The 54017-nt window shown below is 64.8% G+C and carries 58 protein-coding genes (2 of these 58 only partly in view); 24 read left to right on the forward strand and 34 right to left on the reverse strand.

Annotated features, from left to right (window positions below):
• The 4 genes from phbB to NX778_RS19225 form a co-directional block, all read right to left on the reverse strand.
• Positions 1–85 carry the start of an acetoacetyl-CoA reductase gene (gene phbB / locus NX778_RS19210; protein WP_258813467.1) on the reverse strand. The gene continues 662 nt to the left of window position 1, outside the view, so the window shows 85 of its 747 coding nt (coding positions 1–85); its start codon is at positions 83–85; its stop codon lies off the left edge, out of view.
• 111 nt (positions 86–196) lie between these two features.
• Positions 197–748 carry a hypothetical protein gene (locus NX778_RS19215; RefSeq protein WP_258813394.1) on the reverse strand — a complete coding sequence of 184 codons (552 nt, stop codon included), beginning with the start codon at positions 746–748 and terminating at the stop codon, positions 197–199.
• 78 nt (positions 749–826) lie between these two features.
• Positions 827–1696, reverse strand: coding sequence for a M90 family metallopeptidase (locus NX778_RS19220; protein ID WP_258813395.1), 870 nt, complete (start codon positions 1694–1696; stop codon positions 827–829).
• 208 nt (positions 1697–1904) lie between these two features.
• Positions 1905–2519 carry a winged helix-turn-helix domain-containing protein gene (locus NX778_RS19225; protein ID WP_258813396.1) on the reverse strand — a complete coding sequence of 205 codons (615 nt, stop codon included), beginning with the start codon at positions 2517–2519 and terminating at the stop codon, positions 1905–1907.
• A gap of 257 nt (positions 2520–2776) precedes the next feature.
• Between NX778_RS19225 and NX778_RS19230 the strand changes: the two genes are divergently transcribed.
• From NX778_RS19230 to NX778_RS19240, 3 genes are all read left to right on the forward strand, one after another.
• On the forward strand, positions 2777–4147 hold the full coding sequence (locus NX778_RS19230; protein ID WP_258813397.1) for a MipA/OmpV family protein: 1371 nt from the start codon (positions 2777–2779) through the stop codon (positions 4145–4147).
• 153 nt (positions 4148–4300) lie between these two features.
• Positions 4301–5332 (forward strand): OmpA family protein, encoded by a 1032-nt coding sequence (locus NX778_RS19235; protein WP_307728118.1) that lies wholly within the window; start codon positions 4301–4303, stop codon positions 5330–5332.
• A 110-nt stretch (positions 5333–5442) separates the two neighbouring features.
• On the forward strand, positions 5443–6393 hold the full coding sequence (locus NX778_RS19240; RefSeq protein WP_258813399.1) for a YihY/virulence factor BrkB family protein: 951 nt from the start codon (positions 5443–5445) through the stop codon (positions 6391–6393).
• Positions 6394–6512: 119 nt separating this feature from the next.
• Here the strand turns inward: NX778_RS19240 and NX778_RS19245 are convergent, their stop codons facing one another.
• The 3 genes from NX778_RS19245 to NX778_RS19255 form a co-directional block, all read right to left on the reverse strand.
• A complete protein-coding gene (locus NX778_RS19245; RefSeq protein ID WP_258813400.1) occupies positions 6513–7751 on the reverse strand; it encodes an AI-2E family transporter in 1239 nt (412 codons plus the stop codon).
• Positions 7752–7793: 42 nt separating this feature from the next.
• Positions 7794–8108: a BON domain-containing protein gene (locus NX778_RS19250; RefSeq protein WP_258813401.1), complete on the reverse strand. Its 315-nt coding sequence runs from the start codon at positions 8106–8108 to the stop codon at positions 7794–7796.
• An 84-nt stretch (positions 8109–8192) separates the two neighbouring features.
• A complete protein-coding gene (locus NX778_RS19255; protein WP_258813402.1) occupies positions 8193–8744 on the reverse strand; it encodes a hypothetical protein in 552 nt (183 codons plus the stop codon).
• Positions 8745–8940: 196 nt separating this feature from the next.
• Between NX778_RS19255 and NX778_RS19260 the strand changes: the two genes are divergently transcribed.
• The 3 genes from NX778_RS19260 to NX778_RS19270 are packed head-to-tail and all read left to right on the forward strand — an operon-like array spanning position 8941 to position 10036.
• Entirely contained in the window at positions 8941–9426 is a 486-nt protein-coding gene (locus tag NX778_RS19260) for an outer membrane lipoprotein (RefSeq protein WP_258813403.1), read from the forward strand.
• A 29-nt stretch (positions 9427–9455) separates the two neighbouring features.
• Complete coding sequence (locus NX778_RS19265; RefSeq protein WP_258813404.1) at positions 9456–9608, forward strand: DUF3309 family protein; 153 nt, start codon at positions 9456–9458, stop codon at positions 9606–9608.
• A gap of 44 nt (positions 9609–9652) precedes the next feature.
• Positions 9653–10036 carry a hypothetical protein gene (locus NX778_RS19270; RefSeq protein WP_258813405.1) on the forward strand — a complete coding sequence of 128 codons (384 nt, stop codon included), beginning with the start codon at positions 9653–9655 and terminating at the stop codon, positions 10034–10036.
• Between the two features lie 342 nt (positions 10037–10378).
• On the opposite strand, the gene NX778_RS19275 is transcribed toward NX778_RS19270, so the two are convergent.
• The 6 genes from NX778_RS19275 to NX778_RS19300 are packed head-to-tail and all read right to left on the reverse strand — an operon-like array spanning position 10379 to position 13564.
• Positions 10379–10741, reverse strand: coding sequence for a hypothetical protein (locus NX778_RS19275; RefSeq protein ID WP_258813406.1), 363 nt, complete (start codon positions 10739–10741; stop codon positions 10379–10381).
• 15 nt (positions 10742–10756) lie between these two features.
• Positions 10757–11143: a phage holin family protein gene (locus tag NX778_RS19280; protein WP_258813407.1), complete on the reverse strand. Its 387-nt coding sequence runs from the start codon at positions 11141–11143 to the stop codon at positions 10757–10759.
• A gap of 16 nt (positions 11144–11159) precedes the next feature.
• Positions 11160–11507, reverse strand: a complete 348-nt coding sequence (locus tag NX778_RS19285; RefSeq protein ID WP_370661349.1) for an ElaB/YgaM/YqjD family protein — start codon at positions 11505–11507, stop codon at positions 11160–11162.
• Between the two features lie 42 nt (positions 11508–11549).
• On the reverse strand, positions 11550–12089 hold the full coding sequence (locus tag NX778_RS19290; RefSeq protein ID WP_258813408.1) for a ferritin-like domain-containing protein: 540 nt from the start codon (positions 12087–12089) through the stop codon (positions 11550–11552).
• A 37-nt stretch (positions 12090–12126) separates the two neighbouring features.
• Positions 12127–13158, reverse strand: a complete 1032-nt coding sequence (locus NX778_RS19295) for an OmpA family protein (RefSeq protein ID WP_307728119.1) — start codon at positions 13156–13158, stop codon at positions 12127–12129.
• A 22-nt stretch (positions 13159–13180) separates the two neighbouring features.
• Entirely contained in the window at positions 13181–13564 is a 384-nt protein-coding gene (locus NX778_RS19300; RefSeq protein ID WP_258813409.1) for a DUF4398 domain-containing protein, read from the reverse strand.
• Between the two features lie 181 nt (positions 13565–13745).
• Here NX778_RS19300 and NX778_RS19305 point away from each other — a divergent pair, with 181 nt between their 5' ends.
• Positions 13746–15806, forward strand: a complete 2061-nt coding sequence (locus NX778_RS19305; protein WP_258813410.1) for an AsmA family protein — start codon at positions 13746–13748, stop codon at positions 15804–15806.
• 157 nt (positions 15807–15963) lie between these two features.
• Positions 15964–16185 (forward strand): YMGG-like glycine zipper-containing protein, encoded by a 222-nt coding sequence (locus tag NX778_RS19310; RefSeq protein WP_258813411.1) that lies wholly within the window; start codon positions 15964–15966, stop codon positions 16183–16185.
• Between the two features lie 163 nt (positions 16186–16348).
• Here NX778_RS19310 and NX778_RS19315 read toward each other — a convergent pair whose 3' ends face one another.
• A complete protein-coding gene (locus NX778_RS19315; protein WP_258813412.1) occupies positions 16349–17122 on the reverse strand; it encodes a Crp/Fnr family transcriptional regulator in 774 nt (257 codons plus the stop codon).
• Positions 17123–17321: 199 nt separating this feature from the next.
• Here NX778_RS19315 and NX778_RS19320 point away from each other — a divergent pair, with 199 nt between their 5' ends.
• From NX778_RS19320 to NX778_RS19345, 6 genes are all read left to right on the forward strand, one after another.
• On the forward strand, positions 17322–18080 hold the full coding sequence (locus NX778_RS19320; RefSeq protein WP_258813413.1) for an outer membrane lipoprotein: 759 nt from the start codon (positions 17322–17324) through the stop codon (positions 18078–18080).
• A gap of 157 nt (positions 18081–18237) precedes the next feature.
• Complete coding sequence (locus tag NX778_RS19325) at positions 18238–18465, forward strand: hypothetical protein (RefSeq protein ID WP_258813414.1); 228 nt, start codon at positions 18238–18240, stop codon at positions 18463–18465.
• A gap of 87 nt (positions 18466–18552) precedes the next feature.
• Positions 18553–18699: a lmo0937 family membrane protein gene (locus NX778_RS19330; RefSeq protein WP_258813415.1), complete on the forward strand. Its 147-nt coding sequence runs from the start codon at positions 18553–18555 to the stop codon at positions 18697–18699.
• 93 nt (positions 18700–18792) lie between these two features.
• Positions 18793–19368, forward strand: coding sequence for an NUDIX domain-containing protein (locus tag NX778_RS19335; protein ID WP_258813416.1), 576 nt, complete (start codon positions 18793–18795; stop codon positions 19366–19368).
• 93 nt (positions 19369–19461) lie between these two features.
• A complete protein-coding gene (locus tag NX778_RS19340) occupies positions 19462–19926 on the forward strand; it encodes a hypothetical protein (RefSeq protein WP_258813417.1) in 465 nt (154 codons plus the stop codon).
• A gap of 64 nt (positions 19927–19990) precedes the next feature.
• Positions 19991–20539: a DUF3617 domain-containing protein gene (locus NX778_RS19345; RefSeq protein ID WP_258813418.1), complete on the forward strand. Its 549-nt coding sequence runs from the start codon at positions 19991–19993 to the stop codon at positions 20537–20539.
• 58 nt (positions 20540–20597) lie between these two features.
• On the opposite strand, the gene NX778_RS19350 is transcribed toward NX778_RS19345, so the two are convergent.
• The gene (locus tag NX778_RS19350) at positions 20598–21434 is read right to left on the reverse strand and encodes a branched-chain amino acid aminotransferase (protein ID WP_258813419.1); all 837 of its coding nucleotides are present in this window, start codon (positions 21432–21434) and stop codon (positions 20598–20600) included.
• Positions 21435–21588: 154 nt separating this feature from the next.
• On the opposite strand from NX778_RS19350, the gene cls reads away from it, so the two are divergent.
• On the forward strand, positions 21589–22977 hold the full coding sequence (gene cls, locus NX778_RS19355) for a cardiolipin synthase (RefSeq protein WP_258813420.1): 1389 nt from the start codon (positions 21589–21591) through the stop codon (positions 22975–22977).
• Here the strand turns inward: cls and NX778_RS19360 are convergent.
• Positions 22974–23402 (reverse strand): hypothetical protein, encoded by a 429-nt coding sequence (locus NX778_RS19360; protein ID WP_258813421.1) that lies wholly within the window; start codon positions 23400–23402, stop codon positions 22974–22976. The two genes, cls and NX778_RS19360, sit on opposite strands and share 4 nt — an antisense overlap.
• The gene (locus NX778_RS19365; protein WP_258813422.1) at positions 23399–23863 is read right to left on the reverse strand and encodes an ester cyclase; all 465 of its coding nucleotides are present in this window, start codon (positions 23861–23863) and stop codon (positions 23399–23401) included. The genes NX778_RS19360 and NX778_RS19365 overlap by 4 nt, the downstream gene beginning before the upstream one ends.
• A gap of 72 nt (positions 23864–23935) precedes the next feature.
• Here NX778_RS19365 and NX778_RS19370 point away from each other — a divergent pair, with 72 nt between their 5' ends.
• Positions 23936–24583, forward strand: a complete 648-nt coding sequence (locus NX778_RS19370; RefSeq protein WP_258813423.1) for a TetR/AcrR family transcriptional regulator — start codon at positions 23936–23938, stop codon at positions 24581–24583.
• Here the strand turns inward: NX778_RS19370 and NX778_RS19375 are convergent.
• From NX778_RS19375 to NX778_RS19385, 3 genes are read right to left on the reverse strand one after another with little or no spacing between them, the layout of a single operon-like run.
• Complete coding sequence (locus NX778_RS19375; RefSeq protein ID WP_258813424.1) at positions 24580–25416, reverse strand: metallophosphoesterase family protein; 837 nt, start codon at positions 25414–25416, stop codon at positions 24580–24582. The two genes, NX778_RS19370 and NX778_RS19375, sit on opposite strands and share 4 nt — an antisense overlap.
• A 7-nt stretch (positions 25417–25423) precedes the next feature.
• A complete protein-coding gene (locus NX778_RS19380) occupies positions 25424–26314 on the reverse strand; it encodes a diacylglycerol/lipid kinase family protein (RefSeq protein ID WP_258813425.1) in 891 nt (296 codons plus the stop codon).
• On the reverse strand, positions 26311–26982 hold the full coding sequence (locus NX778_RS19385; RefSeq protein ID WP_258813426.1) for a phosphatase PAP2 family protein: 672 nt from the start codon (positions 26980–26982) through the stop codon (positions 26311–26313). Before NX778_RS19385 ends, NX778_RS19380 begins: the two co-directional genes overlap by 4 nt.
• Positions 26983–27120: 138 nt before the next feature.
• On the opposite strand from NX778_RS19385, the gene NX778_RS19390 reads away from it, so the two are divergent.
• The 3 genes from NX778_RS19390 to NX778_RS19400 all read left to right on the forward strand — a co-directional run bounded on the left by NX778_RS19390 (position 27121) and on the right by NX778_RS19400 (position 29568).
• Entirely contained in the window at positions 27121–27333 is a 213-nt protein-coding gene (locus NX778_RS19390; RefSeq protein ID WP_258813427.1) for a hypothetical protein, read from the forward strand.
• 91 nt (positions 27334–27424) lie between these two features.
• Positions 27425–28435 (forward strand): sulfate ABC transporter substrate-binding protein, encoded by a 1011-nt coding sequence (locus tag NX778_RS19395; RefSeq protein ID WP_258813428.1) that lies wholly within the window; start codon positions 27425–27427, stop codon positions 28433–28435.
• A gap of 113 nt (positions 28436–28548) precedes the next feature.
• Entirely contained in the window at positions 28549–29568 is a 1020-nt protein-coding gene (locus tag NX778_RS19400; RefSeq protein ID WP_258813429.1) for an SDR family oxidoreductase, read from the forward strand.
• Here NX778_RS19400 and NX778_RS19405 read toward each other — a convergent pair.
• Complete coding sequence (locus tag NX778_RS19405) at positions 29527–29964, reverse strand: hypothetical protein (RefSeq protein ID WP_258813430.1); 438 nt, start codon at positions 29962–29964, stop codon at positions 29527–29529. The genes NX778_RS19400 and NX778_RS19405 overlap by 42 nt on opposite strands.
• A 74-nt stretch (positions 29965–30038) precedes the next feature.
• Complete coding sequence (locus NX778_RS19410) at positions 30039–30974, reverse strand: porin (protein WP_258813431.1); 936 nt, start codon at positions 30972–30974, stop codon at positions 30039–30041.
• Positions 30975–31181: 207 nt separating this feature from the next.
• Between NX778_RS19410 and NX778_RS19415 the strand changes: the two genes are divergently transcribed.
• Positions 31182–32498 (forward strand): alpha-amylase family glycosyl hydrolase, encoded by a 1317-nt coding sequence (locus tag NX778_RS19415; protein WP_258813432.1) that lies wholly within the window; start codon positions 31182–31184, stop codon positions 32496–32498.
• 126 nt (positions 32499–32624) lie between these two features.
• Here NX778_RS19415 and NX778_RS19420 read toward each other — a convergent pair whose 3' ends face one another.
• Both NX778_RS19420 and NX778_RS19425 read right to left on the reverse strand, forming a co-directional pair.
• The gene (locus tag NX778_RS19420) at positions 32625–33359 is read right to left on the reverse strand and encodes a helix-turn-helix transcriptional regulator (RefSeq protein ID WP_258813433.1); all 735 of its coding nucleotides are present in this window, start codon (positions 33357–33359) and stop codon (positions 32625–32627) included.
• A 347-nt stretch (positions 33360–33706) separates the two neighbouring features.
• Positions 33707–34138: an EamA family transporter gene (locus NX778_RS19425; RefSeq protein WP_258813434.1), complete on the reverse strand. Its 432-nt coding sequence runs from the start codon at positions 34136–34138 to the stop codon at positions 33707–33709.
• 231 nt (positions 34139–34369) lie between these two features.
• Between NX778_RS19425 and NX778_RS19430 the strand changes: the two genes are divergently transcribed.
• Positions 34370–35602 carry an ATP-grasp domain-containing protein gene (locus tag NX778_RS19430; RefSeq protein WP_258813435.1) on the forward strand — a complete coding sequence of 411 codons (1233 nt, stop codon included), beginning with the start codon at positions 34370–34372 and terminating at the stop codon, positions 35600–35602.
• Positions 35599–36711: a phosphoserine transaminase gene (locus tag NX778_RS19435; protein ID WP_258813436.1), complete on the forward strand. Its 1113-nt coding sequence runs from the start codon at positions 35599–35601 to the stop codon at positions 36709–36711. Before NX778_RS19430 ends, NX778_RS19435 begins: the two co-directional genes overlap by 4 nt.
• A gap of 142 nt (positions 36712–36853) precedes the next feature.
• On the opposite strand, the gene NX778_RS19440 is transcribed toward NX778_RS19435, so the two are convergent.
• Positions 36854–37642 (reverse strand): prohibitin family protein, encoded by a 789-nt coding sequence (locus tag NX778_RS19440; protein ID WP_258813437.1) that lies wholly within the window; start codon positions 37640–37642, stop codon positions 36854–36856.
• 309 nt (positions 37643–37951) lie between these two features.
• On the opposite strand from NX778_RS19440, the gene NX778_RS19445 reads away from it, so the two are divergent.
• Positions 37952–39406 carry a hypothetical protein gene (locus NX778_RS19445; RefSeq protein ID WP_258813438.1) on the forward strand — a complete coding sequence of 485 codons (1455 nt, stop codon included), beginning with the start codon at positions 37952–37954 and terminating at the stop codon, positions 39404–39406.
• 49 nt (positions 39407–39455) lie between these two features.
• Here NX778_RS19445 and NX778_RS19450 read toward each other — a convergent pair whose 3' ends face one another.
• From NX778_RS19450 to NX778_RS19460, 3 genes are read right to left on the reverse strand one after another with little or no spacing between them, the layout of a single operon-like run.
• Positions 39456–39881: a DoxX family protein gene (locus NX778_RS19450; RefSeq protein WP_258813439.1), complete on the reverse strand. Its 426-nt coding sequence runs from the start codon at positions 39879–39881 to the stop codon at positions 39456–39458.
• Between the two features lie 38 nt (positions 39882–39919).
• A complete protein-coding gene (locus tag NX778_RS19455) occupies positions 39920–40609 on the reverse strand; it encodes an alpha/beta hydrolase (RefSeq protein WP_258813440.1) in 690 nt (229 codons plus the stop codon).
• Between the two features lie 14 nt (positions 40610–40623).
• Positions 40624–41409: a DODA-type extradiol aromatic ring-opening family dioxygenase gene (locus NX778_RS19460; protein WP_258813441.1), complete on the reverse strand. Its 786-nt coding sequence runs from the start codon at positions 41407–41409 to the stop codon at positions 40624–40626.
• A gap of 134 nt (positions 41410–41543) precedes the next feature.
• Between NX778_RS19460 and NX778_RS19465 the strand changes: the two genes are divergently transcribed.
• The gene (locus tag NX778_RS19465) at positions 41544–42428 is read left to right on the forward strand and encodes a LysR family transcriptional regulator (protein ID WP_258813442.1); all 885 of its coding nucleotides are present in this window, start codon (positions 41544–41546) and stop codon (positions 42426–42428) included.
• A gap of 554 nt (positions 42429–42982) precedes the next feature.
• On the opposite strand, the gene NX778_RS19470 is transcribed toward NX778_RS19465, so the two are convergent.
• The 6 genes from NX778_RS19470 to NX778_RS19495 form a co-directional block, all read right to left on the reverse strand.
• A complete protein-coding gene (locus tag NX778_RS19470) occupies positions 42983–45118 on the reverse strand; it encodes a hypothetical protein (RefSeq protein WP_258813443.1) in 2136 nt (711 codons plus the stop codon).
• Between the two features lie 15 nt (positions 45119–45133).
• On the reverse strand, positions 45134–47806 hold the full coding sequence (locus tag NX778_RS19475) for a TonB-dependent receptor (RefSeq protein ID WP_258813444.1): 2673 nt from the start codon (positions 47804–47806) through the stop codon (positions 45134–45136).
• A 122-nt stretch (positions 47807–47928) separates the two neighbouring features.
• Positions 47929–50328 carry a GH32 C-terminal domain-containing protein gene (locus tag NX778_RS19480; RefSeq protein ID WP_258813445.1) on the reverse strand — a complete coding sequence of 800 codons (2400 nt, stop codon included), beginning with the start codon at positions 50326–50328 and terminating at the stop codon, positions 47929–47931.
• Positions 50329–50730: 402 nt separating this feature from the next.
• Positions 50731–51666, reverse strand: a complete 936-nt coding sequence (locus tag NX778_RS19485) for a carbohydrate kinase family protein (protein ID WP_258813446.1) — start codon at positions 51664–51666, stop codon at positions 50731–50733.
• Positions 51663–52760, reverse strand: coding sequence for an ABC transporter ATP-binding protein (locus NX778_RS19490; protein WP_258813447.1), 1098 nt, complete (start codon positions 52758–52760; stop codon positions 51663–51665). Before NX778_RS19490 ends, NX778_RS19485 begins: the two co-directional genes overlap by 4 nt.
• Before the next feature lie 2 nt (positions 52761–52762).
• Positions 52763–54017 carry the 3' portion of a GH32 C-terminal domain-containing protein gene (locus NX778_RS19495; RefSeq protein WP_258813448.1) on the reverse strand. The gene runs 1199 nt beyond the window's last position, so only the last 1255 of its 2454 coding nucleotides appear in the window; its start codon lies off the right edge, out of view; it ends in the stop codon at positions 52763–52765.

The following is a 54017-nucleotide window of genomic DNA, read 5'->3' on the forward strand; positions in this document are numbered from 1 at the left end:
AGCCGTCCCGCTCCAGGCGGCGGCACAGGGCGCTGCCCAGCCCGCCCATGCCGCCAGTGACCAATGCCACCTGATGGTCCATGATCTCCCCCTTGTCCCCGGTGCGCTGCGCGGATTGCGCAACGTCAAGCGACAAGTCTAGGAGCCGGGCGAATTGAAATGCTGAGCTAGCGCAAAGGTGCGCGCGGCGACCTGCTCAGTTGATCACGTCCGGTATGCTGCATGGATCGAAATCGGCCCAATCGCCATCGACGATATTGCCGCGCGCCCTTTCGATATGGTGGGCGCCCAGGTCGCGCAGCAAGTTGACGGCCTGCTGCTCGCGGCCGCTGTCGTCGAAGGCCACGGCCACCAGCATGCCCGCCACGCGCGGGGTCGGCACCGTGGCGCCCTTCTCGAGCTCGTCCGCTTCCTTCATGCGCGAAAAGCTGAACAGGGTGCCCACATAGGCGCCCAGCAGGCCGCCGACGGTGGGGCCGAGCGGGCCGGTGACGGGCATGGTCGCGGCGCCGGCAATGGCGCCGACGATCGCGCCACCGCCGGCGCCTTCGGCCAGCCCGGTGGGCGTTTCCCGGGCGCCGGGCGACAGCTGGTGGTCGCCGCCGAGGAAGGTCAGGTCGTGCTGTCCGGGCTGGTTGACGTAGAAACCGCAGACCCGGCTTTCGTCGAAGCCCGCGTCGACCAGGGCCTGGCGCGCGCGCTCGATATCGTCCTGCAGCTGGAAGTGACCTGCAATGATCGTGGACATGGCTTCCTCCCGCGTTAGTAGGCTAGGCCAAGCATACTCCTGGCGTGCAAAACGGGTGTGTACGCGTACGCACGCAGCTCACTGCCACTGTCCATAGACCACGCCGCCATGAAAGGGGTCCTCCGCCAGGGGGCGGGGAAACCAGTCGCGCGGATCCACCCGGTAATAAGCGACGAATTCCTCGAACAGTTCGGGATGGCGTGCCGCAAGGCGGTAGGGCTGTTCGAAGAAACTTTCGGTGGCGACGGCGAAGAATTCGGCCGGGCTGTTCGCGCCGTAATGGTCCAGCACGCCGTACTGGCCGTGCCAGGCTTCGGCGCGCAGCTGCTCGAAATGGCGGCCCAGCACCTGCGACCACTTGCGGTAGCGTTCGCGCGCGCCCAGCCAAGGGGCGCCGTTGTTGCTGCCCGACTCGCTGTCGAGCTGGTGCGCGAACTCGTGCAGGACCACGTTCTGGCCCGGCGCCACCTCGTTGCCGGCGCGCCGCACGTGGTCCCAGGACAGCACCACCCGGCCGTCGCCCCAGGACTCGCCCAGCAGGTCCTGGCGCTGCTCGGTCACGACCCCGGCCGCGTCCACCTGGCGGCGCGGCACCAGGAAGGCGCCCGGGTACACCAGCACCGTGTGCAGCTGGCCGTACACCTTGCTCGGGCGGCCCATCAGCAGCAGGCAGGCCTGGGCCGCGATGGTCACCCGCATCTCGTCGGTCAGGTCGAGTCCGTCGCAGCCGACGAATTTCTTCTGCAGCAAAAACTGCTGGACCAGCCGCCGCAGCTCGGCCCGCTGCGCTTCCGGCATGCCGCGGTACTGGATGACGTTGCGCTCGATGACCGCCAGGTACGCCGGGTCGAACGGCCGCGCCAGCGCGCGCGCCAGGCGCCAGCGCGGCACCCACCAGGCCAGCGCGGCCACGGCGGTCAGCACGCAGACGGTGAGCAGCGCCGTCATGGGCGACCGCCGCTGTTGGCAGGCATCATGGTGATTGGCGACATCGGCATTCCTTTCCGGGATCGGCGCGCTGCGCCACTGTGCCGGAAGTGGGTACTGTCGACCGTGTTTCAAGCCGCCGGGCAAAAAAAACGCCACCCCGCGGGGGTGGCGCTGTGTGGACGGCACGGCCGGCAATGCGGGCGGCTCTCTACGCCCGCAGCGAAGCTCAGGTGCGCTCTTTGGGGGCCGGCGCCTGGGCCGGGCCGAACAGGGCGGCGACCAGCGGGTCGCGCGACACCGGGCTGCGGTTGACGCGGATCGCGTAGTGGGTATCGTCGGCCAGGATGTGGAAGTGGCGGCCGGCGCCGGCCATGCTCTGCTCGCGCAAGCCCGGACGCTCCTTGCGCGGCGTGACGCCTTCGCGCTTGGGCTGGCAGATGGCGGCGAGGAAGGCCTTGACGCGGTCCTGGTCCGGGCAGATCTGGTACACGGCCTTGCCCAGGTAGGTGGCGGTGCCTTCGATGTAGCGCGCCAGTTCGATCACGCCGGCCTCGCGCAGGTCGCGGATGTACTTGCGTGCGCCGCTGGGCGAAAATTTCAGGAACCATGCGATCTCGTCCGCCAGCATTTCATGCGTCTGCAATTCCTGGATGAGTTTCTGCATGTTCTCGATCCGACGCTGCGTGGCCGAGGTCGAACGCACGCGCTCGATGGGCGCCAACGAGATCGGGGCGCGCTCGGTCGGCTGGGGCGGGACGCGTTCGATCAGTGCCGAGTTGCCCGAAGTGTGCACTGCGCCCATGTCGCCGTGCACCGCATTTTGATGAGTCGTTGCATGCATGTCGGTTGCTCCAATTATTGAGAGAGACTGTGTGGTCCGGGTCGCTGTGTGCCGTTTGACACCCTGACAACACCAAGGGTTCCGCTTAACTGGACTCAAGATTGCCTGTCCATCCACCTTGGGTCTGTGCGCCAGCCAACATATCGAAAAATTCCGACAAGAATTTTCGTCAAGGCAGCCTATTGGTAACAAAATGCTGCAGTGCAAGCAAAACTCGGGGAGGCGGGCTAGAATTGCGCATTTGCTCATTTCCAACTATGCAAGGTCGACTCGCCCTCCTTCCGCTGCTGATGCTCCCGCTGGCCGCCAGTGCCGGCCCGGCGTCGACCGACGTGCTGGTCGACTTCCTGGCCATTCCGGGCAGCGCGGGACTGGGCGCGATCCAGCGCCTCGACCGGCCGCCCTACCGCGATGCCGACACCGCGCAGGACCTGGTGCCGCTCTACATGTACGAGGGCCAGAATGTCTATCTGCACGGCACCCGGATCGGGCTGAAGACCGACGACAACAAGGCGCACTGGCTCGAACTGTTCCTCGATTACCGCTACGAGGGTTATCCGACCGAGACCCCGCCGGCGGTGCTGGACGGCATGGCGCGCCGCAGTTCGGCCATGCAGAGCGGAATCGCCTACCGCGGCCGCACCGAGTTCGGCAATGTCGATCTGGAGCTGATGCACGACGCCAATAACACCAGCCACGGCAGCGAGTGGCGCCTGGTCTACAGCATCGACATCCATAGCGGCCGCTGGCATTTCCGCCCGGCCTGGACCTTCGCCCACCGCAGCGCCAGCCTGAACAACTATTACTACGGCGTGCGGCCCGAGGAAGCGATCCCCGGCCGCCCGGCCTACATGCCCGGCCCCGGCCACGACATGACCGTCGCGCTGTACGGCTATTACGAACTGAGCGAACGCTGGCGCCTGCTGGGCGGGATCGGCGTGACCCACCTGGACAGCGACGTCCGCAAGAGCCCGCTGGTGGCGGACAAGTCCCAGGTCGGCGCCCTGGTCGGCGCGGCCTACGATTTCGGCAGCCACGCCAACTACGGCGCCCCGGGCCGCCCCACCTACGTCAAGCTGATCGGCGGGCGCGCCACCGAATGCAATTTCCTGCCGGTGGTGGCGCTGCGCTGCGCCTCCACCCGCACCGGCGACGACACCCGCATCTGGGGCGTCGACATCGGCACCCCGCTGGTCGAACGCGTGAATGGCTGGCCGCTCGATTTCACCGCCTACGCCGGCGTGCTGCTGCACGACGAGCGCGGCCTGCGCCCGAACGGCGCCCAGCTGGACGTGCAGATCAAGGCGCGCTACTACGGCTTGCCCTGGAGCGACAGCGTGCGCACCCGTCTCAGCTTCGGCGCCGGCTTCTCGCTGGCCCAGCGCGTGCCGCTGACCGAAGTGCGCGACCAGGCGCGCCGCGGCCGCGCCACCAACCGCCTGCTCAACTATCTGGATCCCTCGGTCGACGTCTCGGTCGGCGACCTGCTCGGCGTGCGGCGCTGGAAGGACAGCTTCGTCGGCGTCGGGCTGTCGCACCGCTCCGGCATCTTCGGCTCGTCCCAGCTGCTGGGGAACATCAACGGCGGATCAAACTATTTATACGGTTACCTCGAGACCAAGCTGTAACAGAAGTGTTGTAAATGCGTCACTCAGCTGGCCGATGTGTTCGATATCGCACGGACCCATCGGAACTCAGCCACTTAATCTTCATCCAACATCTCTGTCGAGGGCATGCGATGTCAACAACCTTTAACCACATGGGAGTCACCTGTGAATAATATGAAGAAAATTGCACTGGCAGCGGCGCTGGCCTGCGCGGCCGGCACCGCGCTGGCGCAAGAAATCAACCCGTCGTGGTACGTCCAGGGCGCCGCCGTCTGGATGGACACCGACAAGTCCTTCGGGGTAGACAAGAATGGCTGGGGCGGCGCCCTGCGCTTCGGCAAGCCGGTCAACCAGTGGCTGGACGTCCAGATCGGTGCCAGCCATGCGCGCGCCAACACCGACCATAACGGCGACATGTGGCAGACCCTGTACGGCGTGGACGCCCTGCTGATGCTGTCGCGCGACCGCATCCGTCCCTTCGTCCTGCTGGGCGTCGGCGGCGAGCGCGACCACGTCAGCCGTCCGCTGATCGGCCTGCGCAACGACACCTCCTGGTACTACCAGGGCGGCCTCGGCCTGCAGTACTCGATCAACGACCGCTGGTCGGCCCAGGCCGACGCCCGCTGGGTGCGCGGCAATCCGGACAGCAGCAAGTTCGGCTTCGACAAGAGCCTGACCCGCTACGTCACCTTCGGCCTGAGCTACGCCCTGCAACCGCCGCCGGCCCCGCCGGCACCGCCGGCGCCGCCGGTGGTCGAACAGCCGGCCCCGACCCCGGCCCCGACCGAAGCCCCGCCGCCGCCGCCGCCGCCGCCGCCGGCCCGTTTCGAGAAGGTGACCCTGGCCGCCGAATCGCTGTTCGCGTTTGACAGCGCCAAGCTGAGCCAGCCGCAGCCGAAGCTGGACGAAATCGCCAGCACGCTGCAGCAGAACCCGAGCCTGACCGACATCACCATCACCGGCTACACCGACCGCATCGGTTCGTCCAAGTACAACCACAAGCTGTCAGAGCGCCGCGCCAACGCCGTGCGCGAGTACCTGATGAGCAAGGGTGTCGACGGCAGCCGCCTGAAGGCCGTCGGCCGCGGCGAGGAAAACGCGGTCGTGCAGTGCCACCAGAAGAAGCGCTCGGAGCTGATCGCCTGCCTGGCGCCGAACCGCCGCGTCGAGGTGGAGCAGATCACCATCGAACGCAAGGTGCAGTAAGCTCAAGTACGCGCGGCAGCCTGCTGCCGCCTCGTCCCGGGCGCCCTGCGCACCCGGGACGACCCACGACACGCGCCGCCACGGCGCGTTGTTTATTTCGGGGAGACGAAATGCATTTGGGCAAGCTACCGTCCGGGGGCGACCTGGTCCACGTCCTGCGCTGCTCGGTGTCGGAATGGTCGGAACACCGCTGTTCCAGCAAGGGCGCGGCGCTCGCCTTCTACACCCTGTTTTCGCTGGCGCCGATCCTGGTGCTGGTCATCGCGGTCGCCGGCCTGTTCTACGGCGCCCAGGCGGCGCAAGGCCAGTTGCTGTCCGAGCTGCGCAGCCTGATGGGCGAGCAGAGCGCGCAAACCATCCAGGCCATCCTGGCCGCCTCGCGCAACAAGCAGAGCGGCCACCTGGCCACCCTCATCGCGACGGCCCTGCTGGTGGTCGGCGCCACCACCGTGTTCGCCGAACTGAAGGACAGCCTCGACGACATCTGGGACGTGCCGCCGCCCAAGGATGCCAGCGTCTGGGACACCATCCGCACCCGCGTCCTGTCCTTCGGCCTGATCCTGGTGCTGGCCTTCCTGCTGATGGTCTCGCTGGTGATCAACGCGGCCCTCAACGTGCTCGAAAACTATTTCGTCGGCATGTGGCAGACCGCGACCACCGTGTTCTCCTGGGTCGCCGCCGTGCTCAGCTTCCTGGTGATCGCGGTGCTGTTCGGCGTCATCTTCAAGCTGCTGCCGCGCATCCGGCTGTCGTGGCGCGACGTCGTCGTCGGCGCCCTCGGCACCGCCGCCCTGTTCGTGCTGGGCAAATTCGCGATCGGCCTGTACATCGGCCACAGCGGCGTCACCAGCACCTTCGGCGCGGCCGGCTCGCTGATCGCCATGCTGCTGTGGGTGTATTACTCGGCGCAGATCTTCTTTTTGGGAGCGGAGTTCGCGCGCCAGTACGCGCTCCAGCTGGGCAGCCTGCGCGGCCTGCCCAAGGAACAAACGGGGGCCGACAGCACGGAGAAGCACAAGGCGGTCTCCGAGTCCCGGCCAGCGCCAGATAGTACTAACTAGAACAATTCAGAGAGACCTTGAACAAAAGATGGAACGTCGTGTCCGGCACTGCCGAGCCCGACTTCCCGCGCACGCGGGCCCCCCCATTTTGCAGCGTTGCCGCGAACCGGAGCATCGGCCTACTCCCCCAGCAACTCCGCCAACACCTCCATCCCCTCGACCCGCTCCGCCACCACCTTCAGCACCACCACCACCGGCACCCCCAGCAGCAATCCCCACATCCCCCACAGCCAGCCCCAGAACAGCAGGCTGACGAACACCGCCGCCGCATTCATCTTCGCGATCTTGCCCGTCATCCAGGTCGTGACGACCATGCCGACCAGGGTCGCGATCGCCAGCGACGCGCCCGCCACCAGGATGGTCATGCGCAAGGACTCGTACTGCAGGAAGGCGGCCAGTCCGGTCGCCGTGGTGATCAGCAAGGGGCCGATGTAAGGCATGATGTGGGCCAGCCCCGCGAACACCGCCCACGCGCCGGCGTTCTCCAGCCCGATCAGGCGCAGCGCGCCCCACATCAGCAGCGCCAGCAGCGAGTTGGTCACCAACAGCATGAACATATAGTTCTGGATCGACGTGTTGATGTCCTCCAGGATGTGCACTGTCACCTTCTTGCGCGACAGCGAAGGTCCGGTCAGCCTGACCAGCTTGCGCTTGAAGGTATCGCCCGCCAGCAGCAGGAAGAACACCAGGAACACCACCATCGTCGCTTCCGACGCGAAGCCGGCCAGGCTCACGGAACCTGCCAGGATCCAGTCCATCACCCGGAAGCTGGGCGAGCCCGCCGCCGGCGGCAAGGGCGCTCGCTTCGGCACGGCGCGCTTGTTGTCGGCGCCGGCATTGGACGCGGCCTGCTCGATCTCGGTCGCGGCCGCCTGCACCTGCTGGATGGTGGTCGGCTGGCCGTCGCTGGTGTCGGTGAGCATGTGCGTGACCTTGTGGGTGATCTTCGGCAGGTCGTCGACGATATTGAAAATCTCGCCCTGCACCCGCTGCAGCGTGAGCTCCATCCCCACCACGATGGCGGCCGTGACCAGGGTGGCGCCGATCGGACGCATGATCCGGTGGCGCTCCAGCCAGTTGACGATGGGGCTGAGCGTATAGGCGATGAAAATGCCGAGCAGCAGCGGCACGAAGAATTTCTGCGCCCACTGCAAGGCGTACACGAAGGCCACGGTGGCGACGATGCCGAGCGCGAGGCCGCGCGCGTTGACGTGCACCGGCAGCCGCGCGCTGCCCAGCTGCAGCGCCTCTTCTTCAGGCGGCAGGTCGGCAGCGCCGCTGTCGGGCGCATCCTGCGAAAGAGGGGGAGCGGCGGCTGGAGCCCCGGCGTCGGCCGGGTCGGGTTTGGCTAGCTGCATGAAAAACCTTGCTTGCTCATACCGGGCCGCCCCGCGGGACGCTTATTTCACCCGGATATCGTTCTTGACCGAGGTGACACCCTTGACGCCGCGCGCAATGCTGGCGGCCTTGCCGGCATCGGCGGGGTTGGCGACGAAACCGGACAGCTGCACGTCGCCCTTGAAGGTTTCGACGTTGATTTCGGTCGATTTCAGGGTCGGCTCATTGAAGATCGCAGCCTTGACTTTGGCGGTGATCGCGGCGTCGTCGATGTACTCGCCGGTGCTTTCGCGGGTCGGGGAAGACGAGCAGCCGACCACGGTCAGTGCGAGCGAGGCGGTGAAAACCGCGGTGGCGATGCGTTGGATCGTTTTCATTGATGGCTCCTTGTGGTTTGACGACAAAAACACAGCTAATGACGGCCGGGCCCGGGCTGGGCCGCGGCGGCACTCCTCGACAGCTCAGGGTTGCACGTAGGTGGCCTTGGCCTGCGCAACGCATTGTTCCTTGGCGGCGCCGGCATAGGCGTCGCACTTTTCCAGCGCCACTTTCAGCGCGGCCTTCTGTTTATCCTCGGTCGCTTCATTGCGCGCCTCGATGGTCTTCTTGTCGGCCTTCGCATCGGCCTGGGCCGACACCAGCGCGGCCTTGGCCTGCACCATGCAGACGTCCTTCGGGTTGCCGGTCAGCCCTTTGCAACGGACCTTGTCGCGGTCGTAATTGGCCGACGCGATGCGCATCCGCGCCCGGGTATAGGCCGCCAGCGTATTCTCGTACGCGGCCCCGGCCTCCTCCTCGGCCTGCACCCGCGCCGCCTTGGCTTCGGCCACGCACACATCGTGCGGATTGCCGGCGATGCCGCCGCACTTGGCGACCGCATTCTTGTAATTGGTGGCCGCGCTCTCCTTGGCTTGCTGGTAAGCAGTACGCGCATCCGGCACCGCCTGAGCGCGGCAATGGCTCGCCCACAAAATGGCGGCGCCGAGCAGCAGCAGCAAATGTGGCGATCTCATCGGGCTCTCCTTTTATTGCTTTTGTTTGTCTTGACAAGGTTTTACGCTGCTTGCCGCAAGTCTTCTGTTCGTTGACGAACACAGCAGCACTGCTGTGCTCGGGTCAGGGCCCGTAGCGTCGGGAGTGCGGCAGCGCACAGAATGGCCGTGTCCGATTGCTTATGCTTGTCACACCATTATTTGCTAGGAGAGCAACATGAAAGCAATCCGCATCATGGGAACCACGGTCCTCGCCGCCAGCGCCATCCTGGCCGGCTGCGCCAGCAATCGTCCGTACGACAATGGCTACAACAGCGGCTACAACGGCTACAGCAGCGGCTACGGCAACAACCCGCGCGCGGCCTACAACGGCTACGGCACCATCGAATCGATCCAGGTGGTGCAGGCGAGCGCCGGCACCAGCGGCGCGGGCGCCGTCGTGGGCGGCCTGGTCGGTGCGCTGGCCGGCAACCAGATCGGCAGCGGCGGCGGACGCACCGCGGCCACGGTGGCAGGCGGCGTCGCCGGCGCGGCGATCGGCAACAGTGTCGAGCGCAACCGCAATGAAGGCGGTGGCCAGCTCTACCAGATCAACGTCCGCATGGACAATGGCGAGTACCGGACGATCACCCAGGACAGCGTGTATGACCTGTCGGTGGGCAACCGGGTGCGCGTGGTCGACGGCCGCGCCTACCGCTATTAAGTGCCGTTCAGCCTGAGAGTGCGACTGAAATGGGGACTATACTTCTCGTCATCCTGATTCTCGCCCTGATTGGCGTACTGCCGACCTGGAGCCACAGCCGGAACTGGGGCTACGGCCCGGTCGGCGTGACCGGCATCCTGGTCGTGATCCTGGTCGTGCTGCTGGTAACGGGGCGACTGTGAGGAACGGGGCCCGCGGCCCCGCACCTGTCAATTCGGAGGTCCATATGCGATCCATCACCTTTGCCCGAGGCGCCGCCCTCGCCTGCGCGCTGCTGGCTGCCAATATCGCCAGCGCCCAGGAGCGGCTCAACGACAGCGACGTGCCGCCGGCGGTCGCGCAGAAGCAGAAGCAGGAGATCAGGCACGGCGATCCGGCACGCTGGTACAAGCCGCAGTCGCGCCTGCAGAACCTGCACAAGGAAATCGGCGCGGCCTATGACGAAGCCAAGCGGGCATGCGCGCAGGAGTCGAAGTCGGAGCGCTCGTCCTGCCTGGCCGATGCACGCAGCACCTACCGCAACGATATGGCCAACGCGCGCAACCTGGCCAATGCACCGCCGCCGCAGATGGGCACGTCGTCCAGCAGCGAAACCAAGTCGGGGCAGTAAGACCGCGCAGTGGGTGTAGAAAGTTAGGCGTGTGAAGGCAGGCGCAGTAGCTGTGTCACGTGCAGCAACATCATCACACCGTCGTCCCGGCGCAGGCCGGGACGACGTTTGTTTGTGCTGGCGTTTAGGCGTGGGGTGACGGCAGTGGCGTCCGGCAGGACCAGCGTGCGTGGCCACGTCCATACGAAAAAAGACGGCGCCCAATCAAAGATTGCGACGCCGCTCAAGCCCCACCATATTCCCTTGCCGCACCGGGCCCCTGCCCGGCGCCGTTCAATCCAGCGCTTGATTTCTTGAGCCCGCCGCGCGGGCCCGCTCGCCAATCGCTGTCAAATATACCGCTCAATATGCCATCTGCTGCGCGCGTTTGCGCTGCAGATACCAGGCCGCCGCGCCCAGTAGGGTGACGATGGCCAGTGCCGGTTTGCCCAGGCGCCGCCTGCGGATGAAGCCCAGCACCGTCATCGCGTACGGCGCCAGCACCGAGAGATTGGTGCCGGTCGGCTTGAGCAGCGCATCGGCCCGCGTACGCAGCGCCCAGGTGGCGTGATCGATCACCGAGTGGAATATCACCTCGGGCCGGGCGCCGTGCAGGATCTGCGCCTTGGCGTGCACCATGCCGGAGCGGTAGTACTCGCCGTCGCGCATCAACGCGTGCTTGCGCGCGCTGATATCGTCGCTGCTGCTGTGTGTTTGCTTAGGCATGTAAGTGTTCTCCTTTTAAAGCAGCATGTCGCGGTCGTTGCGCAGCTCCTGCATGGTGGACGGGAACGACAGCTTGCCCTGCTTGAGCATCGCCACGCCCCACAGCACCAGGGCCGCGGTAATGACCAGGAACACCACGAACATCAGCAGCAGGATCTTCCAGCCCATGGCGTCCCAGGCCAGCGCCACGATGGTGGCGGTGCCGTAGGCCAGCGCGAACCAGGTCGCCATGATCGCCACCGCGAAAATGGCCAGCAGCTCGATGACGTGGTTGCGCACTTCTCCCAGCTCCAGCGCCGCCAGCTCGACCCGCGACACCACCAGCCCGAACAGGTTGCGCAGCAAGCTGGACACGCCGCCGATCAGGCCGGGCGAATGTACGACGGTTTCAGTGTCTTCCATTACGGTCCCCGGCGGATTAGGAGCGACGAATCAGCATGCCCACGAGCAGGCCCACGCCCGCTGCCGCCAGTACCGTGCGCCACGGGTTGTCCTTTACATAGACATCGGCCGTGTGCGCCAGTTCCTTGCTTTTTTCGATGGCTTGATCCTGGTACTGGCCGGCCTTGCCCAGCGCCTGGTCCAGCATGTCCATGCCGCGCGCGCGCAGGTCGTCGGCCTTCTGCCCGGTCAGCGTTGCGGCCGCCTGCAGCAGGGACTGGGCGTCGCGCACCAGCGTCTTGGTGTCGTCGGCCGTGTCCCGCATGGCGGCGTGGTAGGAACGGCCGCTGCCGTTCAGGCCGCGTGTAAGGCTGCTGTCTCGCATGGTTGACTCCTTGTTCTTGATGGGTTGGAAAATGGCGCCGGCTTACATCGCCAGCAGGTCGCGCATATCGTCGGCGTGCTCCTCCTCGACCGCCATGATGTCGACCAGCATGTCGCGCGTGGTCGGATCCTTGTCGCCGATCGCGGCGATCATCTGGCGATAAGATTCGATCGCCACCCGCTCGGCGATCAGGTCGGCGCGCACCATCGCCTGCGCGTCCTCCGACTCGTCGTACTCGGCGTGGCTGCGCGCCGTCAGCGTGGACGGGTTGAAGTTGGGCGAGCCGTTCAGCTGCACGATGCGCTCGGCGATACGGTCGGCATGTTCCTGCTCCTGCTGCGCATGCTCGAGGAATTCGGCACGCATCTCGGTGCTGTTCGGCCCCTGCACCGTGTAGTAATGGCGCTTGTAGCGCAGGATGCACAGCAGCTCGGTGGCGAGCGCGTCGTTGAGCATCGCGACCACTGCCTCGCGGTCGGCCTGGTAGCCCGCGGTGACGGCGCCGTCATCGAGATTGGCGGCGGCGCGGCGGATCGCCGCCACGTCGAAGCCATGGGCCAGCGCGCTTTTCTTGTCTTCCATGATGAATCGATTCCTTTGCGGTTAAAAGTGAAACGGGTCAGCGCTGCGACACCCGCGGCGGGATCGGCGTGCCCTCGTTCGACAGCACGATCTCGACCCGGCGGTTACGCTGGCGGTCGCTGGCGTTGTCGTTCGGCGCCACCGGGAATGCCTCGCCATAGGCCCGTGTCGCGACGCGCTCGCGCGGCACGCCCATGCCGGTCAGCGCCATCGCCACCGAATTGGCGCGGCGTTGCGACAGGTCCTGGTTGTGCGAGGCGCGCCCTGTGCTGTCGGTAAATCCTTCGACAAGGACGGTCCGGTCCGGGTTCTGCATCATGACCTCGGCGAGTTTGCGCACGGTGGACATGCCCTCCGGTTTCAGGCTGGCCTTGTCGGTATCGAACAGGATGTCGCCGATCGTGACCACGTAGCCGCGCTCGGTCTTGACCGCATGCAGCTCGACCAGGATCGCCTCCAGCCGCGCGGCATGCTCGGACAGCGCCTGGTTCTGGGCCTGTGCCTGCTGCGCCTGGGCCTGGGCGGCAGCGGCCTGCGCCTGCGCATCCTGGGCCTGCGCCTGGGCCGCCTGGGCCTGGGCCTGGGCGGCGGCGGCATCGGCGCGCGCCCGGTCGGCCTCGGCGGTGCGCGCCTGCAGCTGGACCTCGGTGCGTTCCTGGCGCACGGTGGCGATGTTCGCCTCGGCCGCCTTGGCGCTGGCCACTTCCTCGGCGGTCAGGATCTTCTGCTTGGCGAGGTAGGCGAAATGGTCGATCTTGTCGAGCGGTTCGTTCTTGGCGGCGGACGCATTGGCGCGGTCGAGCGCTTCGGTGGCCTGGCGGAATTCGAGCGGCGCGTACTGCGCCACCTGCGGGTTGTTGCTGGCCTTGACGAATTCGGAGCGGGCCTGGTCGAGCGTCGGGGTGGTGGTGGGCGCCGAGCTGCAAGCGGCCAGCAGCATGGCGCCGGCCAGTACGGCGGAGTTGAAAAAGTGCTTGCTCATGTTGTTCTCCTGGGCGCCGCGGCGGCGCGTGATGGTTGTGGTGCCGCGGAACATGAGACCGGCCTGCCAGGCGTCCTGCCCGGCCATTCGGCATCGTTCCGCCATGGATTTACTGCTGCTGGTTGGCGCGGTCCACTTCCTGGCGCAGCGCGCGCAGGTCGGCGTCGAGCGCGGCCGAAGCGGCGTTCGCCTTCTCGGAATTGGCCTTGCTTTGTGCCAGCTTGGCGTCGGCCTCGGCCTGTACCGCCAGCTCGCGCGCCAGCTTGTAGTCCTTGGCCGCGAGCGCCTGGTTCGCCTTGAGCATCTTCTCGCGCGCCATCGTGATCTCGTCCGGCGCCAAGGTGCCGGCGCCCGCCTCCACGGCGTTCTCGACCGCGTTTTTCGATACCGCCACCTCCGCCGTCGCCGGCGCTTTCTGCGGGCTGGCGCATGCGGCCAGGCCCAGCAGCACGACACTGCCCGCGATCAGCTTGATGGAAACTTTCCGATTCATCGGTCTCTCCTGAATTCAATAGATGTAGTGTCAACTTTGTACGCCCCTTGCCCGGTTAGCTCAGTTCGTTGCCGCACATTCCCCCTGCAAACTGCGTCCGCGCACGGTGCGTTCGCGCACATCGACCCCTCTGTCTTTCCGCTAATCTCGGCTTCACACATCCTCAGTGGAAGGACTGTCCATGCCCGACACGATCGAGAAACCCCAGGCCACGCAGCAGCGTCCAAGCCACCGCACGCGCAACGTCGTGCTGTCGGTGGTCGGCGTGCTGGTCGCGATTCCTGTGCTCGCGATCCTGATCCTGCTCACCTTCGACTGGAACCGTGCCAAGCCCTGGCTGAACGACAAAGTGAGCGATGCGATCGAGCGCCCCTTCGCCATCCGCGGCAACCTGGCGGTGCACTGGGAGCAGCCGGCGCGCGCGATGGCGCCGCAGGCCCGCACCTGGCGCGACTGGGTGCCCTGGCCGCATCTGTATGCCGACGACGTCCACATCGGCAATCCCGAATGGATGGCCCAGCGCGACATGGCCAGCGTGCGCCAGTTCTCGTTCTCGCTGAATCCCTTCGGCCTGCTCGGGCACCAGATCTCGGTGCCGGTGCTGCGCTTCGACGGCCCGCAGGCCGAGCTGCTGCGCACCGACGAAACGCACAACAACTGGACCTTCAAGCGCGAACAGAAGCCGTCCAAATGGCAGCTGGACGTGCAGCGCATCGTCCTGTCCAAGGGCGTGCTGCTGGTCGACGACGCGGTCAGCAAGACCAAGGTCACGGCCAATATCAACACCCTCGACAACGATCCGACCTACGGCATCGCCTGGACCGTCACCGGCAGCTACAACGGCGCGCCGGTGGGGGGCGGCGGCAAGGCCGGGGCCGTGCTGTCGCTGGAGAACCAGGGCGCGCCCTTCCCGATCCAGGCCGACATGCATTCCGGCCCCAACCGTATCGCGCTGGAAGGCACGGTGACACGCCCGGCTGCGCTGGAAGCGATCGACCTGCGCCTGAAGCTGGCCGGCGCCAGCATGGCGCGGCTGTATGTCTTCACCCATGTGCTGCTGCCGGAAACGCCGCAGTTCAGCACCGAGGGCCACCTCGTCGGCAAGCTCGGCAAGGGCAACAGCCGCTGGACCTACAGCGATTTCAAGGGCAAGGTCGGCTCCTCCGATATCAGCGGCAACCTCACCTTCCAGACCGGCAAGCCGCGCCCGCTGCTGACGGCCACCGTGGTCTCGCACGAGCTGCTGTTCTCCGACCTCGGGCCCGCCATCGGCGCCGACTCCAACGCCAGCAAGGAAAAGCGCGGTGTCGCCCCGGTGCAGCCGGCCGGCAAGAAGCTGCCGGTGGAACGCTTCCACACCGAACGCTGGAAGGCGCTCGACGCCGACGTCCATTTCCGCGGCGACCGCATCATCCGCAACAAGAACCTGCCGCTCACCAAGCTGTCGACCCACCTGATCATGAAGGACGGCGTGCTGACCCTGGCACCGCTCGATTTCGGCTTTGCCGGCGGCTTGCTGCGCAATACCGTCAAGCTCGATGGCAACAGCGACAAGAGCATCAAGGTCAACGCCGAGGTGCAGGCGCGCCATCTGCAGATCAAGCAGATGTTCCCGGCCGTGCAAAACATCCGCCAGGCCACCATCGGTGAGCTCAACGGCGATGCGAAGCTGAGCGCGGTCGGCGATTCGGTGGCGGAAATGCTGGCGCATTCCAACGGCGAGCTCAAAACGCTGGTCGAGCAAGGGACTGTGAGCAAGCTGTTGATGGAGGAGATGGGCCTGAACATCGGCAGCATCATCGTGACCAAGCTGTTCGGCGACAGGACCGTGCAGCTCAACTGCATGGCGTCCGACTTCGACATCAGCGATGGCGTGCTCAAGACCCAGACCTTCATCGCCGACACCGACGAGGCGGTGGTGCAAGTCAAGGGCACCGTCAACCTGCAGACCGAGCAGATGGACATGACCCTGGACCCGAAGACCAAGGGCCTGCGCCTGTTCTCGCTGCGCTCGCCCCTGTACCTGCGCGGCACCTTCGCCAAGCCGGACGTCGGCATCGACAAGAAAGTGCTCGCGCTCAAGGCCGGCAGCGCGCTGGCCTTGGGCACGATTGCCGCGCCGGCAGCGCTGATCCCGCTGATCAACACCGGTCCCGGCAAGGACAGCAATTGCGCCAGGCTGCTGAGCCTGGCCAGCACGCCGCCCAAGGCGCCGCCGCCGGGTGTGACAAAAAAACACTGAGGCTGCCAGAGGGTGTGTTAGCGAACAGAGCCAAACTGAGTCGACATTTACTCTGGAGGCAATGGCGCAAACGTGCCATCGCACAATTCAGTGATGGGTCCGTTGACGGTACCAACCGCCGGGCCTGATGTGATTACCCACCGATAAGGAGAGCATCATGAAAACGATTAAACATGTGGTAGTGTGCGCGTCGCTGGCAACCGTGGCGCTGGGCCTGACCGGCTGTGCCGGCATGTCGGCACAGGACCGTAACACCGCGCTCGGCGCCGGCGCCGGCGCCGTGGTCGGCGGTGCGCTGACCGGCGGCAGCGCAGCCGGCACCGTGGGCGGTGCGGCAGTTGGCGGCGTGATCGGCAACCAGGTCAAGTCGACCCACTGATCGCTCAACGCAAGCAAGCAAGACGCCCCGTTTCGACGGGGCTTTTTTTGCGTTCTTCGTTATCTTAAGCACGTCATTCCCGCGCAGGCGGGAATGACAGTCTCTCTGCTAGTGGAAAGATGGCACTTTTACGTTTTTTTACCGACCGCGCGTTGCGCTCCCGTCACACCAGCAAGCTCGGCGCCACCGGCACCTCCCCCGCTTCCTTGACGATCTCGTAGCAGGTGCAAGCCGCCGCCGCCAGCCGGTGCGGGTCGAGGATCTCGATATTCCCCCGGCTGTAATTGATCAGCCCCGCCTGCTGCAGCGCGCTGGCCGCCTTGGTCACGCCGACCCGCCGCACGCCCAGCGCATGCGCTAAAAATTCATGGGTGAGGTGGAACTTGTCCGACTGCAGCCGGTCGCGCGTGACCAGCAGCGAGCGCGCCAGCCGCGCCTCCAGCACGTGGAAACGGCTGCACACGGCGATCTGGATCGCCTGCGCCAGCAGGTTGTCGGTATAGCGCGCCAGCACCCGCTGCAGCGGCGGGCTGTGCGCGAAGGCCTCGCGCAAGGCCTCGCTGTCCATGCGGCTGGCCGTGCCCGCGCGTTGCACCACGGCGCGGGTCTGGGTGGTGTCGTGCCCCAGCGCCACGGTAGCGCCCAGCATGCCCTCGCGCCCCACCAGCCCCACCTCCAGCGTCATGCGGCCCTCGGCCACCGCCAGCAGCGAGATCAGGCTGTCGTGCGGGAAGTAGACGTGGCGGATCGGGTCACCCGGTTCGCACAGCACCTCGCCCACCTCGACCCGGACCGGGTCCATGAGCTCCAGGATGCGTGACAGTTCGGCGGCCGGCAAGGCGGCCAGCAGCAGGTTGGCATTGTGCTCTGCGATACGGCCGGTGCCGCCTGCGGACGCTGGGGTGGGCTTGCTCGGACGTTCGCGCTTGGACTGCATCTGTTGAGGCCTTTGATGAGACGCGGCAAAGCACAGCCGCTTACATTTGCAAACAATTTAGGCAATCCTACGGCCCGCTGAGACCGGGGTATGTACGGTGACGCACGGACGCCAAGTTCATGCCTCACGACAATGGCAGCATGTTCAGGCTCCGGCCTGCCCGCGCCCGCAAAGCGCCAACATCAAGAAAGGACATTGCATGGACACTCATCAGATTCCACCGGCGCGCCCCGCCAGCCACCATCCGCTGATGATCCTGGCCGCGATTGCCGTCGTCTTGTTCTGCGCGGTCGGCACCGCCGCCGTGCTTGGCTGGCTGCCCTCGTCCATCGGCGGCACCGCCAACCGTCAACTGAGCGACGCCGACCGCATGGCGCTGTCGGCCGGCATGCAGCAGCAAGGCTCGCCCGCCGCACCGGCCGAGCCAGCCCCGCTCCTGGCTGCGGCCGCCCCGGCTCCCGCGCCGCATCCGCTGGCCCAGCAGTACACCCCTGCCGCCGCGTACGCGCCTCCGCCGCCGGTACCGCAGGCAGCTCCTGCGCCGGCCCCGGCACCGGTCGTCTATGAGCAGCCGCGCCCGGCCGCCCCGGTCCAGGTGGCCGCCGCCGATCGCCCGGCGCAATGGTGCGGCAACTGCGGCAACATCGAATCGATCCGCACCATTACGTCGCGCGGCCGTGGCAGCGGCGTCGGCGCGGTCGGCGGCGCCGTGCTGGGCGGCATCCTCGGCCACCAGGTCGGCAGCGGCCGGGGCCAGAGCCTCGCCACCGCCGCCGGTGCGGTCGGCGGCGCCGTGATCGGCAACCAGGTCGAAGGCAATATGCATCAGGCGCGCAGCTATGAAATCCGGGTCCGCCTGGACGACGGCACCCTGCGCACCTTCCACCAGAACAGCCCGCCGGCCTGGCATACGGGCGAGCGGGTCCGCATCGTCAAGGGCCACCTGCGCCGCTACTGAGCACCCTGCCTCCCCTGGCAACCGGGACCGGCCCTCGCGGCGGTCCCGGTTTTCTTTTTGACAATGTGCGCTAGCGCACGGAAGCGAATATTGCCGAGGCCCACAATCGATTCACGCTAAGCCCATGAGCTGCACCTCACCAATGAAGGAGTGCTGCATGAACACCATGACGTGGATCGGCATCATCGTTTGGGGCATGATCATCACCGGCTTCGGCCTGGCGGCGGCCGGCACGCCCACCGGCATCCAGCCCGAGCTGCAGGCGCACGACGTGGTGTTCCTGGTCACCGGAGGCCTGCTGACCATCCTCATCGGCATCGCCGGGGTGCTCGGCGTCATGGGCTGGATCCCCGGCCTGCGTAATGATCAGAAATCGCTCGCCTAACGTACGTCAGCGAACGGAGCGCCCGCTCCAAGGTCTTCATACTTGCACCCAAGCCGCCCAAGCGGCCTCATCCAAGGAGGACCTATCATGCTCTATACCATTGCCGTCATACTGATCATCCTGTGGCTGCTCGGTGTGGTGACCTCGTACACCGTCGGGGGCTTCATCCACATCCTGCTGGTCGTCGCCATCATCATGATCCTGGTGCGCCTGATCAGCGGACGCGGCATATAACGCATCACTTCGCCGGACCCGGTCCGTTTCGCGATTGCGCCTGCGCAGGCGTGACGGCGAAACGGATCGCTTTTTCACGCCTCCACGCTCCCCATGCAAGACGACCCGATCCGCATCATCGGGCAAGATGTATTGTCCGACCAGTACTGCCCGCTCAAGCAGGTCACCTACGACCAGCGCTGCAGCGACGGCAGCTGGCAGCGCCAGACGCGCGAGGTCTATGAATCGGCCAGCGGCGCCGCGGTCCTGCTGTACGACCGCGACCGCCGCACGGTGCAGCTGACCCGCCAGTTCCGCATCGGCTCGCGCCTGGCCGGCCACGACGGCTTCCTGGTCGAGGCCGCCGCCGGCATGCTCGACGGTGAAGATCCCGAGCAGCGCATCCGCGACGAAATCTTCGAGGAAACGGGCTACCGGGTCGAGCGCGTCGACAAGGTGCTGGAACTGTTCGCCAGCCCCGCCTCGCTGACCGAGCGCGTGCATTACTTCGTGGCCGCCTTCACGCCGGCGATGCGCGAAGCGAAGGGTGGCGGCAAACGCGACGAGGGCGAGGACATCGAGCTGGTCGAGCTGTCCTACGAAGACGCCTTCGCGCGCGTCGCCAGCGGCGAGATCGCCGACGCCAAAACTGTCATACTCTTACAGTACCTGCAGTTGCACTTGGTCTGATGTGCGGCGGCGGCGCGCAATCCTAAGCAGGATCAAGGACGGATCCTGTTCGGTGAGCAATAGTATTCCCTCGTCCTCCGGAATCAAGCCGCCATGCAAAGCACATCCGACACCAGCGCACTCGTCCACGACACCAGCCACGGCCTGGCCTTGTGGAATCCGAGCGTGGCAGCCTGCTGGAGCGTGGTGTTCACGCCCGCTTTCGGCGCCTGGCTGCTGATGCGCAACTGGGAAGCGCTGGGCGAACCGCGCCAGGCCGCGATCGCGCGCAAATGGTTCGTGTTCAGTGTCGGCCTGCTGGTGGTGCGGCTGATCTCCGGCGCGCTCAATGCGCGCCTGAACAGCCAGTCCAACCTGCTGCTGTGGTTCAGCTGGGCCTATCTGCTGGCCTGGTGGATCGCTGCCGCCGCCCCGCAGGCGCGGCTGGTGCGGGCGCGCTTCGGCGCCGACTTTCCGCGCCAGGGCTGGGACTACGCGCTGCTGCTGGCGGTGGCGGGCGGCATCGCCTACCAGCTGCTGTCGGCGCTGCTGGGCTGGCTGCTGCGCGCGCTGACCTGAAACGCGTTGGCGTGGCGGCGCCAAACCGCCGACAATAGCGCGAGTTCCAACAGCGGAGACCGCTATGCCCCCTCGCCACCCCCTCCTCCTTGCCGCGTGCGCCGCGGCGCTGGCCCTGCCGGCCGCGGCCCAGACCATCAAGCCCGGCCTGTGGGAAGTCACCAACAACCTCGGCGACCCGAGCGGCCAGGTGCAAGGGGCCATGGCCGAGCTGCAGCGGCAGATGGCCCGGATGCCGCCCGACCAGCGCAAGATGATGGAACAGATGATGGCGCAGAACGGCGTGCAGATGAGCCCGGACACGGGCGGGCTGGTGGCCCGGATCTGCGTGACGCCCGATATGGTCAGGAATGGCGAACTGCCCGTGAGCCAGGACGGCAACTGCAGCCAGAGCCATTCGCCGGTGAGCGGCGGCAAGATGAACTTCACCTTCAACTGCCCCGGCACGCGGACCAGCGGCAGCGGCGAAGTGACCTTCCGCAGCGATACCAGCTACACGCTGAAGGCCCAGGTACTCCGCGGCGGCAATCCGACCCCGGTCACGGTCGATTCCGACGCCCGCTGGCTGGGTGCCGATTGCGGGGTCGTGCGGCCGGTGGCGCTGCCGAAGTAGCCCCCAACCGTTCGTTCCCGCGCAGGCGGGAACGACGAATTGAAGCTGACGAAAAGTTTCAGCAGCCCTCGACAAACGCCAGATACAGCTCCCGCGCCTGCCTCGCCACCGGCCCCGCCTCCAGCGTGCGCCCTTCATACCGCACGCACGGCGTGACCTTGCCGTAATTGCCGGTGCTGAAGATCTCGCGCGCCGTCCCCAGCTCCGCCGGCTTCACGCTGCGCTGCTCGACTTCAATCCCCACCTTGCCCAGCAACGCGATCACCCGCGCCCGCGTGATGCCGGCGAGGAAAGTCCCATTGTCCACCGGCGTCACCACCTTGCCCTCTTCGGTAACGAGGAACAGGTTGGACGACGCAAACTCCGCCACATTGCCCTGCGCATCGAGCATGATCGCCTGGTCGAAGCCGCGCTCCTTCGCCTCGCGCATCGCCTTGGTCGAGTTGGCATACAGCGCGGAGGCCTTGGCGTCGGTCGGCGCCATGTCCGGCTCCGGACGGCGCAAGGTCGACAGGCAGGCCGAGAAGCCGGTGAAGGCCGGCAGCGGCGCATCGAACAGGGTCAGCGCAAAGCCCGTCTTCTCCGGCTCCGGAATCAGGAAGCCAGCCGAGGCGAACACCAGCGGCCGCACATACAGCTCGGCGTCCGCCGGGAACTTGGCCACGCCTTCGCGCACCAGCGCTTCCATCTCGTCCACCGACAGCGGGCAGCGCAGGCCCAGCTTGTCGGCCGAGCGTACCACGCGCTCCAGGTGCGGGCGCAGGTCGGGCAGCTTGCCGCGCATCGCGCGCGCGCCGTCGAATACCGACGAGCCCAGCCACACACTGTGATCCATCGCCCCGTACAGCGGGACGTTCCCTTCGTGCCATTCGCCGTTGAAATAAGTCAGGTACATGCTTCCCCCTAGTTTCTCGATCCAAAAGTGTACCGCAGATGAAGGGAACTTTCCGCGCAGCCATCACGTAGTGTTCGCTCCCGAACAAAGTGCCCAGGCTGCCGCGCGTACACTATGCTTTCCGGTTGAGAGGCCGGGACACGAAAGGAAGCACATGAACAGGAAATTTCCCGCCGGCTGGCTGTTCTGGCTGCTCTTCAGCATCGTTATCGTTGCCTGCAAGACCTTGCCCGACGCCAGAGCGCTGCCGGAACAGGCGCTGGGCGCGACCCCGACCATCGCCACCGGCAAGGGCGTGCTGCCGCCGCAGAAAGCCGCCCAACTGGCCGCGCGCCGCTGGGCCAATGCCGGGGGCGACCTCAAGCAGATCGCGGTGCTGGAGGAACAAGCCACCGGCGTGCCCCTGATCGCCGGCAACAAGGTCACCCTGCTGTTCGACGGCCCCGCCACCATGCGCGACATGATGGCCGCCGTGCGCGCCGCCACCACCACCATCAACCTGGAAACCTATATTTTCGACCGCGACAAGATCGGGCTCGAATTCGCCGACCTGCTGATCGAGAAGCGCCGCCAGGGCGTGATCGTCAACGTCATGTACGACGCCGTCGGCACCCTCGGCACGCCGCAGGAATTTTTCGACCACATGAAGGACGCCGGCATCAACCTGATTGCCTTCAATCCCGTCAATCCGGCCGCGCGCCCCGGCAAGTGGGAGCTGAACAACCGCGACCACCGCAAGGTGCTGGTGGTGGACGGCAAGGTCGGCTTCACGGGCGGCATCAACATCAGCAGCACCTACGCCAACAGCTCCTTCTTCCGCTCGCGTTCGAAACCGGAACCGGGCGATGAGCACAAGGTCGGCTGGCGCGACACCCACATCAAGATCGAAGGCCCGGCCGTCGCCACCTTGCAATGGGCCTTTATCAACAACTGGGTCAGGCAGGCTGCCGGCGAGCTGCCGCGCGCCAACTACTTCCCGCCGCTGGCGGCCGCCGGCGACAAGATCGTGCGCGTGCTCGCCACCGAACCGGACCGCGAATCCTCGATCTACAAATCGCTGCTGGTGGCGCTGGGCGAAGCGAAGCAATCGATCCACATCACCAGCGCCTATTTCGTTCCGGACCAGCAGGTGATCGACGCGCTCACCGCGGCCGCGCGGCGCGGCGTCGACGTGCGCCTGATCTTGCCCGGCGTGTCCGACCACAGCCTGGTGTTCCACGCCGGCCAGTCCTTCTACGACGAGTTGCTGGAAAACAGCGTGCACATCTTCCAGCTCCAGGTCGCGACCCTGCATGCAAAGACCGCGGTGATCGACAGCGCCTGGTCGACCATCGGTTCGGCCAACATCGACCGCCGCAGCTTCATCCACAACTACGAGCTGAACGTGGTGGTGATCGACCCGGCCTTTGGCCAGGACATGGAGAGCGCCTTCAATGAAGACCTGAAGGACTCGAAGGAAGTGACGCTGCAGCAGTGGCGCAAGCGCCCCCTGGCCGACCGCTTCAAGGAATGGCTGGGGCGCATGGCGGAATACTGGATCTAGCGCGACGCAGCCGGCCCCCGTTCGCCCGCGCCGCCGGCCACCGCTTTCGTCCCCAGGCGGGTCAGCACCAGCCACGCGAACAGCAGCGCGCCGATCCCGATCACGATCGAAGCCACGCCGACCACCGGCTCGGCCGCCGCGTGGCCCTTGATCCGCAGCGCCAGCGCGCCCAGCATCGCCGGCACGCCGAGATTGTGCAGCCAGAACTGCGCGGTCGCCACCGGGCCTTCGACGGTGCGCGGATCGAGCATGCCGATCAGCCCGAACAGCGCCATCGAGACCCAGCCCAGCAGGTTCAGGTGCGCATGCACGGGGGTGAGCGCGTGGTCGCCCGTGGCTCCCATGACGATGCCCATCGCCACCGCGACGACGAAATAGATGGCCGCCAGGCGAAACCAGGCGCGGCTGCGAGCATTGTCGGTCATTGCGTGGCTCCTTCCTGCCCGGCAGCCGCCACCGTCGGCGTGGCGCCCAATTGCTGCATGATCGATGCCAGGTCGATCCACACGTTCTCGCGGCGGATCAGCCCGTCCGGCGCCATGTCGAACACGTGCAGCAGGCGAAAGCTCAGGCTCTTGCCCTGCCCCGGAATCCCGAACGGCGTGCCCGGCGCGGTGCCTTCCCACAGGCTCTCGTCGACCACGAAGTCCGGTCCGTAGTAGCGCCGCAGCGAAGTCACCTTTTCGCCGGACAGGTCGGCGAACAGTGCGTCGTAGAAGCCGCGCGCCTGCTGCCGCCCGTGCAGCGGGCCGGTGGGCGAGCCCACCACGTCATGCTCGACGTCCGCCACCATCGTGCTCAGCACGCCTTCGACGTCGTCCTCCGCCTCGAAGCGGAAATGGCGGTCGATCATGTGGTCGAACTGCTCCTTGGTCATCTTTTCCATGGTGCTCCTCTTTCAGGATGAAGTATAATGAGACTCAAATCTATTCGTGAGACAGTGTCTCATTATGACCCCATGAACGTAAAGACGTCAAGCAGAAACGCCGGATCCGCATCAAGCGGCGCAGGCCGCGCCAATCAACGCCGCCGGACCCGGCGCGCGCTCATCGAGGCCGCGCTGGCGCTGTGCGAGGGCGGGCGCAAGCCCAGCTTCCCGGAAGTGGCCGAGCGCGCCATGGTTTCGCGCGCCACGGCCTATCGCTATTACGCCTCGGTGGAGGACCTGATCAGCGATGCGATGTTCGAACGCGCGGTGCCGCCGCTGGAAAGCTTCTGCGATGTCGCAAAGGACGATCCGGCCGACATGGCAGCCCGCGCGGCGCGCAATATGAACAAGCTCCTGATGGACGACGAGGTCGGCCTGCACGCGGTCGAACGCTCCTTCATGTCGGCCTGGCTGGACAATCCGCAGCAATCGCGTCCGCCCCGTCCCGCGCGCCGGATGCAGTACATCGGTCCGATTGTCGCGTCATTGGAAGGCCAGCTGGCGCCGGCCGCGCGACAGCGGCTCGCCCACGCCTTGGCGATGCTGATGGGAACGGAGGCGGCCTTGTCGCTGCGCGATGTCGCGGGCGCCAGCGTCGACGAGGCACTGGCCGCCTGCGGCTGGGCGGCGCAAGCGCTGGTGCAGCAGGCGCTGGCCGACGCCGGCGAGAAAAACTAGATCCCGGCCGCGTACATGCCGTCGATGTGTTCGGTCCAGACGTTCCCGCTGCGCATGAACTTGTCCGTGCTCATCAGCTGGAAGCGCTGGCCGAGCACGTCCCAGCCGTAGCGGTCGACCTCGACCACCGATGAGTGCACCCGCAGCACATTGAAGGAATTCACCTCGCCGCGCCCGCGTGTCGATGTGGCCGTGCCCGCCTGCACCACCAGCGCGGCGAAGTCGGCCAGCGGATAACGTTCCGCCGTGCTGCCGGAATGGCTGGCATGCAGGTGGCCGGCCAGCAGCACGTCCACGCCGGTCTCGGCGAAGGCTTTCATGGCCAGCACCGCGCGCCCGACCACCTCCTCTTCCTTTGCCGGCTCCGGCAGGTCGAAGGGATGGTGGGTGACCACGATCCGCGTCACACCGGGGCCCAGTCCGGCCAGGCGCGCGCGGATCTGGGCGACCTGCTCTTCATTCACACGGCCGTCCTTGAAGGTCAGCGAGCGCGCCGTGTTCACTCCGAGCACCGCGATCTCGTCGTCGATGTAGGCTGGCGCCAGGTCCTCGGTGATGTAGCGCTTGTAGCGTTCGAGCGGCTGCACGAAGCGGCGGAACACGTTGTACAGCGAAATATCATGGTTGCCAGGCACGATGACCTGCGGGCCGGGCAAGCTGTCGAGCCAGGCGCGCGCGGCCTCGAATTGCTCGCTCTTGGCGCGCTGGGTCAGGTCGCCGGATACGACCACCACATCGGGCGCGATCTGCTGCACCAGCGCGCGCAAAGGGTCGAGGATGGCCTCGTCCACGCGGCCAAAGTGCAGGTCGGACAGATGAACTAATGTACGCATAAGCTCCTCATTGCGGGACCACCACCGTCAATGCGCCCGGCAGCACGCGGTAGCGCAGCGGGCTCTCCATCAGCATGACTTCGCCATCGGTCGCGACGCGGATGCGCCGGTGCGAGGTCGCGACTTCCATCTCGGAGGCAAGCAGGACGTCGAAGTCGCGCTCCTGCGCCAGCCTGCCCGCCAGCGCGCGCAGGGCAAAGCGCAGCAGGCCGAAGCGGCTCGGATGCTGTGCAACATACAGGCTCAGGACGCCGGCGTCGAGGCGCGCACGCTCGCCGATTGACAATCCCTGCATCCGGTATTGGTTGTTGCCGATGAAGACGAAAGGCGTACGGCGCGCCAGCCGCTGCCCGTCCACGTTCATCCGCACCGACAGGAAGGGATAGCGGCGCAGCGCCGCCACACTGGCCCAGGCCGCCGCCAGCCACTTGCCGCGCCCGAGCCGGCGCCGCTGGCGGTCGCGGTCGTGCACCATGTCCGGGTACAGGCCGAGGCTGGAATTGTTGAGGAATACTTTGCCGTTGACCACGCCGACATCCACCTGCTTGTGCCGTCCGGTGGCGATCGCGTGCACGGCCTGGTCGAGGTCGAGCGGCATGCCAATGTCCTTGGCGAAATGGTTGAGCGTACCGAGCGGCAGCACGCCGAACAGCTTGCCGGTGCCGACCAGCACGGACGCGACCGCGTTCATGGTGCCGTCCCCGCCGCCGCCCACGATGATCTCGTGATCGCCCTCCAGCGCGACGCGCGCGGCCTGCAGGATCTCGCCGCCGGTGGACGCGAGGGTCACGCTGGCGTCCACCCCGACACGGCCGAAACTGTCGCGCACGGCGCCGGCCCTGGCCTTGTCGTGGCCGCTGCCCGCGCCGCCGTTGACGATGACCGCGGCCCGTCTCATGCGCCCTCGCCTTCCTCGATGCGCCACCGGCGCCACGCCGCCAGCGCGGTCATGCAGATCGCCAGCCACATGCAGCCCTCCGCCACGGCCGCCAGCACGTCCGACAGATAGTGCACGCCCAGGTACATGCGCGACAAGGCGACCAGCGCCACCGCCGCGAGCGCCGCGATTGCCGCGATTGCCGCCAGCACGGCATGCTGCCGCGAACGCGCGTGCGCGGCGATGAAGCACACCACGAAGCCGTACAGCACGGTGGCGCTGGCCGTGTGACCGCTCGGGAAGCTGTAGGTTTCCAGCGTCAGCAGCGGCGCGTCCCAATGCGGCCGCGCGCGCTGGAACACATGCTTGAACGCGACGTTGAGCAGCATGCCGCCAGGCACTGTCGCGATCAATGCGAGCAACCAGTCCGGCATCCGCCGCCGGTACAACCAGCCCGAGCCCACCGCGCTCATCGACAGGATGCCCCAGCTGCTGTGGATCCAGGTGATGGCCAGCATCGCCAGCGTGACGCCGTGCGTGGCATGGGCGTGGAACCACTGGGCGAGCTGGACGTCGAGCTGCGTGATTGGCGCACCGCTGTGCACCGCGTTTGCGATCAATCCAAAGATCGTGGCGGCGGCCAGCGCCGCGAGGACGCCGGGTAGCAGATGTGTCGTCCGGGCTCCCATGGACCTCATCTTGCGCTGTTTGACGAAAAAACGACAACTTTTCGCATCGACTGGCTTTTTATACAGTACCTGTAGATTTATACAGTAGTTGTGCTATTCTGTAGTCACTCAACCAACAACGCTAACAAGGATTTCGTCATGACCACTCTGAACAGCTCCTTCGGTATGCAATACGCCCCCACCCCGTTCATGCTTCGCCTCGGCAAGCGTGAGGTCTTGGTCACGCGTGACTTCCGCAAGCGCTTCTATCCGGTCAACCCGATTATCGAATGCGACACCGGCGTCGAGCCGGGCCATGTCGAAATCCTGCTGTTCGCGCGCTGGCTGCTCATTCTGTCCAAGGCACAATAAGCAATAAGCGCATAAAGATATCGGAAATCATTCGTGTTCTTTCGGCGGGCGGAGCTCTACTCTGCAGCTTCCCGCTTAACGAAAGAGCACAATGCAGATCCGTCATATCAAATCCTGGCTGGCCGCGCTCGCGCTGCTGGCCAACGCGTCGGCCTTCGCGGCTGACGTCACCCTGCTCAACGTCTCGTACGACCCGACACGCGAGCTGTACCAGGACATCGACGCCGCCTTCGCCCGCCAGTGGAAGGCCAAGACCGGCGACACCGTCACCATTCGCCAGTCGCATGGCGGCTCCGGCAAACAGGCCCGCTCGGTCATCGACGGCCTGGGCGCGGACGTGGTCACGCTCGCCTTAGCGTACGACATCGATGCTATCAGCGAACGCGGCCTTATCGCGCACGGCTGGCAGCAGCGCCTGTCCTATCACAGCTCGCCTTACACCTCGACCATCGTCTTCCTCGTCCGCAAGGGCAACCCCAAGGGCATCCGCGACTGGAACGACCTCGTCAAGCCGGGCGTGTCCGTCATCACGCCAAATCCCAAGACCTCCGGCGGCGCACGCTGGAACCACCTTGCGGCCTGGGGCTACGCCCTGCGCCAGCCGGGCGGCAACGAAACCACCGCGCGCGATTTCCTCACCCGCCTCTACCGCAACGTGCCGGTGCTCGACTCCGGCGCCCGCGGCGCCACCACCACCTTCGTCGAGCGCGGCATCGGCGACGTGCTGATTGCCTGGGAAAACGAAGCCCTGCTGGCCAAGCGCGAACTGGGCGGCGACAAATTCGACATCGTCGCACCGTCGGTCAGCATCCTGGCCGAGCCGCCGGTGGCCGTGGTGGACAAGAACGCCGACAAGCACGGCACCCGCCGCGTGGCCGAAGCCTATCTCGCCTTCCTCTACACGGACGAAGGCCAGCAGCTGATCGCCAAGCACTATTACCGCCCTGCCGTGCCGCAGTACGCGAAGAAATTCGCATCGCAATTCCCTGCGATCAAGCTGTTCAACATCGAGGAAGTTGCCGGCGGCTGGGCGCAGGCGCAGAAAGTCCACTTTGCCGACGGCGGCCTGTTCGACCAGATCTACCAGCCCGGCCAGAAATGACTTGAAATACCGGCGGCGGCCACGATCATGATTGTTCATGAATGGCCGGCGCCGCGCGGGAACGCTTTGCGCCGCTGCCGGTCCTTCTTGTGAACCATACCAAGGAGGCAGTCATGGCAGTGAATCTTCGCAAGATCAACGAACAGGTCATGGTCATCACCGGCGCCACCAGCGGCATCGGTCTCACGACCGCCCGCATGGCCGCCGACCAGGGCGCGCGCCTGGTCCTCGCCGCCCGCAGCGCCGACGCGCTCGACCAGCTGGCCAGCGAGCTGCGCCGCAAAGGCACACAGGTCGCCACCGTTGCAGCCGACGTCGGCAAGCAGGAAGACGTCGAGCGCATCGGCCAGGCCGCGATGGAACGTTTCGGCCGCATCGACACCTGGGTCAACAATGCCGGCATCTCCATCTTCGGACGGCTCGAAGATGTGCCGATCGAAGACCAGCAGCGCCTGATGCAGACCAATTTCTGGGGCGTCGTCTATGGCTCGCTGGAAGCGGTCAAGCGCATGAAGACGCGCGGCGGCGGCGCCATCATCAATCTCGGCAGTGAAGTGTCGGACCGCTCGATTCCGCTACAAGGCGTCTATGCCGCGTCCAAGCACGCGGTCAAGGCCTACACCGACGCGCTGCGCATGGAACTGGAAGAAGAAAGCGCACCCATTTCGGTGACGCTGGTGCGCCCGTCGGCGATCGACACCATGTTCGCGGTGCACGCCAAGAACTACATGGAAAAAGAACCCGCGCTGCCCGCGCCCATCTACGCGCCGGAACTGGTGGCCGAAGCCATCCTGTACACGGCCCAGCATCCGAAGCGCGACATCTACGTCGGCGGGCATGCCAAGGTGGCGGCGATAGGTGAATTCACGATGCCGCGCTCGCTCGACCGCTTCATGCGCGCGTCCTTGTTCCGGCAGCAGCAAGCGGAACAGCCGAGCGCGCCGGGTCGGCGCGACGCACTGTACGCGCCCGACCAATCCAGCGAAATGCGCCAGCGCCAGGGCATGGGCACGGTCAACGAGCGCTCCGCCTACACCGCCGTCGCGCTGCGCTCCAAACCGCTGGCGGCGGCGCTGCTCGGCGGCGGCGCGCTATTTGCGGCGTGGGGCCTGTCCCGGCGGCTGACTAGATAGAAACTCGGTGTCCTCGTCGCTCAGCGGAGTGTCGGGGATCGTCTCCACGTGGTCGGTCGAAATATCGGCGCCATCCCTGACGATGGTGTCGCGGCCGGCCGTGGCGCGCTCGCCGGTGCCGCCATAATCGCTGTCGCCGTCGAAGTTGGCGTCGCCCACGTCCGGGCCCGCCGTGCCGCCGGCGCGGCTGGCTTCCATGTCGTCGGTGGTGCCTTCGTCGAGATGGATCAGCTGGTCATCGTCGAGATTCTCGGCGAAGCCGGAACCGCCCACCACGTCGCTGCCGGTGTCGGAAATATCGCTGGGACCGAGCGCATCCACGCCTTTGCCGCGGCCGAGGCTGCGGTCCGGGCGTTCAGGGAAATTATCGGGGTCGAGGGTGCTGCTGCCAGTCATGATCTGGTCTCCTGTGAGGGTTATGCCATGACCACAGGCTACCGAAATTCCAATTGATGCGGCGCAGCGCAGGCTCAGAACGAATGGCGCAGGCCGAAGCTCAAGGCCGAGCTGGTGCGGCCGCGCGCATCGAAGCTGGTGCGCGGCACGCCGGCGATCGACAGGTTTTGCGTGTACGAATACGCCGCGTAAAAATCGGTGCGGCGATTGAGCGTGTACGATGCGCCGAACGCGAGCTCGTTGGCATCGCGGTTGGCCAGGTCGCGGTCGTTGCGGTGCACGAAGGAAGCCAGCCAGGTCATGTGGCCGTGTGGCACCGCAATGCCGGCCATGGCGTCGCGGCTATCGGTGGACGGGGTGGCGGCCATCGATGCGCTGTAGGGATTGTCCGGATTAAACAAGGGTGTGGTGCCCCAGCCGCTGTTGGCGCTGTAGGCCGCGTACGCCGTCCCCCACTTGAAGCGGACGTTGGCGGCGATCAGCGAATTCTTCGCCTCCATATTGTTGCCTGCCAGGTCGTACAGCCTGACCTTGGCCACGTGCTTGTTCTGGTGCGCCGCGCGCAGCGTGATCGGCCCGAAGGAATAGCCCAGCGACATGCCCCACGCGCGGTTGGATGGATCGCGCGTATCGTCGCGCGAGTAGGAGGCGCCGCCGGAAAAACCGTTCACGGGCGGCCGGTAATACTGAACGAGATTACTGTCGCGCCGGTTGCCGTTGGCGATGACGCTGGCCGCGTGCCCGGCCGCGCTGCCGCCGTAGGGATCACCGACATCGCCCAGTGCGAGATATTCGAGGCTGTACTCGCGGCCGGTGGGATACAGCGCCGCGTCGTTGCCCAGCGAGCCGAACCACCATCCGCTGACACTGCTCAATGGCACAGGTGGCTGCGCCGGACGCGTGGGCGCCGGCTGCTCGCGCGTGTACACGGACGTGCCCTCCTGGCTTTGCGCACAGGCCAGTGCTGCACATCCTCCCAAGGCAGCGAACGCAAGAATGGACTTGTTCATGGCGATTTCCTCTTTACGCCAATTTATCCTCTTCCGCAGCGAATGCATCTGTCCAAAATCCCACACACTATGGCTCAAATGTGCTCGATTTTTTGTCGGTATTCTCTGACGACTTCCTTTCTCCCTCAGCATACTCGCCTAATTTCCATCTCGCACGTACAATAGAACAAAAATGTAGTTAAACTACTTACGAGAGGAGCAATACCGATGAGACACCCCGCCCGCACCCTGTGCGCCATGGCCCTGGCCGCCTGCACCTCCATCGCTACGCTCGCCGCGCACGCCCAGGCAAGCACGCCGGCGACCGGCATGCAGCATGTCGCCTGGTCCAAGAACGCCAATATCTACGAGGTAAACATCCGCCAGTTCTCGGCCGAAGGCAGCTTCAACGCCTTCGCCGCGCAGCTGCCGAGGCTGAGGAAAATGGGCGTCGACATCCTGTGGATCATGCCCATCAATCCGATCGGCGAAAAGAACCGCAAGGGTCCGCTGGGCAGCTACTACGCGGTGCAAAACTACACGACCATCAACCCCGAGTTCGGTACACTCGACGATTTCAAGTCGCTGGTGAAGAAGGCGCACACGCTCGGCATGCACGTCATCATCGACTGGGTGCCCAACCACACGGCCTTCGACAACCCTTGGGTCACCGAGCATCCGGACTGGTACCTGAAGAACGACAAGGGTGAGATCTACCCGGTCACGATGGGCAAGGAAGCGTGGACCGACGTGACCGGCCTGGACTACTCGAACAAGGAACTGTGGAAGGGCATGACCGACGCGATGGCCTTCTGGCTGCGCGAGGCCGACATCGACGGCTTCCGCTGCGATGTCGCGAACAATGTGCCGACGCCGTTCTGGAATTACGCACGCGCCGAACTCGACCGCATCAAGCCTGTCTTCATGCTGGCCGAGGGCGACAAGCCCGACCAGCACGAGCATGCATTCGACATGACCTACGGCTGGGACACCTGGGAGCTGTTCGTCAAGATCGCGAAGGGCGAAGCGGACGCAGGCGCGCTCAAGCAGTTCCTCGCCGATCCGCCCAAGCGCTTCCCGCGCGACGCCTACCGCATGCGCTTCACCAGCAACCACGACAAGAATTCGTGGGACGGCAGCGACAAGGAACTCTACGGGCCGGCGTTCAAGGCGATGTCGGTGCTGGCGATGACGCTGCCGGGCGTGCCGTTGATTTACGATGGCCAGGAGTCGGGACTGGACAAGCGGCTCGAATTCTTCCAGAAGGATCCGATCGTGTGGAAGAACTACCAGTACGCGCCGTTCTATGCGCATCTGCTCAAGCTAAAGCACGAGCATCCGGCGCTGTGGAACGGGCAGTTTGGTGCAGATGCAGAGGTGATCGAGACTGGGAACGACAAGGTGTTCGCGTTCCGGCGCAAGAAGGACAGCGATGTGGTGACGGTGGTGGTGAACCTGTCGAACGCGAAGCAGGTCTTCACGCTGCCGGGCCGGAAGCGCCAGCAGCTGGCCGCATGGGATTATCGGATCGACGCGCGCAAGTAAATCTGCCTGCCGCGTGACCGCACGCTCAGCATGGGTCCCGGTCTCCGCCGGGACGACGTGCTTTAGGTTAGCCGTCGTTCCCGCGCAGGCCGGGCCCCATGCTGAGCGTGCTGTAACGCGACCCGTTCACCTCCTGCGCAGCTTCGTAAACCGCGCCGGCTCCCACTCCCTCATCGCCAACAGCAATCCGGCCCCGCGCCGCTTCGGCAACGGCGACGCCAAACTCTCCTCGTGCAGCTGCGCGAACCGCGCCTTCACCTGCCGCAGCTCCGCCCGCATCCTCTCGATCGCCGCCTCGGTCAGCATCCCGTGCGTAAAATCCAGCGACTCCGCGCCCTGTTCGAACCTGCTCGCCAAAAAATCATCCATGCCATCGCGCCGGAAGTACTGCCGTATCGGCCCGCCCGCGATCCAGTCGAAATCGCGCGCCACCGCCAGCCTGATGCGGTTGCCCGGCATGAGCGCAATCAGCCGCAGGCGATCCAGCCGGGCGAGCCGCTGGATGCACTCCGCCTCGCTGACCTGATACACCGTGACGATGTCCTGCATGGACCAGTGATTCAGCGCACACACCGCCACCAGCAGCAGCTTGGGATCGGACACCAGCTCCTGCTCCTGCGCCTCGGTCAGCACGCGCAGCTGCTCCTCCGCGCGCGCTGCTTCCTGCGCGAGTTCGGCCACGGTGAAGCCGAGCAGGTTGCAGGCCTGGACCAGCCGGTCGAGCGCAAACGATTCGGACGCAAACAGGCGCTTCACGCTCGCTTCGGACAAATCGAGCGCCTCCGCCACATCGCGATAGGTCTTGCCCTGCAGTTTGAGCTGCCGCTTGAGCGTATTGAGTAGTTGGGTGACTTCGGACATCGTGTCTGGTATCAAAGGTCGATACCACAACAGTAAAGAATCGCGACTTTCCGCGCAAGCCGCCAATGTGAAGACCAGCCGATGCATGCTGGCGGCTCACCGCCACATGGGAAGCGCTCCCGCTGCTTCTCATCCCGGCATGGCACTGGCTCCACCGCGCGCCGCGTAAAGACAAGCTGGCGCTCGCCGCCGCCCTGCTGCTTTACGTGCTCGCAAAACTGGCCGAACTGGCGGACCTCCAGCTCCTCGCCGTGCTGCACATCGTCAGCGGCCACACCCTCAAGCACCTGCTTGCAAGCGGCGCCGCCGCCATCATCGTTGCGCGGCTGGTCCGGCGCACCGTCGCACTAGAACATGATGATGACGACCGAGCCGGCCACGATCAGCGCTCCGCCGAGCGCCACCTGCCAGGTCAGCTGCTCGCCTGCGAACGCGATGCCCAGCAGGATTGCCATCGCGACCGACAGCTTGTCGATCGGAGCCACCTTGCTGACCGGACCTAGCTGCAAGGCGCGGTAATAACAGAGCCACGACAGCCCGGTCGCGATCCCCGACAGGACCAGGAACACCCAGCTGTACGGCGAGATGTTGTCCGGCTTCTGCCACTCCGAGCGCATCGACAGGATCCCCGCCGTGACCAAGAGGATCACGATGGTGCGGATGAAGGTCGCCATATTCGAATTGATACCGGCCACGCCAAGTTTGCCGAACAAGGCGGTCAGCGCCGCGAAAAAAGCCGATCCAAGCGCGAACACGACCCAGCTGGGATAAGAATTCATGGGGACTCCAAAGGTCAGCAGTGATAATTCCTGCCATTTTCGCATTGAAGCGCGGCCTGCACCCGGCGCCCTCAAATTGCCGAGGTCGGGGCGGATACCCGGTCTTATCCACGTTAAGACCCGGCGACCCCGAACCTATAATCGCGGTTCCACTACAGTCCCGTCACGCGTCCAGTGACTGCTTTTTAAGTTTTCATGTTAATTACCGCTACTCCGCAGGAATCGGAAGCAATGCTGCAGATGCCCGCCCGCGTCGCCGAACGCGCGCAGGCGGAATTCATCGGCCTGGCGCCGATCCTGCGCATGAGTATTAATGGCGGAGACCTGCGCGGTCTGGCGCAACTGCTGCTCGACGCCGCCGGCCGCGACGAAAATAACGCCTGCCTGTGGATGAACCTCGCCACCGCGATGTTCGCGCTCGAACTGGAGCAGCCCGGCAGCGCCGTTCAGCAGCAGGCCCTGTCGATGCAGCGCACCTACACGCGCGCCTCGAGCCGGGCGACCAATTTTCGCCTGCTGATGCTGATGGCACCGGGGAACCTGGCCGAGAACACACCGATCGACTGCCTGCTCGAAGATTCGCCGGTCGAACTGACCTGCCACTTCGTCTCCCCCGACGAACTGTTTCCGACGCCGCTGCCGGAACACGACGCGCTGCTGGTCGCGTTCTCGGACAGCGCCGCCAACTCGCCGCTGCTGGAACGCCTCTCTCCTATCCTCGACCAATGGCCGCGGCCCGTGATCAACCGTCCCGCCTTCATCGCCAACACGGAGCGCAGCCGCGCAAGCCAGCTGCTGCAGGGCGTGCCTGGACTGCTGATGCCGCCCACTTACCCACTGCCGCGCGCCGCCGTCGAAAGCGCGGCGCTGGCGCAGGGCGACAGCTGCGGCCCGGCCGCCTTCCCGATCATCATTCGTCCGCTCGGATCGCAAGCGGGCCACGAACTCGAACGGATCGCCGACGCGCAGGCACTGGCCGGCTATATGGAACGAGTCCACGCGCCCGCGCTGTACGTGTCGCCCTTCGTCGACTACAGCGGCGACGACGGCCGGTTCAGGAAGATCCGCGTCGCGCTGCTCGATGGCGTTCCTTACGTGAGCCACATGGCGGTGTCGTCCAACTGGATGGTGCACTACCTGAACGCCGGCATGTACGAAGACGCCGCCAAACGCCGCGAAGAAGAAGCCTTCATGGACCGCTTCGACGCGTTCGCCCAGCGCCATGCGGTGGCCCTGCGCGCGATCCACGAACGCTGCGGCCTGGATTACCTGTGCATCGACTGCGCCGAAACGCGAGACGGCCAGTTGCTCATCTTCGAGATCGACCACGTGATGGTGGTGCACTCGATGGACTCGCTGGCGCTGTTCCCGTTCAAGCACGTGCACATGGCAAAGCTGCATCACGGATTCGAAGACTACCTGTACCGGCTGCGCGCGGCCGCGACTGAAAGCGAACAAACATGAAAATGCTCACCCCGAACCAGCTCAACAGCCTGAACTTCTCCGGCGGCCCCGGCGCCCTGCCCGAGACGGTGCTCGACCAGGTGCGCGAGGCCATCGTGTCGGTGCCGGACGTCGGCCTGTCGATCCTCGGCATCAGCCACCGGTCCGACTGGTTCGCTTCCGTGGTCGCGGAACTGGAGACCAATATCCGCGTGCTGCTCGGCCTGGACAAGGGTTACCGCGTGCTGTTCCTCCAAGGCGGCGCGACCCAGCAGTTCTCGATGGTGCCGATGAATCTCCTGCGCGGCAGCCCGGTCGCGGCGCAATACCTGCACACCGGTTACTGGAGCGGCAAGGCGCTGCCGGAAGCGCGGCGCGAAGGTCCGGTGCAAGTGGCGTGGAGCGGCGAAGCGAGCGGCTTCTCGCACCTGCCCACCGACGCCGAACTCGCGCTCGACGCCGACGCGCCCTACCTGCACTACATCTCCAACGAGACCGTCGAGGGCCTGCAGTTCCACCGCGTGGTGGGCCGCGACGACGTGCCGCGCATCTGCGACATGTCGTCCGACTTCCTCTCGCGCCCCGGTGAATTCGACCGTTTCTCGCTGATCTACGCGCACGCCCAGAAAAACATCGGCCCGGCCGGCGTAACCGTCGTCGTGCTGCGCGACGAGCTGCTGCAAAAGATGCGCGGCGACGTTCCCACCTTCCTCGATTACCGCGCGCAGGCCGACGCCAACTCGGTGCTGAACACGCCGCCGGTGTTTGCGATCTACGTGATCTTGCTCGTCACGCGCTGGCTGCGTGACGAAGCCGGCGGCCTGCCGGGCATCGCGGCGAAGAACGCGAAAAAGGCCGAGGTGCTGTACAAGGCGCTCGACGCGAGCCGCGGCTTCTATCGCGGTCGCGCCGCCGCAGCGGACCGCTCGCTGATGAACGTTGTGTTCACGCTGCCCGGAAGCGATGTGGAACAGCGCTTCCTCGACGAAGCCGCCGATGCCGGGTTCTCGGGCCTGAACGGCCACCGCAGCGTGGGCGGCATCCGCGCCTCGATCTACAATGGCCTTGAGCTGTCGGCCGCCGAAATGTTCGCCAACTTCATGGACGATTTCGCGCGGCGCAATCGCTAACCGCCGGCACTGCCCCCAAACGAAAAACCGTCGTCCCGGCGGAGGCCGGGACCCATAGACCGTTCGCTACTTCGAATAGTCAGCATGGGTCCCGGCCTTCGCCGGGACGACGGACTTTGGGTTGGCGGTATGAACGAGTGTGTTACTTCACATTGACGAACGGGATCGACCCACCCGACACATTGGGCAGCTTCCCATCCCACTTCTCGATCGCCATCCTCTGGTTCTCCATTTCGCGCAGGCGAATCAGTTCAGGCGTCACCTGCTGACGCTGCACCGCCAGCGATTCCGCCTCGGCCCTCGCCTGCGCCACGCGCTGCTTGGCCTCCACCTCGATCCGCTGCAGGTCGCGTTCCGCCTTCAGCTTCAACTGTTCCGCTGTGGTCTTCGCTTCGATCGCATCGTTGAACGACCTGGAGAAGTTGAAGTTCACGATCGAGAATTCATCCACGACAACGCCATGGCGTGCCAGACGCTCGCGTAACTGGGTGATGATCTGGTCGCGCACATCGGTGCGCTTGGCGATCAGCTCCTCGGCGGTGAAGCGCGCGGTGACTGCCTTCACGGCCTCCTGCACGGCCGGGATGATGATGCGCTCACCCGGCTCATTGCCCAGGTCCCGGAACACCGATACCGCGCTCTCGGGCTTGATGTGATAGTTGAGCGCGACGCGGGTGTGCACCGTTTGCAGGTCGCGCGACGCGGCATCGCCCTCGCCTTCGCCCTTCTGGATCGAGACATTGACCAGGTTGAGCCTCTGCGCCAGCGGCACGCGGAAATGGATCCCCTCGCTCAGCACTTCATTGCTCGGGCTGCCGAAGGTCGTGATCACGCCGCGGTGCCCCGCCGGCACCGTCCCGAATGGCGCCAGCGCGAATAACAGAACCAGGACGGCAAGCACGGCGACGATCTTGACCGGTATCCCTCTCATTTCGATCCCCTTTTCTAGTGATGTCCCAGCAGGCAATGATGCTTGTTGATGACAAGTCAATTGTATAGATGAGAACTAGAAAGAAATATCAGAAATTTTGGATAGCTGAGTGCGGAAAACTCGAAGACAGGTTCCCATCAACGAACCAGTCGTTTATGTGCGCTCAATCCTTAGGCAGAGTTCCCGGCTTTGCCCCCCGGCGCGTCTGACTCAGCACAAACGTAGGCGCATCCTTTTTTAGAAAATGGGACGGCTTCATTCAGGCCGACGCATTGGCCGTCCGTTCCAGCATTTTCTAAGGAGCACAACATGAAACCGGGACTGCAAAGCGACGCACGGAAACCCGCCGCTGCGATAGCGCTGACGACACTTCTCTACATGGGTGTCACGGCCCAGGCGCAGGCGGAGCAGCCGCCACCGCCCTGCCATCCGAATCCAAATGCGGCCGCCGACGTGGCGACGGTGCACAATCGCGGCGACGTCAAGTTCCTGCCCGATGCGCTGCAGGACCGGCTGGAACGCATGGCCAGCCGTCCGCACACCTACCTGCCGCTGCAGGTCTACGCGGAAGCCGACAAGCCCAGCATGCTGTTCCAGTACTACCTGCTGGACACCAACGGCTTCGAACCCAATCCCTTCACGACGCGCTTCAAGGGCATTAACGACAAGGCGATGCTCACCGCCACCGGCGGCAATTGCGGGCTGCCCACGATCGCGGCGATCCGCCTCGCGCTGGAACCGAAGCCAGGCCTGCCGACGGATCCGAACGACATCCGCGCCTTCATCGACGTGTTCTCCGACCTGTCGAACCTCTTCGTCATCAACAACGAAAGCGGCTGGTATGAAGGTTGGATGATCCACGACGTGGAAGTGCCAAAGCTTGCCGCGCCGCGCAGCGACGGCCACGCGCAGTTCGGCGCCATCACCAAGGCCGACGCCGACGCGCTGTACGCCATGGGCTCGCATAACAACGTGCCCGGCCATCTGTTCACGATGGATGGCAAGGCGCCGCGCTTCCCGAGTCCGCACGACCGCTTCCCGGACAAGCAGACCAACGTTCTGCCGATCCAGCTGTCGATGGGCGCGATGAACTGCCTGCAGCAGGCCGATTGCCACGGCTACTGGGAGTTCAACTACCAGACCAACTGGATATTCCCGCTGTACGAGCTTCCGTTCACCGGCGGCATTCCGGGAACCTTCGAGGCGGGCAAGATCGGCAGCCTCTCGTCGCTCATTCCGGGTTCCGGTCCGTCCGGCGTCAGCAACAGCCCGATCGACTATGGCGACGATCCGAACAACGCGGCCCCGCTTGGCGGCGCCGGACCGCGCGACCCGGACCGCTTCGACGCCGACGTCGACAGCCAGCGCGAGTATCGCCAGCGCTTCATCCCGAGCGGGCTCGCGAACGAGGTCTTCCTCGACACCTATCTGCGCCTGGCGTCGTTCGAACCCGGCGTGCCGTTCCCGAAACGCCTGTTCGATGCCTATGCCGCTGAAGTCAAGCGGGTCGACAAGAATGGCGACGGTGTGATTTCGGCTGCGGAGGGCGACCCGGATGCATCCAGCGACGGTTTCGCGGACAACACCCGCTTGTTCCTGCCCGCGACCTCGTTCCGCCGCTTCGCCGTCACGCGTGAGATCAACGACGGCTATCTCGCACCGCGTTTCGCTCCCAGCCAGCGGGCCTGGGTTCTATCGGGCAATGCGGTAACCGTCAGTCCGGCGGTGGCGGCATCGCAGGGACGCGACGGCGACGACCGCTGACAGGAGAAATACCTGGCGCACGGCCAGCCGCGTGGCTGGCCGTGACGCATCAGTTGAAACGGCCCGCGATTCCGCCCAGGCTGAAGCGGCCGGCACCGATCAGGGCCAGCACGGCGCCGGCGGCCAGGTACATCGCTTGCAATTCAAGCGCCCAGCCGCCGGTCTGGTTGAGCGTGAAGAACTGGGTGGTGTGCACCAGCAGGATCGCGACGATCATATTGATGACGACGACCGCACCGGCAAGCCGCGTATAAACACCGAGGAGGATGAACAGCGGAGCCACAACTTCGCCGATATACACGAGATAGCCCAGCGCGGCGGGCAGGCCGGCTTGCGCGAGCATGCCGGTGATGAAACCGACGCCGCCAACGAGCTTGGACACGCCGTGGAACAACAGCAAGGCGGACAGCACAACCCGGAGAACCAGTTTCCCGGCGTCGTCGTTGGTGTTCACAGTGATTTGGTTGGTGTTCATGTTTTTTCCTTGAGTTTAGGTAGGTCGATGTCCCGGTCTTAAGCGCCGAGCTGCTTGTAAAGCCACTGCGTGAAATCGTCGATCATTGCGTGGTCGAGTCCATGCCCGGCCGGATATTCATGGTATTCCAGCGGCACGCCGAGGCTGGACAGCACGTCCCGCGATTGACGCCCGTATTGGATGCCGAGCACCTGGTCATCCGTTCCATGGCTCACGAAAGCCTGCACCTTGCCCAGCGCATCGGCCTCCGCCACCTTGGGCAGGACCTCGCGCAGGATGCGTCCGCTGAGGATGCCGAAGCCGGCTACCGAGGCGGGCCCGGTCAGCGCGACACTGGCGCTCATGATCCCGCCTTGGCTGAAGCCCGCGATCCAGATGCGCTTCGGGTCCACGCCCTGGGTTTCCGGAAGCTGCCCGATGAATTCGGCCAGCTTGACGCGCGCCAGTTCGGCCTGCTCGGCATTGATCACCGGGCCGGCGCTGGTGAAGCCCACCTGGAACCAGCCGAACTGCATTGGTCCGAAGGCCAGCGGGCCACGCACCAGGATCACGGCCAGCCGCGGATCCAGGCGCTGTGCCAGGTCGATGAAGCCGGCCTCGTTGGCGCCGACCCCGTGCAATAGCAGCAGGCACGGCGCCGGTTGGCTCGGCACTCCGCGCGGCCGGCGGATCCGGTACGAAAGGCCGGAGACCGGCTCCCGCAATACCTCGTTCAGCTCGTCAGTCATGCCCTTCTCCTCGTTCAATTGAATGCATACACGTCCATCGCCAGCACGCCATGCTCGACACTTGCGTGCAGGCGTTCGGCCTTCGGACTTTTCCCTGCCGCCCCCATCGCTACGAACAACGGCATCAGGTGTTCGTCGGTGGGATGGTTTTTCTCGGCAAACGGTGCAGCCCTGCGGTAATCGAGCAAGGCCTCGCGGTCGCCGCTTTCCAGCCGGGCGTTCATCCATCCCGCAAACTCGCTGACCCAGTTCGGAGCGGGCGCGTCGAGGTCCTGTCCGCGAAACTCGTAGAGGTTATGCGTCAGCGAGCCCGAGCCCACGATCAGCACGCCCTCCTCGCGCAAGGCCGACAGTGCCTGGCCGAGCCGCTCGTGTTCTGCCGCCGTCGCGCCGTGCAGGACCGACAGCTGGGCCACCGGGACCTGCGCATCCGGGTACATGATGCTGAGCGGCACCCAGGCGCCGTGATCGAGCCCGCGGTCCATGCTGCGGCCGACCTTGAAGCCAGCCTGCTCCAGCAAGCCAGCCGCGCGGGCGGCCATCTCCGGTGCGCCCGGCGCCGGATACGTAATCTCGAACAGGGCGCGCGGAAAGCCGCCAAAGTCATGGATGGTGCGCGGCTGCGGCGCCAGCGACACCGCCGGACCGCCCACGGTTCCCCAATGCGCCGAAACCGCAAGAATCGCCTTCGGGCGCGGCAATTGCGCGCCGAACCCTTGCAGGAAGCGGCGTGCCGGGCTGTCGTTCAACGCCAGCATCGGCGAGCCATGCGATACGAAAAGGGTCGGTAGAGCAAGCATTGGGTCCTCCTGTCTTGTTAGCCCAGGTAAATGGAACTGGAGCAGATGCACACATCATATTGCGGTCACCGCGGTTGATAAAGCGGCTGACGATGGCTAAACTATTTCCATTTGGTTGACAATAGGCCCTCGCCATGGACCTGCTCCTCTCAATGAAAGTTTTCGCCGCCGTGGTGGATGGCGGCAGTTTCGCCGCCGCTGCGGCGCGCCTCGACACGTCCAGGGCAATGGCCTCCAAGCAGGTGCAAAAGCTGGAGGAGCATCTGGGCACGCGCCTGCTGAACCGCACGACGCGCAAGCTCAGCCTGACCGAGACGGGGCGCGCCTTCTACGAGCGCAGCGTGCAGATCGTCAGCGATGTCGAGGAAGCCGAGCAGATCGCGGGGCAGATGACGCGCGCCCCGCGGGGTGAGCTCAAGGTGACTGTGCCGCTGTCCTACGGCCAGCACCGGCTGGCGCCGATCATCGCCGAGTACTCGCGGCACTATCCTGAAGTGCGCATCAATATTTCGCTCAGCGACCGCAAGGTGGATCTGGTCGAAGAAGGATTCGACCTCGCGATCCGCATTGGATCCCTGCCCCAGTCCGACCTCATCGCGCGCAAGATCGGCGGCGCGCGCAACCTCGTCTGCGCCTCGCCGGCCTACCTGGCCCGGGCCGGCACCCCGGCCGCGCCGGCGGACCTGTCAGCGCATCCCTGCCTGGGCTACACGCTGACCGGCACCGGGACGGAATGGCGGCTCGAAGGTCCTGGCGCCACGGTGAGCGTGCCGGTTTCCGGGCCGATCAAGGCGGACAATGGCGACATGCTGCGGCTGGCGGCGGTCAACGGATGCGGGATCATTTTCCAGCCGCATTTCATTGTCGCGGGCGATCTCGCGGCGGGACGGTTGGTGCGGGTGCTGCCGGAATGGCAGTCGGGGGAGCTGGGGATTTATGCGGTGTATCCGAGCAGGAAGCACCTGTCGGCGAAGGTGCGGACCTTCGTGGATTTTTTGGCGCAGCGGTTGGCGAGCTGAAAAGCGAAATGGGGTTCCAGCCTTCGCGGGAAGTCGTTTCCGCCAGTGCCGGGAACGAGGAATTAGCTGAGTTAGCTCGAAATATAAGGGCGTCGTTCCGCGCAGTATGCACAGCCAGTCTCCAACGATCGCCCGCAGGGCGGTCGGTAAAGTACAGGTATGGTAACCGGTATATTTAATCAAATTGAGTCTGACGTGCTCGATGAGGGGCCACCGGACGAGTGTCTGGTCAGGCTGTCGGCATGGTACGTTCGCAGGTGGCATTCGGATATCCGATAGGCGATAGGCCGGCTTCGTTCGAAGGTCATGAACTGATGCCGATCGTTTTCGGGGCGATCCAGGAGGAAATAGTCTCGCGTACATTGATCGCGAGTCCGTAATCCGTTGGCCGGGCGCCTTTTGTTCGGACGCACCCGCGTATGGCACTATCGCTGACAATTCTTTCACCAGGCCGCCCCATGAGTTTCACCCGATATGCTAAACAGAAAGGCGCCTTGCGGCGCCGTTGCGAAAGCTCGCGGGACAGGCAAAGCGTCCCGTCCCGTGTCGATCCACTACTTCTTACGGATCGCACCCATGTAGACATGGTCGAAGCTGACGAAGCCGCAGCCACCAGCCTCGTTGTCGAAAATCTGCACCTTGGCCTGCTTGCCTGCCTGCTTGGTGAGATCGATCGTCACCCAGTTTCCGTCGTCCTTGATGGAGGACTGGCCACAGGAGTTCGGCGTGTAGGTAGCCAGGACCGCCCCTGACGCGTCCAGCACCTTCAGGCCGACCGTGCCGTTAGCATTACCGCCGGACATAAGGAGGTTTAGGTAGGGACGGCTGGCGTCCACAGTGAATAGCGGAGAGGTCAGCGTGCCGGTCGATGCGTCGCAGCCCTTGTTATTGCCATTCATCTCGCAAGTGCTGACAGCCCGAGCTCCCACCCGCGCGCTACCTGATACACCCTTCCAGGCGTCGGCGTTCGCCGGATTGGCGAAGTCGCCGGTGGCGGTCCATACCTGCGCTGCCGCGACGGCGTCGTCGAAGTCGCCGATCACCTGCGTGAACGCGTCGGCGGTCACCGTGACATTGAATCCCAGCTTGGCCGTTGCTTGAGGCGTCAGCGAAACCTTGCCGCCATCCTTGCCCTTGCCCGAGGGATTCCATGCAGTGGCCGACTGGTACCACTGGTCAGTGCTGACAAAGCCGCAGCCACCGGTTTCCTCGTCGAACAGCTGGGTCTTGATATAGGCCGAGTTGAGTGCCGAGATGTCGATATGGGTCCAGTCATCGTCGTTCTGGATGAACGACGGACCGCAACTGTCGGGGCTGTACGACAGAAGGACGTTACCCAGGGTGTCCAGAATGCGCATCCCGACCTTCTTCCCCGCACCGCCGCCGTGCATCAGGAAGTTGAAGTAGGCATCCGTTACCTTGAACGCCGGCGAGGTGAGCGTGCCGACCGGCGAATCGCACGGCGTGCCCGGCCCGGCGATTTCGCAGGTGCTGATGGCCCTGTCCCCCACCCGCGCCGCGGTCGGGTCCGTGCCGGTTGTACCCTGCCAGCTCGTGGCCGTCGGGTTGGCGAAGGCCCCCGTACCGACCCAGCCGCGCTTGGTGACCATGTCGACGGGGTTCTCGAAGCTCGCAAAGGGAATCATCTTCTGGAACGTTACCGGGCCTTCCACGGTGACTTTCACCGGCGCCAAAGGTTTGGTCAGCACGCCGGCATTGACGCCCCGCGGCTTGTCCGTTTGATAGAAGTGGTCGAAGGCGACGAAGCCGCAGCCCGACGTGGCATTGTCGAAGATCTTGATCTGCACCTTTTCACCAATCAGCCCACTCGTGTCGAAGTTGACGTAGTGCTGATCTCCCTTGAGCACGGGATCGCCGCAGCTGTTGGGGTTGTAGGTGCCGATCACCTGGCTGACCGTCGAACCCGGCGGCGTGTACAGCACCTGTGCGCCCACATCCGGGCCGCCATTGCCACCCGACATCAGGAAGGTAATCGAGTCCTTGGTGACGGTAACGTCGTTGATGGTGATGCTGCCCGTCGGCGCATCGCACCCGCCTCCACCGATCTCGCAGGTCGACACCGAAGCGTCCCCGATCCGTGCTGCAATTGGCTTCAAGGTCGGGTTGTTGTATTCGAGGTTGTTCCAGTTGGTGGTGTTGGCGAAGGCGCCGGTCAAGGTGTACTTGACCGTGTCCTTCTGAATCTGGGCCGGAAACTCGAAGCTGGCGATGACGTTCTCATCGACGAACGTCGTGTCGTCGGTGGTCACGTTGGTCGCCGTGTTAGCCACGTGGCAAGTTGGGCAAGACGTCACCTTGATCGACAGCGGCAAGGTAGCCGGTGTCGAGTAGGAATCGTCAGCCACCACGGTAACCTGGTAGACGTTGTCCTTGTTTGCATCCGCCGGCTTCAGGTAGTTGGGCGGAATAGCAAAGCGGATTGAACCATCGCCGGTAATTGAGAACAGGGACGCATCCGGCCCAGTCAAGGACAACTTAATGTTGTTGTTATCCGGACTGGATACAGAGACCTTCGTCACATCACGAGTCAGCTCCGGGACGCTGATCGATCCCGGATCGACGAAGACCGGTGAGTGGGGTTGCGGCAGTGCGCTGGGGTTGCCGCCATTGCCGCCTCCGCAGGCGGCCAGCACGACGCTCAGGGACAGGAGAAACACGAGCTTTTTCATTGTTGTTCTCCGGGATCAGAAGAAGTAGGTGTACATGGCACGGATGGTGCGGCCGAATAGGGGGCGGCTCACGCCTCGATTGGTGGCGCCGTTGGGACCCTTCAGGTCGATGAACACGGGATCACCCTCGGTAAACGAGAGGCGATTGGTAATGTTCGAGACGTGGAACTGGAAGGCGCTCTTTTTGCTGAAGTCCCAGATGAAGCCACCGTCCAGGTGGTAGTACGCAGGGTACAGCGTAACGTTGACGTCCTGCGATTCGGAATAGCGGCTGCCGAAGTAGGTGTACTTCGCATAAGGCTTGATCGGCAGACCGGTGTAGGACTTCAGGTCCCAGCTTGCCTGCAGATTGGCCATGACATTGGCCAGCCGGCGCGGACGGCGCCCGTCTTCCCCGATCTGCTCGAAGGTGTAGCCCGTCACGACGTCGTTGACGCGCAGCTCCTTGACCGTGCGGTAATTCGCGTCGACGATCTTGGGATCCTGGACCACGCCATTAAATCGGAGTTCCAGCCCTTTCACCATGCTCGGTCGCCATGCAGCTTCCAACTCGAGACCGACATTCTGGATGCCGCGGCGGTAGTACTCGCGTACCAGCGGGCAGCTGTTGATGTCCACCACGGTGCCGGCCTGCTTGCACGTCGACGAGGTGAAGTCGCGGTAGTCGACGTATTGGTCGCGCGGACTGAACTTGTTGTAGAACAGCGCAACCTGCGTGTCCCAGGTATTCGCGTAGTAGCGCATGCCCGTCTCGTACTGCATGATCCTCTCGACCTTACTGCCTGGCTGGTTGGGGTCGAACTGCAGCTGGTTCAGCTGCTCGAGGCTCGGCAGTCGGAATGAACGCGACACCAGGCCGTAGACAGCGAGGTTGGAGCGGATCGCGTAATTGCCGCCCACCGACCAGCCTGTGCCGTTGACCTTGGAGTTCAGGTATTGGTTAGGACCAGGCAGCAGCACCTCGTCATCGGCGATGGTGTCGGCTGTACTGCCAGGCACCACGCCGGCGGGGGTCAGGTTGGTCGTCTGGTCGCGCACGTTGTAGATGACGTTGGCATGCTGGGTCTGATGCCGCACGCCGAAGTCAAGTTTCAGTCGGCGGTTCAGCGTTTCCCAGTGGTCGAGCAAATAGACGGCGTCGCCCTTGACCTTGGAGTCGGCCAGGTAGCCGTTGTAGCCGAGTCGCATCACGCCGCTCGACGTCACCGACGGTCCGACAGGATTGCCCGCTGCGTCGATGGCACGCAGCTCGACGAGTTCGGGATGGTCGCCGATCGTCGAAACCAGCAGCGACTGCTGGAAGTTCTGCTTGTTGGAGTAGTCGGTATGGTAGAGCCCGAGGGTGATCGTATGCTCGCCTTGCCATTGCAGCGTCTTGCCGAACTTGAGGTCGACCGAGGTGCTCTTCGCCTTGGTGGTCGCGACGAAGGGGATCAGGAAGTCGAGATAGGTGCTGTCGGTCACGCGCGGCCCACCGTTCAATCCGTACGCCGCGACGCCGGTCGCCGTCGGATAGAAGGAACCGAAGCGCAGAACATCGTTGTTGTAGCGCGCGTTATTGAAGCGCGCGGCGGTGGTGGTGTCGTTGCCGGTGAAGAGGGCATTGAAGCCGCTGCTACCCGACGTATGCCGCACGCCGCCGTCAAAGGTCCAGCCCGAATCGAACTCGTGGCTGAGTTTCAGGGTGTAGATGTCGAAGTTCGGGTGGATGCCGTCGGCCATGTCGGCTTCGCGCTTGCCGTACTCCCCGATCATTGGGAACCGGCGGTTGGAAGACGACGCCACTGTCCCGTGCCCGAAGTCGACGCCGATCGGCCACACGGCGTCCATGTTGATGCGCACCGGATTTGCCGGCGTTCCCGGCTGTGAGATGGCCGGGATCTGGAACGGCACGTTCTGATAGAACGCCGTGCGGTCGTTGATCTTCAACGCGTGCAGCTGGACCTCGGTGTTGCCGTCGTCCGTGTGGTAGACCAGGTTGCCCCGGATCTGGCCGCCCTTGTCCGCCGTGTAGCCGGTGTCCCGCAAGCCGTCCGACGTGCGGTAGAACCCGCCCACTGCGAAGGTCAGGTTCTTGTTGACCGGGCCCGACAGGAAGAAGTCGTTACGCAGGAACTTATAATCGGCGACTTCGACCTTGTAGCCTCCTTCAAGGGTTTGCCCACCAGTGCGCGTGACGTGGTTCACCGTGGCGCCCAAGCCGTTCGAGTACAGGATGCCGCCCGTCCCGCCCTTGACGACTTCCACCCGCTTGGTCATGAGGTCGTCACGCGCCGCGACATCGTTGTTCATGAACGGTACTTCAGGTTCTTCGAACCAGGGCAAGCCGTCGATCAGCTGGGGGGCATAGCGATAGCCGCCCGTGACCGGCAGGCCGCGCACCGTGATGTTGTTGCTGGCCTCGCCAGCGGTGCTGCCCTCGGCGAAGATGCCAGGCACATTCTGCAGCAGATCGGCCGTACTGATCGGCGCCAGTTGCCGGATCTCTTCCGCGCTCAGCGTATTGATGGTGTTGGTCGAGTCCTTCTTGAGGGTCTTCTTCACGCTGCCGGTGACGACCACGACGTCACGCTTGTCCGTCGCCGGGGCATCGCCCGCCTGGGCCGGCGCGGGCGCCTCTTGCGCGAATGCGACTTGAAGGGATAACGCCAGGGGCAAAAGGCGCAACGAGCCTTTATTCAATCTCATGTCTCACTCCTAGTTGTAATGGTTGAGGCTTCGGAACTGGCACGTCTCGACAGGCACCGATTGCCTCCACTAACGAATAAACAGATCATGCCCGCAACCTAGATGGCGGACGTTCGCCACATCTACTGCGGCAGTCGCAAGGGCCAGAGCTTCACTGTCGCCTGAAGCGCCTGCGTGGCGTCTGTACCCATCCGAATTCCTGTACTGCTCGACAACGACGGATAGCTGCGCACCGCGTAGGCTGCTGCGTCGTTGATGAACACCTCAACAGTCGAGCCATCGACGATCACCCGTATTTGGCGCATGGCGCCGAACGCCTCCGCCGAATAACTGCCTTTCACGACCTGGGGACCTTCCCCATCGGCCGACAACGTCGAGCGCGACTTGTCGACGACCACGGCACCGCGAACGGGATCGAACACCAGCCGGGTGAACTCCTGGCCGTCGGGCGACGCGAGCACGTCGAGCCGCAGGACCCCGTGAAAGGCAGTCGTGGCGTCGAGTTCGAGCAACAGCTCGTAAGCCTGGTGCCCTGGATCGAGCGACACCGGCTCGCGACCGATCGATACGGCGGACCGGTCGACCGCCGCCGCCGCCCTTAGGCCGGCGAGCTCCGGGGCGGGCCGTTGTCCCAAGGTGTGCTTGTCGCCGAGCAGGTACCAGCTCCGGGGCAGGCTGAACGTGTGCGCCCAGCCGGCACGCTGTTGCGCCAGCGGCGTGCGCCGCTCATCAATGATGCCAATGGCACGCAGGCTCCCGTCGCCAGCCCGGTTCACCGTTGGCGCAAGATGGCCCGGGACGAGATCCAGGAACTGAGGCGAGCGCGAGAACGGCTTGAAGGTGCCATTCGACCACGTGCCCGTCCAGTAGACCGCGCGCGTGCTTGGCTCGCCATATTTGCTCACCTTGCCGCCGATCGGATTGACCGACAGGATCCACACATCCTCCGCGAGCCGCTCGAATACCGGCATTTCCCAGATCTCGGATCCAATGTCCAGCATCCGGTAGCTGGTATCCACGAACCGCGGCCTGGGCTGCCATTGGCCGCCCTTTTCGCCGGGCTCCAGAACGTAGTACAGGAGACCGCCACCTGTCTCGAGGGCTGCCCCGACGATCATGTGCCAGGTGCCTCCCTCCTTCCACAGGAAGGGGTCGCGCATGTCCCTGGCGCCTCGCGAATTCAGGATGGGCCCGATCTTCTTCCAGATGCGGAGTTGCGGATCGTCGCTGACCGCCATGGCGACACCGGGATTGCTGGCCGCCAGCCTGTCGCCGTGATTGACGCTCGTATAGAACGCGAAGGCCTTGTCGCCATCGCTGATCACGTCCCCCGACCAGATTCCCTTCATGTCGAACCCGAAATCTCCACTCTGAAGCTCGGGCGCGAGCGCGTCGGGCTGGTTTTCCCAGACGAGCAGGTCGCGGCTGGCCATGTGCCCCCAATGCATCAGCGTCTTGAACGGGCCGTTGGGCGTTCGCTGGTAGAAAAGGTGCCAGACACCGCCGACGCGAATCAGTCCGTGCGGCTCGTTGGTCCAGTTGGCAGGAGGCAGCGGATGCACGCGAGGGCGCAAGGTGTCGTTCGCGAAGCGTCCGGCCGGCACAACAAGCGCCACTTCCGCGCTTGGCACCTGCGGCGGCCTTGGCAGCAGCTGACGCTGTTCGGCATTGAGCGCCACAGGGAATACGCGGACCAGGTCAAAGGCGCCGTTCAGCCGGTTGATCGTGAAGTCCAGGACCTTGGTTTCCTGAGGCGGCGTGGCCAGCCGCAACGGTGTCCTGGCCAGGTCCAGGCTCATTCCCGGCGCGCCCTGCGCGGTGCCGACCAGCCTGTCATCCTCGTAAAGCGAAGCGATGCCCGACGCGACGTCGACGGTGGCGAGCAGGTGTACCCAACGCCGAAGCGGGAACCTCGCCTTGGCCGGAATGCGCAGCACCCCCGCGGAGGTGGCGACCTTGAATCCCCAGCGGCCATAGGCGTCGATGTACAGGTCGAACCCCTTGTTACCGGATGCCTGCTGGATGAAGGACGAGGGCACCAGATCCTTGACCGGCACCTCCAGGTCGGATGGATAGCTCTCCAGGGCAACCCACAAGGACAGCGTGAGGCCAGCGCTGGGGTTAAGCGACAGATTCGCCTCCGCGTAGCTTGAGAACCCATCCGTCCGCCAGGCATTGCCGATGACACCGGGAACGCTGTCTGGCGCCGCAAACTGCGTCCTGATCTCGAGGTCACCGGACGACTTTGCGGCCGGGGACGCATCGAAGTCCGCGTGCACGACGGGCTCCGGAAGCGTCGGCACCGCGAGGGCGGCGCTCGAGCATGTAACGCACGCAAGGATCACGGATCGGAACCCCTGCACCAGGGTGCTGCGTGCTGCCGCATGCACTGACGCGTCGCCAGCTTGCACCCATGTTTTTGGGGCGTTGCCGGCAGGGGCGATATGTGGCGGTCGCCGCCAGATGAGGCCGATGGCGCGTACCGCCGACGAACCAATGTAAAGAACAATCGAGTAACGCATGTGTCCTGTCTCCTGAGGATTTTTTGCTGGTCGTAGCGCCGCCATGTGGCGCTGCTCCGACCAGGTCAAATCCATTCGCTCTACATCGATAGAACACGTGCTACCGCGTGTTTCGTTCCACCGTGCGAGTTTTTTCTGTCTGGGCTCGTTTGCCCATCGTTGCCAGACAACCGCCAGCTTGACAACAGCAGCTGGGCCGGCAGTCGCGCGTCGGGCTTTCTCATTCTTTTCACGCTCTAGCAGAGAGCGCATGTCCATCGTTGTCATTTTGGTGCGAACGGTCTAGTGTTTCGCTCGTGTCACCAGAACCGTTGTCCACCGTTGTCATACTAAGCAGGAACGCGCCTTTTGTCTATCGTTGTCATTGCACGGTTTCTGACAACAACATTTTTACAACACTGTTCAGTCGAAAATCACTTCGCTCAAGTGCGGCAGATCTGCTCCACGCCGCGAACACGTGATCGCTGCAGCGCATGCGGCAAAGCGCAGTGCCGTCTCCAATGCCTTGATGTCCAGGCCGCGCAAGCCGTCTTTTTGCAGAAACCCTTTCCGCCACAGCCAGGACAGCAAACCCGCCTGGAAGGTATCGCCAGCGCCAACGGTATCGACTACCCGCACCGGCACCGCAGAAATCACCGCCCGCACGCCATGCGCGGTGGCGGCCAGTGCGCCCGCGCTGCCGCGCGTGACGACGACCAGCTGGACCCCTGCGCGCAGCGCGACCGCGATGAAGTCTTCGGCCGACTGCCCGGGATACAGGTAATTGAGGTCCTCGTCGCTGACCTTGAGCACGCCGGTACGCGGCAGCATCCATTCCAACGTTTCACGCCATAGCGACACGGACGGCTCGATCGAGAGCCGAATATTCGGGTCGTACACAATGACGCTCTGGCCTTGTTGGCGCTCGACAAGAGCGCGCAGAGCGTTCGCCACCGGTTTGCAGACCATGCAATAGGACCCGACGTGGATGACGCCAGCGTTTTTCGGCACGCGCGCGATATCGGCTTCGACGAGGCTCCGCTCGGCCGTTCCGGTGCCGTAGAAGCCGTAGGCCGGTACTCCCCTGTTATCGACGCTAACCATGACCAGCGCGGACTGCGCGTCCAGCCTCGGCGCCGCGCTGATGTCGACCTGTTCTTCAGTTAGCGCAGACGCGAGGCGCTGGCCAAACAGGTCGTTCGACAAGCCACCGAAGAACAGCGGCGGAACACCAAGGCGCGCCAGGCCGACCGCAAGATTGAACGGCGAGCCGCCGATCCGCGCCGACAGTTGCAGCCCGGTTCGCGTTTGCTGTTCGGGGAAAACATCGAAGAGCGCTTCACCACATACAACGATCATGCCACCTCCTCCAGGCTGTCAACGGCAGCGCCGGGAATGCGCTTGCCAAGTTCATCAAACACATGGATCTGCCCTGCCTGCGGCGCCACCGCCCACACGCTGTCCTCGCGCGGCGGCTCGCCCCGCACGGCGACCACCACCGGACGGGGAATGCCTGGCACGCTCAAGTGGACGTGGGCTTCAGCGCCCAGGTGCTCGACCAGGGTGACGGTACCGCGGAGTGCGCCGTCGGGTGCGGGTGCCAGCAGTTCGGGCCGCAGTCCAACGGTGACCGGCGCGCCGGCTGCGCACGCGTTGCGCCACGGCAGTATGCACTCGCTCCCGATCTGGACATGTCGGTAGTCGAGCACGATGCCTTCGACCAGATTCATTTTGGGACTGCCGATAAAGCCGGCCACGAACACGTTGGCCGGCCGTTCGTACAACTCCATCGGGCTGCCGATCTGCTGCACGCCGTTCGGGCTCAGCACGACGATCCTGTCGGCCAGCGTCATCGCTTCTACCTGGTCGTGCGTCACGTAGACCATTGTCGCGCCCAGCTGCTTGTGCAGGCGTGCGATTTCGACGCGCATGTCGGCGCGCAGCGCCGCATCCAGGTTCGACAGCGGCTCATCGAAAAGGAATGCGCGCGGCTTGCGCACGATGGCGCGGCCGATCGCGACACGCTGGCGCTGCCCCCCGGAAAGCTGGGGTGGCCGCCGTTGCAGCAGATGTTCGAGCTGCAGCATGCGCGCCACCGCATGCACCGACTTCTCGATCTCGGCCTTCGGTGTCTTCGCCAAACGCAGGCCGAAGGCGATGTTTTCGAAGACGCTCATGTGCGCGTACAACGCATAATTCTGAAACACCATCGACAGCCCGCGCTTGGCCGGCGGGGTTTCATTGATGCGTTCTCCATCAATGCGGATTTCTCCGCCACTGATTTCCTCCAGTCCCGCGATCATGCGCAGCAGGGTGGATTTGCCGCAGCCCGACGGTCCCACGAGCACGACGAATTCGCCATCCTCGATCGTGAAGCTGATGCTCTTGAGGATGTGGATGCTGTCTTTTCCCGGGTACGTCTTGGCGACGGACTCCAATATGATCGATGCCATTGCTACCTCTGTTTGTTGATTCCCGTCGCGAGGGCTGGCACCGGCACCGTTCCTTCCTTGGTGTCGAGTGGCCATACCGTCAGCGACGATATACGATCGCCCGCTGCCGCAAGCACATCCAGTCCCAGCGCGTCGGCACGGGTCGGATAGGCGCGGCTCGTCAGGCTCTTGCGGTCGTTCACATAGGCCTCAACCATGGAACGGTCGAGGAAGACGTGCAAGCGCAGCGTCTCGCCATTGAGTTCAAAGGATCCGCCCTGCACGCCCTGCACGCCACGCGAACGGGCGTCCAAATCCAGCGTCGTGCGCGTGCGGTCGATCTCGAAGCGTGCGGCTGCGCTATCGACGTAGATCGCCGTCTGCTCGCTGCCGTCGGGCGCTTTGCGTACCACCAGACCGCGCTTGCCAGCGCTGCCGCTCGCTGGCTGCAATACCAGCTCGATTTCAAGGACGTCTCCCGTCACCTTGGCGAGCGCTGCGCGCGCGTCCTGCACGCTGACCTCAAGCAGGTCGACCACCGGCGTGCGGCGCACCAGGCCGAGTTCGCCGATGGGACGCACACGCAAGTCGTCATCCGGCCCCAAGGACATTTCAATGGGCAGGCCGGCGTTATGTGCCCATCCAGCGCTCCATTCGGCGCCGGAAGTGCGTTCGCCCTGGGCAATCGACATCACGATGACTCGTCCGGTCCTAGGATCGATGAAGCCGCTCGGCCCGGAAAAATGTCCTTGGCCATAGTCGAAAACTCGGGGCGCTTCACTATCGGGCGTGAACCGTGCCGAAGTGGGATCGAACACGCCCGTCCAGTAGTAGCACTGTGCGCCGATGTCGGTCAGGAAAACGTAGCGCATGCGCCCGTCCCTCCCCTTCCCTACCGGTAGCAGCACGGGCAATTCGAATGCCTTGTCGAAACCCGGATACTTCGACGCGTCGACCGTGAACAGGGGCCCGCGATAGGTCCAGTTGACCAGGTCGGTGGACTCGTGGACGAGCGCCGTCCCGCTTCCACCCGGGATCCGCGAGCCAACGAGTTGGAACCAGCGCTTGCGGGTTGCGTCGCGAAACACGAACGGATCCCGGAAGTCCATCGTGAACCCAGCTCCTGTCTGCGCCAGCGTGACCGGACGCGGATACTTGTCCCAGCCGGCCAGCAGGGGATCGTCCGGATTCTTTGGCGTGGCCATCCCCGTGCGCTGATTCGGAACCGCGCTATCGTTCCCGGCGGTGAAGAACAGCACCGGTGTCCCGTCTTCCCTG

The sequence above is a fragment of the Massilia terrae genome (assembly GCF_024753145.1).
GTDB lineage: Bacteria > Pseudomonadota > Gammaproteobacteria > Burkholderiales > Burkholderiaceae_D > Telluria > Telluria terrae.

Excerpts from the sequence above, each read along its gene's own strand:
- NX778_RS19215 (WP_258813394.1), bottom strand. The coding sequence starts at position 748 with ATGTCCACGATCATTGCAGGTCACTTCCAGCTGCAGGACGATATCGAG.
- NX778_RS19220 (WP_258813395.1), bottom strand. The coding sequence starts at position 1,696 with ATGACGGCGCTGCTCACCGTCTGCGTGCTGACCGCCGTGGCCGCGCTG.
- NX778_RS19225 (WP_258813396.1), bottom strand. The coding sequence starts at position 2,519 with ATGCATGCAACGACTCATCAAAATGCGGTGCACGGCGACATGGGCGCA.
- NX778_RS19230 (WP_258813397.1), top strand. The coding sequence starts at position 2,777 with ATGCAAGGTCGACTCGCCCTCCTTCCGCTGCTGATGCTCCCGCTGGCC.
- NX778_RS19235 (WP_307728118.1), top strand. The coding sequence starts at position 4,301 with ATGAAGAAAATTGCACTGGCAGCGGCGCTGGCCTGCGCGGCCGGCACC.
- NX778_RS19240 (WP_258813399.1), top strand. The coding sequence starts at position 5,443 with ATGCATTTGGGCAAGCTACCGTCCGGGGGCGACCTGGTCCACGTCCTG.
- NX778_RS19245 (WP_258813400.1), bottom strand. The coding sequence starts at position 7,751 with ATGCAGCTAGCCAAACCCGACCCGGCCGACGCCGGGGCTCCAGCCGCC.
- NX778_RS19250 (WP_258813401.1), bottom strand. The coding sequence starts at position 8,108 with ATGAAAACGATCCAACGCATCGCCACCGCGGTTTTCACCGCCTCGCTC.
- NX778_RS19255 (WP_258813402.1), bottom strand. The coding sequence starts at position 8,744 with ATGAGATCGCCACATTTGCTGCTGCTGCTCGGCGCCGCCATTTTGTGG.
- NX778_RS19260 (WP_258813403.1), top strand. The coding sequence starts at position 8,941 with ATGAAAGCAATCCGCATCATGGGAACCACGGTCCTCGCCGCCAGCGCC.
- NX778_RS19265 (WP_258813404.1), top strand. The coding sequence starts at position 9,456 with ATGGGGACTATACTTCTCGTCATCCTGATTCTCGCCCTGATTGGCGTA.
- NX778_RS19270 (WP_258813405.1), top strand. The coding sequence starts at position 9,653 with ATGCGATCCATCACCTTTGCCCGAGGCGCCGCCCTCGCCTGCGCGCTG.
- NX778_RS19275 (WP_258813406.1), bottom strand. The coding sequence starts at position 10,741 with ATGCCTAAGCAAACACACAGCAGCAGCGACGATATCAGCGCGCGCAAG.
- NX778_RS19280 (WP_258813407.1), bottom strand. The coding sequence starts at position 11,143 with ATGGAAGACACTGAAACCGTCGTACATTCGCCCGGCCTGATCGGCGGC.
- NX778_RS19285 (WP_370661349.1), bottom strand. The coding sequence starts at position 11,507 with ATGCGAGACAGCAGCCTTACACGCGGCCTGAACGGCAGCGGCCGTTCC.
- NX778_RS19290 (WP_258813408.1), bottom strand. The coding sequence starts at position 12,089 with ATGGAAGACAAGAAAAGCGCGCTGGCCCATGGCTTCGACGTGGCGGCG.
- NX778_RS19295 (WP_307728119.1), bottom strand. The coding sequence starts at position 13,158 with ATGGCCGGGCAGGACGCCTGGCAGGCCGGTCTCATGTTCCGCGGCACC.
- NX778_RS19300 (WP_258813409.1), bottom strand. The coding sequence starts at position 13,564 with ATGAATCGGAAAGTTTCCATCAAGCTGATCGCGGGCAGTGTCGTGCTG.
- NX778_RS19305 (WP_258813410.1), top strand. The coding sequence starts at position 13,746 with ATGCCCGACACGATCGAGAAACCCCAGGCCACGCAGCAGCGTCCAAGC.
- NX778_RS19310 (WP_258813411.1), top strand. The coding sequence starts at position 15,964 with ATGAAAACGATTAAACATGTGGTAGTGTGCGCGTCGCTGGCAACCGTG.
- NX778_RS19315 (WP_258813412.1), bottom strand. The coding sequence starts at position 17,122 with ATGCAGTCCAAGCGCGAACGTCCGAGCAAGCCCACCCCAGCGTCCGCA.
- NX778_RS19320 (WP_258813413.1), top strand. The coding sequence starts at position 17,322 with ATGGACACTCATCAGATTCCACCGGCGCGCCCCGCCAGCCACCATCCG.
- NX778_RS19325 (WP_258813414.1), top strand. The coding sequence starts at position 18,238 with ATGAACACCATGACGTGGATCGGCATCATCGTTTGGGGCATGATCATC.
- NX778_RS19330 (WP_258813415.1), top strand. The coding sequence starts at position 18,553 with ATGCTCTATACCATTGCCGTCATACTGATCATCCTGTGGCTGCTCGGT.
- NX778_RS19335 (WP_258813416.1), top strand. The coding sequence starts at position 18,793 with ATGCAAGACGACCCGATCCGCATCATCGGGCAAGATGTATTGTCCGAC.
- NX778_RS19340 (WP_258813417.1), top strand. The coding sequence starts at position 19,462 with ATGCAAAGCACATCCGACACCAGCGCACTCGTCCACGACACCAGCCAC.
- NX778_RS19345 (WP_258813418.1), top strand. The coding sequence starts at position 19,991 with ATGCCCCCTCGCCACCCCCTCCTCCTTGCCGCGTGCGCCGCGGCGCTG.
- NX778_RS19350 (WP_258813419.1), bottom strand. The coding sequence starts at position 21,434 with ATGTACCTGACTTATTTCAACGGCGAATGGCACGAAGGGAACGTCCCG.
- cls (WP_258813420.1), top strand. The coding sequence starts at position 21,589 with ATGAACAGGAAATTTCCCGCCGGCTGGCTGTTCTGGCTGCTCTTCAGC.
- NX778_RS19360 (WP_258813421.1), bottom strand. The coding sequence starts at position 23,402 with ATGACCGACAATGCTCGCAGCCGCGCCTGGTTTCGCCTGGCGGCCATC.
- NX778_RS19365 (WP_258813422.1), bottom strand. The coding sequence starts at position 23,863 with ATGGAAAAGATGACCAAGGAGCAGTTCGACCACATGATCGACCGCCAT.
- NX778_RS19370 (WP_258813423.1), top strand. The coding sequence starts at position 23,936 with ATGAACGTAAAGACGTCAAGCAGAAACGCCGGATCCGCATCAAGCGGC.
- NX778_RS19375 (WP_258813424.1), bottom strand. The coding sequence starts at position 25,416 with ATGCGTACATTAGTTCATCTGTCCGACCTGCACTTTGGCCGCGTGGAC.
- NX778_RS19380 (WP_258813425.1), bottom strand. The coding sequence starts at position 26,314 with ATGAGACGGGCCGCGGTCATCGTCAACGGCGGCGCGGGCAGCGGCCAC.
- NX778_RS19385 (WP_258813426.1), bottom strand. The coding sequence starts at position 26,982 with ATGGGAGCCCGGACGACACATCTGCTACCCGGCGTCCTCGCGGCGCTG.
- NX778_RS19390 (WP_258813427.1), top strand. The coding sequence starts at position 27,121 with ATGACCACTCTGAACAGCTCCTTCGGTATGCAATACGCCCCCACCCCG.
- NX778_RS19395 (WP_258813428.1), top strand. The coding sequence starts at position 27,425 with ATGCAGATCCGTCATATCAAATCCTGGCTGGCCGCGCTCGCGCTGCTG.
- NX778_RS19400 (WP_258813429.1), top strand. The coding sequence starts at position 28,549 with ATGGCAGTGAATCTTCGCAAGATCAACGAACAGGTCATGGTCATCACC.
- NX778_RS19405 (WP_258813430.1), bottom strand. The coding sequence starts at position 29,964 with ATGACTGGCAGCAGCACCCTCGACCCCGATAATTTCCCTGAACGCCCG.
- NX778_RS19410 (WP_258813431.1), bottom strand. The coding sequence starts at position 30,974 with ATGAACAAGTCCATTCTTGCGTTCGCTGCCTTGGGAGGATGTGCAGCA.
- NX778_RS19415 (WP_258813432.1), top strand. The coding sequence starts at position 31,182 with ATGAGACACCCCGCCCGCACCCTGTGCGCCATGGCCCTGGCCGCCTGC.
- NX778_RS19420 (WP_258813433.1), bottom strand. The coding sequence starts at position 33,359 with ATGTCCGAAGTCACCCAACTACTCAATACGCTCAAGCGGCAGCTCAAA.
- NX778_RS19425 (WP_258813434.1), bottom strand. The coding sequence starts at position 34,138 with ATGAATTCTTATCCCAGCTGGGTCGTGTTCGCGCTTGGATCGGCTTTT.
- NX778_RS19430 (WP_258813435.1), top strand. The coding sequence starts at position 34,370 with ATGCTGCAGATGCCCGCCCGCGTCGCCGAACGCGCGCAGGCGGAATTC.
- NX778_RS19435 (WP_258813436.1), top strand. The coding sequence starts at position 35,599 with ATGAAAATGCTCACCCCGAACCAGCTCAACAGCCTGAACTTCTCCGGC.
- NX778_RS19440 (WP_258813437.1), bottom strand. The coding sequence starts at position 37,642 with ATGAGAGGGATACCGGTCAAGATCGTCGCCGTGCTTGCCGTCCTGGTT.
- NX778_RS19445 (WP_258813438.1), top strand. The coding sequence starts at position 37,952 with ATGAAACCGGGACTGCAAAGCGACGCACGGAAACCCGCCGCTGCGATA.
- NX778_RS19450 (WP_258813439.1), bottom strand. The coding sequence starts at position 39,881 with ATGAACACCAACCAAATCACTGTGAACACCAACGACGACGCCGGGAAA.
- NX778_RS19455 (WP_258813440.1), bottom strand. The coding sequence starts at position 40,609 with ATGACTGACGAGCTGAACGAGGTATTGCGGGAGCCGGTCTCCGGCCTT.
- NX778_RS19460 (WP_258813441.1), bottom strand. The coding sequence starts at position 41,409 with ATGCTTGCTCTACCGACCCTTTTCGTATCGCATGGCTCGCCGATGCTG.
- NX778_RS19465 (WP_258813442.1), top strand. The coding sequence starts at position 41,544 with ATGGACCTGCTCCTCTCAATGAAAGTTTTCGCCGCCGTGGTGGATGGC.
- NX778_RS19470 (WP_258813443.1), bottom strand. The coding sequence starts at position 45,118 with ATGAAAAAGCTCGTGTTTCTCCTGTCCCTGAGCGTCGTGCTGGCCGCC.
- NX778_RS19475 (WP_258813444.1), bottom strand. The coding sequence starts at position 47,806 with ATGAGATTGAATAAAGGCTCGTTGCGCCTTTTGCCCCTGGCGTTATCC.
- NX778_RS19480 (WP_258813445.1), bottom strand. The coding sequence starts at position 50,328 with ATGCGTTACTCGATTGTTCTTTACATTGGTTCGTCGGCGGTACGCGCC.
- NX778_RS19485 (WP_258813446.1), bottom strand. The coding sequence starts at position 51,666 with ATGATCGTTGTATGTGGTGAAGCGCTCTTCGATGTTTTCCCCGAACAG.
- NX778_RS19490 (WP_258813447.1), bottom strand. The coding sequence starts at position 52,760 with ATGGCATCGATCATATTGGAGTCCGTCGCCAAGACGTACCCGGGAAAA.